59 protein-coding genes and 1 tRNA gene (2 of these 60 only partly in view) are annotated in these 54,048 nt (G+C 71.9%); 35 read left to right on the top strand and 25 right to left on the bottom strand.

Annotated features, from left to right (window positions below; translation table 11 throughout):
- From KLI87_RS02605 to KLI87_RS02590, 4 genes are all read left to right on the top strand, one after another.
- Positions 1–327: the 3' portion of a DUF5318 family protein gene (locus KLI87_RS02605; RefSeq protein ID WP_308165820.1), read on the top strand. The gene continues 36 nt to the left of window position 1, outside the view; 327 of the gene's 363 nt are visible here — the last part of the coding sequence; the start codon falls outside the window, past its left edge; the stop codon is at positions 325–327.
- Positions 328–1,712: 1,385 nt separating this feature from the next.
- The gene (locus KLI87_RS02600) at positions 1,713–3,935 is read left to right on the top strand and encodes a transglycosylase domain-containing protein (protein WP_214615679.1); all 2,223 of its coding nucleotides are present in this window, start codon (positions 1,713–1,715) and stop codon (positions 3,933–3,935) included.
- Between the two features lie 936 nt (positions 3,936–4,871).
- The gene (locus tag KLI87_RS02595; protein WP_308165819.1) at positions 4,872–7,049 is read left to right on the top strand and encodes a transglycosylase domain-containing protein; all 2,178 of its coding nucleotides are present in this window, start codon (positions 4,872–4,874) and stop codon (positions 7,047–7,049) included.
- Positions 7,050–7,183: 134 nt separating this feature from the next.
- Positions 7,184–8,629: a glycosyltransferase family 87 protein gene (locus KLI87_RS02590; RefSeq protein WP_156217119.1), complete on the top strand. Its 1,446-nt coding sequence runs from the start codon at positions 7,184–7,186 to the stop codon at positions 8,627–8,629.
- 45 nt (positions 8,630–8,674) lie between these two features.
- Here KLI87_RS02590 and KLI87_RS02585 read toward each other — a convergent pair whose 3' ends face one another.
- Positions 8,675–9,604 carry a MerR family transcriptional regulator gene (locus KLI87_RS02585; protein ID WP_214615678.1) on the bottom strand — a complete coding sequence of 310 codons (930 nt, stop codon included), beginning with the start codon at positions 9,602–9,604 and terminating at the stop codon, positions 8,675–8,677.
- Between the two features lie 191 nt (positions 9,605–9,795).
- Positions 9,796–10,257, bottom strand: a complete 462-nt coding sequence (locus tag KLI87_RS02580; RefSeq protein ID WP_214615677.1) for a hypothetical protein — start codon at positions 10,255–10,257, stop codon at positions 9,796–9,798.
- Positions 10,258–10,481: 224 nt separating this feature from the next.
- Between KLI87_RS02580 and KLI87_RS02575 the strand changes: the two genes are divergently transcribed.
- Positions 10,482–10,949, top strand: a complete 468-nt coding sequence (locus KLI87_RS02575) for a barstar family protein (RefSeq protein WP_214615676.1) — start codon at positions 10,482–10,484, stop codon at positions 10,947–10,949.
- A 20-nt stretch (positions 10,950–10,969) separates the two neighbouring features.
- Here KLI87_RS02575 and KLI87_RS02570 read toward each other — a convergent pair whose 3' ends face one another.
- The 3 genes from KLI87_RS02570 to KLI87_RS02560 all read right to left on the bottom strand — a co-directional run bounded on the left by KLI87_RS02570 (position 10,970) and on the right by KLI87_RS02560 (position 12,882).
- On the bottom strand, positions 10,970–11,359 hold the full coding sequence (locus KLI87_RS02570) for a DUF4190 domain-containing protein (protein WP_156217122.1): 390 nt from the start codon (positions 11,357–11,359) through the stop codon (positions 10,970–10,972).
- Between the two features lie 331 nt (positions 11,360–11,690).
- Positions 11,691–12,461 carry a deoxyribonuclease IV gene (locus tag KLI87_RS02565; protein WP_214615675.1) on the bottom strand — a complete coding sequence of 257 codons (771 nt, stop codon included), beginning with the start codon at positions 12,459–12,461 and terminating at the stop codon, positions 11,691–11,693.
- Positions 12,462–12,582: 121 nt separating this feature from the next.
- Positions 12,583–12,882, bottom strand: a complete 300-nt coding sequence (locus tag KLI87_RS02560; protein ID WP_214615674.1) for a hypothetical protein — start codon at positions 12,880–12,882, stop codon at positions 12,583–12,585.
- 150 nt (positions 12,883–13,032) lie between these two features.
- Between KLI87_RS02560 and KLI87_RS02555 the strand changes: the two genes are divergently transcribed.
- The 6 genes from KLI87_RS02555 (at position 13,033) to KLI87_RS02530 (ending at position 16,378) form a co-directional block, all read left to right on the top strand.
- Positions 13,033–13,245: a hypothetical protein gene (locus tag KLI87_RS02555; protein WP_156217125.1), complete on the top strand. Its 213-nt coding sequence runs from the start codon at positions 13,033–13,035 to the stop codon at positions 13,243–13,245.
- 247 nt (positions 13,246–13,492) lie between these two features.
- Entirely contained in the window at positions 13,493–13,783 is a 291-nt protein-coding gene (gene rpsF, locus KLI87_RS02550; RefSeq protein WP_156217126.1) for a 30S ribosomal protein S6, read from the top strand.
- Between the two features lie 37 nt (positions 13,784–13,820).
- Positions 13,821–14,420, top strand: coding sequence for a single-stranded DNA-binding protein (locus KLI87_RS02545; RefSeq protein ID WP_214615673.1), 600 nt, complete (start codon positions 13,821–13,823; stop codon positions 14,418–14,420).
- 137 nt (positions 14,421–14,557) lie between these two features.
- Positions 14,558–14,794: a 30S ribosomal protein S18 gene (gene rpsR, locus KLI87_RS02540; RefSeq protein WP_019631633.1), complete on the top strand. Its 237-nt coding sequence runs from the start codon at positions 14,558–14,560 to the stop codon at positions 14,792–14,794.
- A gap of 17 nt (positions 14,795–14,811) precedes the next feature.
- Positions 14,812–15,258, top strand: coding sequence for a 50S ribosomal protein L9 (gene rplI / locus KLI87_RS02535; RefSeq protein WP_156217128.1), 447 nt, complete (start codon positions 14,812–14,814; stop codon positions 15,256–15,258).
- Positions 15,259–15,496: 238 nt separating this feature from the next.
- Positions 15,497–16,378 carry a peptidoglycan recognition family protein gene (locus tag KLI87_RS02530; protein ID WP_250903462.1) on the top strand — a complete coding sequence of 294 codons (882 nt, stop codon included), beginning with the start codon at positions 15,497–15,499 and terminating at the stop codon, positions 16,376–16,378.
- A 13-nt stretch (positions 16,379–16,391) separates the two neighbouring features.
- Here the strand turns inward: KLI87_RS02530 and KLI87_RS02525 are convergent, their stop codons facing one another.
- The gene (locus KLI87_RS02525) at positions 16,392–16,580 is read right to left on the bottom strand and encodes a hypothetical protein (RefSeq protein ID WP_052357975.1); all 189 of its coding nucleotides are present in this window, start codon (positions 16,578–16,580) and stop codon (positions 16,392–16,394) included.
- A 133-nt stretch (positions 16,581–16,713) separates the two neighbouring features.
- On the opposite strand from KLI87_RS02525, the gene KLI87_RS02520 reads away from it, so the two are divergent.
- Positions 16,714–17,244, top strand: a complete 531-nt coding sequence (locus tag KLI87_RS02520; protein ID WP_156217129.1) for a GNAT family N-acetyltransferase — start codon at positions 16,714–16,716, stop codon at positions 17,242–17,244.
- On the opposite strand, the gene KLI87_RS02515 is transcribed toward KLI87_RS02520, so the two are convergent.
- Positions 17,241–17,684 carry a MarR family winged helix-turn-helix transcriptional regulator gene (locus tag KLI87_RS02515; RefSeq protein ID WP_156217130.1) on the bottom strand — a complete coding sequence of 148 codons (444 nt, stop codon included), beginning with the start codon at positions 17,682–17,684 and terminating at the stop codon, positions 17,241–17,243. The genes KLI87_RS02520 and KLI87_RS02515 overlap by 4 nt on opposite strands.
- Before the next feature lie 139 nt (positions 17,685–17,823).
- Here KLI87_RS02515 and KLI87_RS02510 point away from each other — a divergent pair, with 139 nt between their 5' ends.
- Both KLI87_RS02510 and KLI87_RS02505 read left to right on the top strand, forming a co-directional pair.
- Positions 17,824–18,144, top strand: a complete 321-nt coding sequence (locus KLI87_RS02510; protein ID WP_214615672.1) for a multidrug efflux SMR transporter — start codon at positions 17,824–17,826, stop codon at positions 18,142–18,144.
- A gap of 56 nt (positions 18,145–18,200) precedes the next feature.
- Positions 18,201–18,617 carry a multidrug efflux SMR transporter gene (locus tag KLI87_RS02505; RefSeq protein WP_156217132.1) on the top strand — a complete coding sequence of 139 codons (417 nt, stop codon included), beginning with the start codon at positions 18,201–18,203 and terminating at the stop codon, positions 18,615–18,617.
- An 87-nt stretch (positions 18,618–18,704) separates the two neighbouring features.
- On the opposite strand, the gene KLI87_RS02500 is transcribed toward KLI87_RS02505, so the two are convergent.
- The gene (locus KLI87_RS02500) at positions 18,705–20,033 is read right to left on the bottom strand and encodes an MATE family efflux transporter (RefSeq protein WP_214615671.1); all 1,329 of its coding nucleotides are present in this window, start codon (positions 20,031–20,033) and stop codon (positions 18,705–18,707) included.
- Positions 20,034–20,374: 341 nt separating this feature from the next.
- On the opposite strand from KLI87_RS02500, the gene dnaB reads away from it, so the two are divergent.
- Positions 20,375–22,795: a replicative DNA helicase gene (gene dnaB, locus KLI87_RS02495; protein WP_308165818.1), complete on the top strand. Its 2,421-nt coding sequence runs from the start codon at positions 20,375–20,377 to the stop codon at positions 22,793–22,795.
- Positions 22,796–23,008: 213 nt separating this feature from the next.
- Here dnaB and KLI87_RS02490 read toward each other — a convergent pair whose 3' ends face one another.
- Positions 23,009–23,722, bottom strand: a complete 714-nt coding sequence (locus KLI87_RS02490; RefSeq protein WP_214615670.1) for a TetR/AcrR family transcriptional regulator — start codon at positions 23,720–23,722, stop codon at positions 23,009–23,011.
- A gap of 80 nt (positions 23,723–23,802) precedes the next feature.
- Here KLI87_RS02490 and KLI87_RS02485 point away from each other — a divergent pair, with 80 nt between their 5' ends.
- A complete protein-coding gene (locus tag KLI87_RS02485; RefSeq protein ID WP_214615669.1) occupies positions 23,803–24,276 on the top strand; it encodes a hypothetical protein in 474 nt (157 codons plus the stop codon).
- Between the two features lie 32 nt (positions 24,277–24,308).
- Complete coding sequence (locus KLI87_RS02480; protein ID WP_214615668.1) at positions 24,309–25,088, top strand: NAD(P)-binding domain-containing protein; 780 nt, start codon at positions 24,309–24,311, stop codon at positions 25,086–25,088.
- A 15-nt stretch (positions 25,089–25,103) separates the two neighbouring features.
- Here the strand turns inward: KLI87_RS02480 and KLI87_RS02475 are convergent, their stop codons facing one another.
- Positions 25,104–25,676, bottom strand: coding sequence for a TetR-like C-terminal domain-containing protein (locus KLI87_RS02475; protein ID WP_156217135.1), 573 nt, complete (start codon positions 25,674–25,676; stop codon positions 25,104–25,106).
- A gap of 99 nt (positions 25,677–25,775) precedes the next feature.
- Between KLI87_RS02475 and KLI87_RS02470 the strand changes: the two genes are divergently transcribed.
- Positions 25,776–27,017, top strand: coding sequence for an MFS transporter (locus KLI87_RS02470; protein ID WP_214615667.1), 1,242 nt, complete (start codon positions 25,776–25,778; stop codon positions 27,015–27,017).
- A 50-nt stretch (positions 27,018–27,067) separates the two neighbouring features.
- Positions 27,068–27,865 (top strand): alpha/beta fold hydrolase, encoded by a 798-nt coding sequence (locus KLI87_RS02465; RefSeq protein ID WP_214615666.1) that lies wholly within the window; start codon positions 27,068–27,070, stop codon positions 27,863–27,865.
- Between the two features lie 71 nt (positions 27,866–27,936).
- Here the strand turns inward: KLI87_RS02465 and KLI87_RS02460 are convergent, their stop codons facing one another.
- A complete protein-coding gene (locus KLI87_RS02460) occupies positions 27,937–29,100 on the bottom strand; it encodes a glycosyltransferase (protein ID WP_308165817.1) in 1,164 nt (387 codons plus the stop codon).
- 324 nt (positions 29,101–29,424) lie between these two features.
- Complete coding sequence (locus KLI87_RS02455) at positions 29,425–30,261, bottom strand: patatin-like phospholipase family protein (protein ID WP_214615664.1); 837 nt, start codon at positions 30,259–30,261, stop codon at positions 29,425–29,427.
- 70 nt (positions 30,262–30,331) lie between these two features.
- On the opposite strand from KLI87_RS02455, the gene KLI87_RS02450 reads away from it, so the two are divergent.
- Positions 30,332–30,910, top strand: coding sequence for a TetR/AcrR family transcriptional regulator (locus KLI87_RS02450; RefSeq protein ID WP_214615663.1), 579 nt, complete (start codon positions 30,332–30,334; stop codon positions 30,908–30,910).
- 131 nt (positions 30,911–31,041) lie between these two features.
- Entirely contained in the window at positions 31,042–31,863 is an 822-nt protein-coding gene (locus KLI87_RS02445) for a class I SAM-dependent methyltransferase (RefSeq protein WP_156217140.1), read from the top strand.
- Here the strand turns inward: KLI87_RS02445 and KLI87_RS02440 are convergent.
- Positions 31,841–32,752 carry an LLM class flavin-dependent oxidoreductase gene (locus tag KLI87_RS02440; RefSeq protein ID WP_214615662.1) on the bottom strand — a complete coding sequence of 304 codons (912 nt, stop codon included), beginning with the start codon at positions 32,750–32,752 and terminating at the stop codon, positions 31,841–31,843. The genes KLI87_RS02445 and KLI87_RS02440 overlap by 23 nt on opposite strands.
- A 56-nt stretch (positions 32,753–32,808) precedes the next feature.
- Between KLI87_RS02440 and KLI87_RS02435 the strand changes: the two genes are divergently transcribed.
- Entirely contained in the window at positions 32,809–33,282 is a 474-nt protein-coding gene (locus tag KLI87_RS02435) for a MarR family winged helix-turn-helix transcriptional regulator (protein WP_214615661.1), read from the top strand.
- Between the two features lie 210 nt (positions 33,283–33,492).
- On the opposite strand, the gene KLI87_RS02430 is transcribed toward KLI87_RS02435, so the two are convergent.
- Together KLI87_RS02430 and KLI87_RS02425 are read right to left on the bottom strand one after the other, a co-directional pair.
- On the bottom strand, positions 33,493–34,284 hold the full coding sequence (locus KLI87_RS02430) for an SDR family NAD(P)-dependent oxidoreductase (protein WP_156217142.1): 792 nt from the start codon (positions 34,282–34,284) through the stop codon (positions 33,493–33,495).
- Positions 34,285–34,420: 136 nt separating this feature from the next.
- Positions 34,421–35,197 carry an alpha/beta fold hydrolase gene (locus KLI87_RS02425; RefSeq protein ID WP_156217143.1) on the bottom strand — a complete coding sequence of 259 codons (777 nt, stop codon included), beginning with the start codon at positions 35,195–35,197 and terminating at the stop codon, positions 34,421–34,423.
- Positions 35,198–35,311: 114 nt separating this feature from the next.
- On the opposite strand from KLI87_RS02425, the gene KLI87_RS02420 reads away from it, so the two are divergent.
- Positions 35,312–36,160 carry a helix-turn-helix transcriptional regulator gene (locus KLI87_RS02420; protein ID WP_156217144.1) on the top strand — a complete coding sequence of 283 codons (849 nt, stop codon included), beginning with the start codon at positions 35,312–35,314 and terminating at the stop codon, positions 36,158–36,160.
- 1 nt (position 36,161) lies between these two features.
- On the opposite strand, the gene KLI87_RS02415 is transcribed toward KLI87_RS02420, so the two are convergent.
- Positions 36,162–37,334, bottom strand: coding sequence for a class I SAM-dependent methyltransferase (locus KLI87_RS02415; RefSeq protein ID WP_214615660.1), 1,173 nt, complete (start codon positions 37,332–37,334; stop codon positions 36,162–36,164).
- A gap of 125 nt (positions 37,335–37,459) precedes the next feature.
- On the opposite strand from KLI87_RS02415, the gene KLI87_RS02410 reads away from it, so the two are divergent.
- Positions 37,460–37,828, top strand: a complete 369-nt coding sequence (locus tag KLI87_RS02410; protein WP_250903460.1) for a YrdB family protein — start codon at positions 37,460–37,462, stop codon at positions 37,826–37,828.
- Here the strand turns inward: KLI87_RS02410 and KLI87_RS02405 are convergent.
- Together KLI87_RS02405 and KLI87_RS02400 are read right to left on the bottom strand one after the other, a co-directional pair.
- A complete protein-coding gene (locus KLI87_RS02405) occupies positions 37,815–38,678 on the bottom strand; it encodes a helix-turn-helix domain-containing protein (RefSeq protein ID WP_156217146.1) in 864 nt (287 codons plus the stop codon). The genes KLI87_RS02410 and KLI87_RS02405 overlap by 14 nt on opposite strands.
- Positions 38,679–38,743: 65 nt before the next feature.
- Positions 38,744–39,469, bottom strand: coding sequence for a DUF4097 family beta strand repeat-containing protein (locus KLI87_RS02400; protein ID WP_214615659.1), 726 nt, complete (start codon positions 39,467–39,469; stop codon positions 38,744–38,746).
- A gap of 176 nt (positions 39,470–39,645) precedes the next feature.
- On the opposite strand from KLI87_RS02400, the gene KLI87_RS02395 reads away from it, so the two are divergent.
- Both KLI87_RS02395 and KLI87_RS02390 read left to right on the top strand, forming a co-directional pair.
- Positions 39,646–41,037 carry an MFS transporter gene (locus tag KLI87_RS02395; RefSeq protein WP_214615658.1) on the top strand — a complete coding sequence of 464 codons (1,392 nt, stop codon included), beginning with the start codon at positions 39,646–39,648 and terminating at the stop codon, positions 41,035–41,037.
- A gap of 31 nt (positions 41,038–41,068) precedes the next feature.
- The gene (locus KLI87_RS02390; protein ID WP_214615657.1) at positions 41,069–41,830 is read left to right on the top strand and encodes an SDR family NAD(P)-dependent oxidoreductase; all 762 of its coding nucleotides are present in this window, start codon (positions 41,069–41,071) and stop codon (positions 41,828–41,830) included.
- 62 nt (positions 41,831–41,892) lie between these two features.
- Here the strand turns inward: KLI87_RS02390 and KLI87_RS02385 are convergent, their stop codons facing one another.
- Positions 41,893–42,255, bottom strand: a complete 363-nt coding sequence (locus tag KLI87_RS02385) for a nuclear transport factor 2 family protein (protein WP_214615656.1) — start codon at positions 42,253–42,255, stop codon at positions 41,893–41,895.
- 165 nt (positions 42,256–42,420) lie between these two features.
- Here KLI87_RS02385 and KLI87_RS02380 point away from each other — a divergent pair, with 165 nt between their 5' ends.
- From KLI87_RS02380 to KLI87_RS02360, 5 genes are all read left to right on the top strand, one after another.
- Positions 42,421–43,890 carry a DNA-3-methyladenine glycosylase 2 family protein gene (locus tag KLI87_RS02380; protein WP_214615655.1) on the top strand — a complete coding sequence of 490 codons (1,470 nt, stop codon included), beginning with the start codon at positions 42,421–42,423 and terminating at the stop codon, positions 43,888–43,890.
- Positions 43,891–43,904: 14 nt separating this feature from the next.
- Complete coding sequence (locus KLI87_RS02375; RefSeq protein WP_156217150.1) at positions 43,905–44,411, top strand: methylated-DNA--[protein]-cysteine S-methyltransferase; 507 nt, start codon at positions 43,905–43,907, stop codon at positions 44,409–44,411.
- An 81-nt stretch (positions 44,412–44,492) separates the two neighbouring features.
- Positions 44,493–45,626, top strand: coding sequence for a DNA polymerase III subunit beta (dnaN, locus tag KLI87_RS02370; protein WP_214616585.1), 1,134 nt, complete (start codon positions 44,493–44,495; stop codon positions 45,624–45,626).
- A 392-nt stretch (positions 45,627–46,018) separates the two neighbouring features.
- On the top strand, positions 46,019–46,681 hold the full coding sequence (locus tag KLI87_RS02365) for a B3/4 domain-containing protein (protein WP_214615654.1): 663 nt from the start codon (positions 46,019–46,021) through the stop codon (positions 46,679–46,681).
- Entirely contained in the window at positions 46,681–47,565 is an 885-nt protein-coding gene (locus tag KLI87_RS02360) for a DMT family transporter (RefSeq protein WP_214615653.1), read from the top strand. The genes KLI87_RS02365 and KLI87_RS02360 overlap by 1 nt, the downstream gene beginning before the upstream one ends.
- A 622-nt stretch (positions 47,566–48,187) precedes the next feature.
- On the opposite strand, the gene KLI87_RS02355 is transcribed toward KLI87_RS02360, so the two are convergent.
- From KLI87_RS02355 to KLI87_RS02330, 6 genes are all read right to left on the bottom strand, one after another.
- Positions 48,188–48,898 carry an MBL fold metallo-hydrolase gene (locus KLI87_RS02355; protein WP_214615652.1) on the bottom strand — a complete coding sequence of 237 codons (711 nt, stop codon included), beginning with the start codon at positions 48,896–48,898 and terminating at the stop codon, positions 48,188–48,190.
- 125 nt (positions 48,899–49,023) lie between these two features.
- Positions 49,024–49,111: transfer RNA gene (locus KLI87_RS02350), tRNA-Ser, on the bottom strand.
- Between the two features lie 10 nt (positions 49,112–49,121).
- Complete coding sequence (gene tadA / locus KLI87_RS02345; protein ID WP_374225407.1) at positions 49,122–49,580, bottom strand: tRNA adenosine(34) deaminase TadA; 459 nt, start codon at positions 49,578–49,580, stop codon at positions 49,122–49,124.
- Positions 49,573–50,010, bottom strand: coding sequence for a hypothetical protein (locus KLI87_RS02340; RefSeq protein WP_214615651.1), 438 nt, complete (start codon positions 50,008–50,010; stop codon positions 49,573–49,575). The genes tadA and KLI87_RS02340 overlap by 8 nt, the downstream gene beginning before the upstream one ends.
- 72 nt (positions 50,011–50,082) lie before the next feature.
- Positions 50,083–50,568 carry a tRNA adenosine deaminase-associated protein gene (locus tag KLI87_RS02335; protein ID WP_156217155.1) on the bottom strand — a complete coding sequence of 162 codons (486 nt, stop codon included), beginning with the start codon at positions 50,566–50,568 and terminating at the stop codon, positions 50,083–50,085.
- A 155-nt stretch (positions 50,569–50,723) separates the two neighbouring features.
- Positions 50,724–50,996 carry a hypothetical protein gene (locus tag KLI87_RS02330; RefSeq protein ID WP_156217156.1) on the bottom strand — a complete coding sequence of 91 codons (273 nt, stop codon included), beginning with the start codon at positions 50,994–50,996 and terminating at the stop codon, positions 50,724–50,726.
- Between the two features lie 84 nt (positions 50,997–51,080).
- Between KLI87_RS02330 and upp the strand changes: the two genes are divergently transcribed.
- From upp to KLI87_RS02310, 4 genes are all read left to right on the top strand, one after another.
- Positions 51,081–51,719, top strand: a complete 639-nt coding sequence (upp, locus tag KLI87_RS02325; RefSeq protein WP_156217157.1) for a uracil phosphoribosyltransferase — start codon at positions 51,081–51,083, stop codon at positions 51,717–51,719.
- A 164-nt stretch (positions 51,720–51,883) separates the two neighbouring features.
- Positions 51,884–52,144: a hypothetical protein gene (locus KLI87_RS02320; RefSeq protein WP_156217158.1), complete on the top strand. Its 261-nt coding sequence runs from the start codon at positions 51,884–51,886 to the stop codon at positions 52,142–52,144.
- Between the two features lie 218 nt (positions 52,145–52,362).
- Positions 52,363–52,887, top strand: coding sequence for a PH domain-containing protein (locus tag KLI87_RS02315; RefSeq protein WP_156217159.1), 525 nt, complete (start codon positions 52,363–52,365; stop codon positions 52,885–52,887).
- Between the two features lie 452 nt (positions 52,888–53,339).
- Positions 53,340–54,048, top strand: the 5' end (the start) of a protein-coding gene (locus tag KLI87_RS02310) for a helix-turn-helix transcriptional regulator (protein ID WP_214615650.1). 788 nt of this gene lie beyond the right edge of the window; the window shows 709 of its 1,497 coding nt (coding positions 1–709); it begins with the start codon at positions 53,340–53,342; its stop codon lies beyond the right edge, outside the window.

Here is a 54,048-nt window from a genome sequence, read left to right as displayed (position 1 = left end):
GCCGAACTGCGGTTCGGCTCCGTGACCAGGGACGACGCGTGCGACGCGCACCCCTATCTCCTGCGTGCGGCCAAGTACCACGGTGAGCCCACGGACAAGCCCTGCCCGGTCTGCGATCGCGAGCGCCTCACCCACGTGACCTACGTGTACGGGGATGAGCTGGGACGTTACGCGGGGCGCGTGAAGGTTACCGCCGAGCTCGCCGAGATGGATCGCGAATACGGAGAATTCAGGGTGTATGTGGTGGAAGTATGCCAAAGTTGCGCCTGGAACCATCTGGCCATGTCGTATGTCCTCGGCCACGGGGAGCAGAGCCCCGAGCGGTAGACGACCAAGGAGCAAGCCGCCGACCGCGCCGTCCACGAGGGCGTTGACCAGCCGGAACGGAGTCTCGGCGTGCACAACGCTCCCCCCGCTCACCAGCCCGCACAGTACCCTTCGGACGGCATACGAGCCGTTTGTCCCCCTGTCGATGAGGTCGCGTGAGTAATCCAAGCCAGCCCCGGCCGGAGTCCGGGTCGCCGTGGCCGGGCGGGCAGCAGGTCCCCCGTCTCGGCCGCTCAGATGTCCCGGAGGATCCGGATGCCCAGGTTGAGGCGAACCCGGGCGACGGGCCACCACCCCTCGGCGGCCCTTCTTCCAGCCCGGGGCCCTTCGGTGTCCCTCCCGCGGCGGGAAGCGGTGCTCCGGAGCCGGACGCCACCGCCATTTTCGGCCCTCCCCCAGCGGGTGTCGCTGGTGGGCCGCAAAATCCTGGCGCCTCGGTAACTCCCCCGGGCGAAGATCCGCTAGCCCCGGGCATGCCGCCCGCCGCCGGTGGTCCCCCGGGCGCGCGTCCGTCTGAAGACTTCGGTGGGTCGCCGGATCCCTCGGGTGCGCCGGGTGCTTCTCCACGGGGGCCCGGTGGGATCCCGCAGGGTGGCTCTCCTGGTGGGTCCGGCGAGGCGCCGGTTTTGGGATCGTCCGATATATGGCCGACTGACCTTCCTGGCGACCCGGCCGGTTCGGGGGAAGTCACTCAAAGTGATCTTAATAAGACCGTTGGCGATATTGGTGGGTTGAGTGGTGTTCCGGCGCTGGGCGGCGGCCCTGGGGGGCCGGGTGGCGGCTTTGGTGGATCTGATGGGCTGAATGGGCCAGGGGTGCCTCCCGGAGGGAATCCTCCTGGCGGTCCCGGTGCGCCTGGTGGCCCTGGCGGCTTTGGTGTTCCGGCCGGTCCCGGAGGTCCCGGGCCCGGTGGGGCGGTTGTGCCTAGCGCTCCTGGGGGGCCCGTTTTCGGTCCGCCCGGCGGGCCTAGAGCTTCTGGTGGGTTCGGTGTTCCAGGCATTCCTCCGGCTGGTCCCGGTGGTTTTGGGGGGCCTGGTGCTCCTGTTGGGCCTCCTTCTTTCGGTGGGCCTCAGGGCGGCGCTCAGTTCGGAATGGGTGCCCCCGCCGCTGGTGCGGGGGCCGCCGGCGGTGTCAAAGGACGGCTTTCCAAACTCAGCGTGCCGGGCCTCAAGAAATCCAGTGCTCCTGGACGCAGGCGCATGGGCGCGGCGTCCGGCGCCGGAGGGGTCGGCGGGCCGGGCGGGCCGGGAGGCCCCGGTGGACCGGGTGGACCCGGATCCGGGAAGCCGCCCCGCGGAAAGCGGACGTTCCTCGATCATTTCCGCTCGCGCAGTACGGGATGGCGGCGGTTCATTCCCTCGTGGAAGCTCGTCGCCGGTGTCTGCGTGCTGGGGTTCGCCAGCATCATCACGCTGATCTGGGTCGCGTACGCGAACACCCCGACGCCCGCCGAGCCGACGGTGGCGGGTGTGGAGGACCAGGCGTCGATCTTCTACTACACCGACGGCAGCGAGATCGGACGGATCGGGAAGAAGCGGCAGAGCGTCGAGTTGAACCAGGTGCCGCCGATCGTCCAGGACTCGGTGCTGGCGGCGGAGAACCGGAGCTTCCGCACCGACCCCGGGTTCTCGGTCAAGGGGACGACGCGGGCGGTGTGGGCGAACCTGACCGGTGGGTCGGGCGGCGGGTCCACGATCACGCAGCAGCTCGCGAAGAACTACTACTCCGACCCGAACAACCGGACGATGGACCGGAAGTTCAGGGAGCTGTTCATCTCGCTGAAGCTGGAGGACAAGCATTCCAAGGACGACATCCTCAAGCTCTACCTGAACACCATTTACTTCGGCCGTGACACCTACGGCATCCAGGCGGCCTCCCGGGAGTACTTCGGGAGGGACGTGTGGAAGCTGACCCCCGACCAGGCGGCCGTGCTGGGCGGGATCATCCAGAACCCGAACCGCGACCCGGGCGACAAGGCGAACCGGGCGTGGCTGACCGAGCGGTACCAGTACACGCTCCGGGGCCTGGTCTCGATGAAGAAGCTCAGCCAGGCGGACGCCGACCGGTACATGAAGAAGCTGCCCAGGATTCACGAGGCGGGCACGGGCGACCAACTCTACAGCGGCCAGCGCGGCTACATGCTGATGCGGGCCAAGGAGGAGCTGCGCCGCCTGAAGATCGACAACAAGGAACTGACGACCAAGGGCCTGCGCGTTTACACGACGTTCGACAAGAAGAAGATGGAGCAGGCCCGGCAGGCGGCCGAGCACACCGTCCCGCAGGTGAATCCGAAGCGGCTCGCGCGGAAGAAGATCCGCGTCGGGCTGGTGTCGGTGAACTCGGCGAACGGCGAGGTCGTCGCCTTCTACGGCGGGCCGGACTATCTCTCGCAGGCGTTCGACAACGTGTGGTCGGGGTCGGCGCAGGCCGGGTCGGCGATGAAGCCCTATGTGCTGGCGACCGCGCTCAAACAGGGATACAGCCTGAAGAGCATGGTCGAGGGACGGTCGATGACGCCGATCGACCCGCAGGGCAATGTCGTGCCGAAGGGCACGCCGAACGCCACCGTCGTTCCCAACAGCCACAATGAGGGCCCGGCGATCGACCTGGTCAAGGCGACCCAGGACTCGGTGAACACGGCCTTCTTGCAGCTCATGGGAAAGGTCGGCATCAAGGAGGTCATCAAGACCGAGACGGACGCGGGTATCGCGCCCGACCTGTTGAAGCCGCACTCCTGTTGCATCAACCTCGCGCTGGGCGTGAACAACATCCGTCCGATCGAGCAGGCGAGCGGGTACGCGGCGTTCGCGAACGGCGGTGTGTACCACCAGCCGCACGTGATCCGGAACGTCAAGATGACCGACAACAAGACGATGCGGCTGAAGCCGAAGTACGAGTCGCACCGCGTCTTCGAGCCGAAGGTCGCGGCGGACGCCACGTACGCGATGCAGCAGGTCATCAAGGGCGGCACGGCGACGGCGGCGGCGCTGCCCGACGGCCGGGCCGCCGCGGGCAAGACGGGCACCACCGACCGCAATGTCGCGACGTGGTTCGTCGGCTACGTCCCGCAGATGTCGACGGCGGTGACGCTCTACAACGACGCGACGGGTCCGGACGGGAAGAAGAAGTCCCTCATTCTGCCGGGCGTGGGAGAGGTCCAGGGCGGCACGATCCCGGCGCGGATCTGGCGGAGCTATATGGCCGACGCGACGCGGTCGATGGAGGCCAGGGCCTTCCCGCCTCCGGTCTGGAGCGGCATCGTCCAGAAGTGGGCGAAGCCTCCGGTCAAGAAAAAGAAGAAGCACGACGAACGGCCGCCGTGGTGCGACACCCCGGTCGGCGACTACGACCCGCGCTGCCAGGGCGATGACGGCGATGACGGCGACGGCGGCGGCAAGCCCCCGTGCCAGTCGCCGTTCCCCGAGGGCGGGAAGTGCGACCCGAACAAGCCGCCGAGCAATCCGCCGCCGCGGTGGTGGTGCAACATGCACAACGGCGATCCGGCCTGCCGCAGAGGCGGCGGGGGCGGCGGACCGGGCTTCCCGGGCGGAGGCGGCTGGCCCAACTCGGAAAGCGTCACCCCCCTGCCTGTGAGACCGCGCGAGTGAATCCGCGCGTCGTCACACGTGACCGCGCATGTGACGACGTCCGAGAAGAGGTCCGGCGGTGGACAGGACCTCGCTCGGCGTCGTCGCACGCGAATGAACCGCATATGTGACCAACGCGAACGAACAGATGGACGTGAATCGGCGGCGGCGGACGGAGGCGCGCGACATGGCCCATGGACGGTGCCCGCGCATGCGTTCGCGCCTGCCCGCCGGTCCATCCGTTTCCGCGCTTGGAGGGGTGTGTGTATGGGAACGGTCCCGGCGAACCGCCCCGACCTGGCAAGATCCAATTTGTCCGGCTTGTCAGGGCGCTGCGGACCTTGCACCACTGACCCCCACGCCTCCACACGAGCAGTACTCTCGGACGACGCACAGCCGTACCCCAGTTGATGAGGTCGCGTGAGTAACCCAAGCCGATACGGACCGGAATACGGAGACAGCCCGGGAAGGAGGGGTTCGCCCCGTCCCTCCTCATCGGGTGGGCCCGGCGCCGTGCCGCCCGGCGGTGCACCGCGCGGCGCCGTCCCCCCCGGAGGCGCGCCCCGTGGCGGGGCGCCGCGCGGCGGACCGCAGGCCGGTTCCCCGATGCCCGGCCGTGTCGCCCGCCCGGGAACGCGGCCCGGCGGCCCCGGCGGACCTGGCGGACCTGGCAGCCCCGGCGGGCCTGGCGCGGCCCCCCAGCGCGGGGGAGCGCCCGGCGCTCGCCGGCGCGCTCCCAACGCTGTGCGCACCGGCCCGGGAGGGCCTGGGGGGCCGGGTGGACCCGGCGGTCCCGGCGGTCCCGGCGGGCCTGGCGGCCCGGGTGGACGCGGCGGCCCCAGCGGTCCGAACGGCCCCGGAGGCCCCGGGGACGGCGGCGGCCGCGGACGGCGCGGCAAGCGGGCCGGCAAGCCGAAGAAGACCGGCTGGCGGCGGTACGTCCCGTCCTGGAAGATCGTGCTCGCCGTCTTCACCGTGCTGGTGCTCGGCATGGCCACGCTGGTCTTCGTCGCGTACCAGAACACCCCGATCCCGGACGAGGCGCAGCAGGACGCCGTCAAGCAGGAGTCGGTGATCTCCTACAAGGACGGGACGGCGTTCGCCCGGATCGGCACGCACCGCGAGAGCATCCCGCTGACCAAGGTGCCGCCGATCGTGCAGAACGCCGTGCTCGCGGCGGAGGACCGCAACTTCTGGCACGAGCCGGGCATCTCGCCGACCGGCGTCGCGCGCGCCCTGCTCAAGGCGGGGACCGGCGGCGACGTCGAGGGCGGCTCGACGATCACGCAGCAGCTCGCCCGCAACTACTTCCAGGGGCTCAGCCAGGACCGCACCATCAGCCGCAAGCTGAAGGAGATCCTGATCTCCATCCGGGCGGGCCAGGAGTACGACAAGAAGAAGATCCTGGAGCTGTACCTCAACACCGTCGCGTTCGGTCGCTCGGCGTACGGCATCCAGGCGGCCTCCCGCGCCTACTTCCACACGACCGTCGACCACCTCAACGTGTCGCAGGCGGCGATGCTGGCGGCGATGATCCAGCGTCCGTACTACTTCGTGTCCTACGGCCAGAACAACAACCCGGCCAAGCAGGCGCTGATCCAGCGCTGGACCTACGTCTTGAACGGGATGGAGAAGGAAGGCTGGATCACCTCCGCCCAGCGCACGGCGGCGAAGTTCCCGAAGACCCAGAAGGCATGGAGCGACGTCAAGGGCGGCCCCCAGGTCGGGTACATGCAGGACCGGGTCATGGCGGAGCTGGACGACCTCCACATCAGCAAGCAGGACGTCGAGACCGGCGGTCTGAAGATCACGACCACCTTCGACAAGGAGCTCCAGGACTACACCGCCACGGTGGTCAACCAGGTGAAGAAGGACTCGAACCTGGGCAAGGACATCCACTTCGGGCTCACCTCGATCGACCCGGCCACGGGTGGCGTGGTGGCCTCCTACGGCGGCCCGGACTACGCCAGGCAGCAGTTCGACGACTCCTTCCAGGGCAGCGTCCAGCCGGGGTCCTCGTTCAAGCCGATCGTGCTGGCGACGGCGCTGGACCAGGGGGTCAGCCTCCAGACCACCATGGACGGCAGCTACCGCAGGGTGATCAACGGGACGCCGTTCACGAACGACAGCAAGGGTGAGAACGGCGTCTACAACCTCAAGGAGATGACGGCGCAGTCCATCAACACGGCGTACGTCGAGCTGGGCCAGAAGGTCGGGCTCGACAAGGTCGCCGACATGGCGATCAAGATGGGCATGCCGTCCGACACCGAGAACCTGAAGAGCGGCTACACCAGCCTCCCGCTCGGTGTCATCAACGCCAGCTCCCTCACGATGGCCTCGGTCTACTCGACGTTCGCGTCGGAGGGCGTGTACCGCAGGCCGCATGTGATCGCCAAGATCGTCGACCGGAACGGCAAGCGCGTCAAGCTGCCCTGGGACAAGGACGACGGCAAGGGGAAGCGGGCGTTCACGACCGGCGTGGCGCGGGACGCGACGTCCGCGATGCGCGCGGTCGTCACCACCGGTACCGGTAAGGCGGCGAGCCTCGGGGCGCGTCCGGTGGCGGGCAAGACGGGTACCACCGACCAGAACAAGTCGGCCTGGTTCGTCGGGTACACCCCGGAACTCTCGACGTCGGTCGCGATGTGGCGCGAGGACAAGCGCAAGGTGCGGCAGTCGCTGGTCGGCATCGGCGGCTACAGCCAGATCTACGGTGGCACAGTCCCGGCCAAGGTGTTCAGGCTCTTCATGACGAAGGCGCTGGAGGGCCGGGACATCACCCAGTTCGGCGCGCCCGTCAACGGCGGCAGCATGGCGCCGTGGGCCGTGGCCAAGCCGACGCCCACGCCGACGACCACGCCGACGCCGACGACCACGCCGACCTGCACCCGCCCCGGGCAGCAGCCGCAGCAGCCGAACGCGCGCCCGTGCCAGTCGCAGTCGCCCACGACCCCGACGGAGACGCCGACGACCACGACGCCGGCGAAGGTGCCGTGCGACAAGTTCCACATGCCGCTCGGCTGCGACCCCAACCTGCCGCCCGACGGGGAGGACATCGAATGGTGGTGCCAGCAGGGCCACCAGGACCACCCGAGGTGCCGGGAAACGGGCCCGGGCGGCCCGAACGGCCACTGACGGCGCCGTAGGAACCGACAGCGCCGTGGGAGCGGCCCGGAACCCGCACGGGTTCCGGGCCTTTCCTTTGCCCGGACGATCTCGGCGCCCCGTGTGGGCGCGGGCGCCGGTGATCGGCCAATAGTCTGCTGTCCATGTCGTCCTCTTCGGAAAGGCTCGGTTCGTCCACCGCCGGCACCGGCGGCGACGGGGTGGACGGACGCGGGCGACTCGCGAGGCTGGCCCCCGTCCTCACCGGCGTGACGGCCCTTGTGTGCGCGCTGGGCTGGTTGCAGAAACAGCCGTGCGCGACGACGAGGTTCGACTTCGTGAAGACGACGACGCGGGCCTGCTACACCGACGTCTATCCGCTCTATTACGTGCGCGGGCTGAACGACGGCAAGGTGCCCTACTTCGACTCGTTCGACGTCGCCGGATCCGATATCCACCACGTGGAGTATCCGGTGCTGAGCGGCGGATTCATGCAGGTGGTCGCGTGGCTCGTCCGTCCGTTCGGGGTGGACGAGCGGGGGATGGCGTTCTACCACGTCACCGCGCTCCTGCTCGCGCTGCTGGCGATGGCGGCCGTGCTGGCGACGGCGTACGCGGCCGGGCGCCGCTCCCTCCGGGTCGGGTTGATGGTCGCGTTGTCGCCCGCGCTGCTGCTGACCGCGTACATCAACTGGGATCTGCTGGCCGTGGCGTTGTCGGCGCTGGCACTGGCGGCGTGGTCGGCGCGCCGCCCCGCGCTCGCGGGCGCGCTGCTGGGGTTCGCCATCGCGGCGAAGTTCTATCCGCTGCTGTTCCTCGGGCCGCTCGTTCTGCTGTGCGTGCGCGCGGGCCAGTGGCGCGCGATGGGACGCATGCTCGCCGGGACGGCCGGTGCGTGGCTGCTCGTGAATCTGCCCGTCATGCTCTTCGCCTGGGACGGCTGGAAGGAGTTCTATATCTTCAGCCAGCAACGCGGCGTCGACTGGGGCTCGATCTTCTTCTTCCTCCAGGACCACGGAATGAAGGGATTGGACGACACCGACCACCTCAACATGCTCGGCACGGGCACGTTCCTGGTCCTCGCCGCCGGAATCGCCGTGCTGACGTTGGCGGCGCCGCGCCGTCCGCGGCTCCCCCAGGTGATGTTCCTTGTGCTGGTCGCGTTCATGCTTCCGAACAAGGTCTGGTCGCCGCAGTATGTGCTGTGGCTGTTGCCGCTCGCCGTTCTGGCCCGTCCGAAGCTTCCGGCCTTCGTGCTGTGGCAGGCCGGTGAGGTCGTCTACTTCTTCGGTATCTGGTGGTACCTGTTGTCGGTGTCCAGCCAGGTGCCGGGGTCCGATCTGGGCGGCACCGTCTCCGCGGTCCTCAGCCTGGACGCCCCGGAGGGCGGGATCAGCCACGACGTCTACGGACTCGCCCTGCTGGCGCGTTTCGTGACCGTTCTGCTGCTGGCGTCGCTGGTCGTGTGGGACATCCTGCGGCCGTCCGGCGACCCCGTCCGGGCGGACGAGGTGGACGACCCCGCCGGGGGTTTCCTGGATGGCGCGCGGGACGTCATCTCGCTCGGCCGCCGGCTCGGTCCACGCCGCGCGGCCGTCCCGGCGCTCTGACCAGGCGGCCCAACCGGATCAGGCGGCCGAGGCGGGACAGCCGGCTCAGGCGCGCAATGCTTCGGCGAACCATGCGAACGCCGGTGTCAGCGTCGGCGGCACCGGCCGGCCGTTGATGATGGCGAGCAGCTGCCAGTAGCGCTCGGCCCGGCGGTCGTTGCCGATCTCGATCCGGGTCGGCAGGTCGCGCCTGAACTCCGGCCCGTCCTGCTCGTTCAGCACGGCGGCATAGGCGCCGGCCAGTTCGTCGGCGACGGGACGCGCGGACGCGGCGTCCGGCGCGATGCCCGCCGCGATCGCCTCCTCGACCTTGCGCCGGGTGAGTTCGGTGAGTTCCGCCCAGACGCCCTGGTCCCGGCCTTCCTCGGGCATCGCGTCCGCCTGGTGCTCGGCCATCCGCCGCACGGACGCGCGGAAGTCCGGGTCGCCGACCAGTTCGGCCAGCTCCACCCAGGCGTCGACCTGCTCGGGCTCGGGATCGTCGGGCAGCTCCGGCAGCGCGGACCGCATCCTGGCCGCGAAGCCGGGGTCCACGTCGAGGCCCGCGAAGGACGCGTCGACGAAGTCGGTGATGATCCGCCGCCGCTCCTCGGCGGACAGTTTGGCGAGCTTGTGCATGAGTTCCATCTCCTCGGGACTGGACCGGAGTTCGGCGACGGCCCGCAGCACCGCGCGGCGCATCCGGAGGGTGCGGATCTGCGCGTCGAGCGCGTCGGCGTGGGCCGCCGCGACCTCGCCGACCGTGATCTCGCGTGCCAGCAGCCGCTGGACGGTCGCGAGGTCGACGCCGAGGTCGCGGAGTGTGCGGACCAGGTCGAGCCGGGCCGCCGCCGCCGGGTCGTACAGCCGGTATCCGGCCGACGTCCGGCAGGTCGGCGGCACCACGCCGGAGTCGGAGTAGAACCGGATCGTGCGGACGGAGAGGCCCGTCCGACGTGCCAGTTCCCCGATCGTGTAGAGGGTGCCGCCGTCCATGTCCCCTTACCTTGCGGCCTCCAGCGGGTGGAGACTCAAGCACCGATAACGCGAAAAGCAGAGAGCGCGTACGGAGGACCGTACGCGCTCTCCCCGGATGCCCCGTCGGACGTCCCGCCGTATCCCGGGGCGGGCCGTCCGGCCGGATCCGAGTCATCCGCCCTGGGCGCCCCCAGGATCGGCCGTCGCCATCAGGCGACTCGCGTCGGGTCGTCGATGGTGGGGAAGCCGCCCTCGCGGTGGGCGCGCCGCACGTCCTTGACGTACTCGCGGGTGAACATCGCCGACAGCGTCGCGATCCCGCCGCGGTGGACGCGGATCTCCGCGTGCCGCATCTCGCCCCTGATCACGACGCGGCGGCCCTCGCCGCCCCGCCCGGTCCAGTCCTTGACGCGGCCCCGCCCGGCGAAGCGCAGGTCCCAGTGGTCGATGTTCGCGTCCTCGGGCACCAGGAGCTTGAGCATCGAGTGGTCCAGGTCGACGTCGATCTCGATGTCGCCGTCCCCGATCAGCGGCGACCGCAGGTCGAGGACGACCGAGCCGCGGCGGCCGCGCACCTCGAAGGCGCGGGCCTCCGTCCAGGAGCCGAGCTTCTTGACCGACCTGTAGTGGGTGTGGACGCGGACGGGGAGGGTGGTGGGCGTGGTGTCCATCTCGGTCTTCCTTCCGGAATCGGGCAACTACCTCGCGCACAGAGTCACTCTTGCCAAGAGTCTCTCTGAAAAAGAGAGTAACTAGAACAGAGAGGATCGTCAACAGGGAAGGCGGGCGTGGCGCGCGCCAAGAAGGATCGACCCAGGTCTTCGCGTCGCCAACGATCCGAGCGGACGCCGGTGTGCGAGCATCGAGCCGCATGCGCGGAGCGGCGGGAGAGGGCGTGAACGCGGACCGGGCGATGGACGAACTGCTCACCGAACGGCTGAGGCCGGGCGTCTACCAGTGGCGCGCGGTCCCGGCATCCGGCGCGGCGGGCGGCGGCGGCTGGGCGGGACGGGCGGAGGAGGCGGGCTGGCGCGCGTTCCACCTGGACGGACGGCGCGTCCGCGACAAGGACGCGTTCCTGCGGCTGTGCGCCGAGGTCTTCGCGTTCCCCGAGTGGTTCGGCGGCAACTGGGACGCGCTGGAGGACTGCCTGGCCGACCTCTCGTGGGCGCCCGCGCGCGCCGGCTACGTGGTGCTGTACGAGTCGTGGGCCGACTTGGCCGAGGCCGACCAGTGCTCGTTCCGGACGGTCCTGGACGTGTTCGCCGACGCGGTGGAGGCATGGCGGGACACCCCCACCCCCATGACGGTGCTGCTGCCGAGCGTGGGCGTGGAGGTGGCGGGCGTTCCCCGGCTCGCCTGAGCCGTCAGACCGTCAGGTCGTCAGTAGGTGGACGAGTCGTGGTTGATGCTCCAGATCGCCGCGCCGTAGAAGCCGACGATGACGATCCAGTAGAGGAGCCCGAGCACCGCGAAGATGTAGCCGAGGACGAGCCCGGTGGTCGCCATGCCGCCGCCCGCCTCCCCGGTGCGCTTGATCTGCCCGTGCGCGACGTGGCCGAAGATGACGGCCGCGGCGGAGAACACGACCCCGCCGCAGGTCAGGACGCCGATGATGCCGAGCACCATCGAGGCGACGGCCATGCCGTTGTTGCGCGGGACCACCGGCGGTCCGCCGCCGTAGTAGTGGTGCTGCACGGGGGGCTGCTGGTAGTGCTGGCCGTAGGGATCCGACCCGTAACCGCCGTACGGGTCGTAGGGGGGTTGTGCCATGGCTTCCCGATCGGTCGCGCGCCCGCCGTCGCAAGGGTGCCGCACGTGCGCTGAGTGCTGGGATTTCGATTGTGTCGGCGTGGTCGAAGCCCGAATGACGTCGCCACAAGGATGATCCTCGCACTTTTAGATGCCCGAAGATCCAGTCCGGTTCCCGGTGGCTCCCAGGTCGGTGCGGGCTTCGGCCCGGTCAGGGCTCGACCGGGGCGGCGGCTCGGGCCGGCCGAGCGCCGACGCGGCCGTGGCTCCAGCCCGTTGAAGGACCGGTCCGGTGGGGGGTTCGGCACGGCGAGAGAGATCAGCCCGAGCCCATGGAAGCCCGGCTCGGGGGTCAGCCCAGGTTGGCGCGCAGCCAGGAGATGTCCTCGGCGTGCCCCGCCGCCGGGGTCTCCACGACGACGGGCGCGGCGGCCGCCCTGACCACCGACAGGATGAGGTCGGTGTCGATCTTGCCGGTGCCGAGGTTGGCGTGCCGGTCGGCGCCCGACCCGAACGCGTCGCGGCTGTCGTTGCAGTGCACGAGGTCGATGCGTCCGGTGATGGCCTTGATCCGGTCGACCGCGTCGATGAGCTCCTCGCCCGCCGCGTGCGCGTGGCAGGTGTCGAGGCAGAAGCCGAGCTTGCCGTCGAGGCCGTCCACGCCCGACAGCACCTCCCACAGCCGGGAGATCCGGTCGAAACTGCGCGCCATCGCGTTGCCGCCGCCCGCGGTGTTCTCGATGTAGACCGGGATCGGGCACTCGACCCGCTCGAACACCTTGCGCCAGTTCTCGAACCCCAGCTCGGGGTCGTCGTCCTTCAGCACGTGGCCGCCGTGCACGATCAGCGCCTTCGCGCCGATCGACGCCGCCGCCTCCAACTGCTGCGTCAGGTTCTTGCGGCTCGGTATGCGGATCCGGTTGTTGGAGGTCGCCACGTTGATCGTGTACGGCGCGTGGACGTACACCTCGACGCCCGACCCGGCCAGCGCCTCGACGCCCTCGGGCAGGACGGGCTTCTTCCAGCCCTGCGGGTCGCCCAGGAAGAACTGGACGACGTCCGCGCCGATGGCACGCGCGTTGTCGAGCGGGTTGGTCTGGTCGACGTGGGCTCCGATGCGCATGACACCGAGGTTAGCCGCGACGTCCGACATCCACGCCCGGATCCCGACCGGATCAGGGGCCGATCAGGGGCCGGGCGAGGGCCGGACGAGGGCCGGACGGGTCGGACGGGTCGGACGGGGGTCAGACGGTGAAGCCGCCGTGGCTGAGGGCGAAGCCGCCGCCGACGAAGGCGGTGACCATCCCGATGACGTTCAGCCAGCGCTCGTTGGTGGTCGCCGAGATGAGCTGGGAGTAGAGCGCGAGCGGCAGGCCGATCACGGCCGCGAGCGCCCCGAAGAAGTGCGTGGCCGGGATCGAGCCGAGGATCAGGGCGGCGACCCCGATCGTGATGGCCGCCACCGCCAGCGCGTTCTCCAGCGGATGGCGGTCGGCGTCGAGGTCGACGGCGGCCTGCTCTCGCCCGGCTGCCTCCTGTGACATCGGGTCCCTCCTCCAGATCGTGGCGAGCACGTCCGGCGCCTGCGGCGCGCCTGCGGCCGGACGGGTCGTCGCTAGAGGATTCCCAGGGGATCCATAGATCAACCTGCGCGCTCGTGCGGAAAATGTCGGCGGCACCCGGTAACGTCGAACATGGTTTCGAAAGGTGCCCGCGAGCGGCCGAGCGGAGGCGAGGCGATGAACAAGAGCGAGCTGGGGATCATCGGTGACGCGGAGCTCGTCGAGGAGTTGTCGCTGCTGACGACCCAGACGGCCCGGATGCGCGCCCGCATGGCCGACATCATGGCCGAGCTGGAACGCCGTCGCTGCGCCAGATCCCCCCATCCCACCGGCGCGAGACGCTGACGCGGGCCGCCTCCGGGCACCGGTCCGGCGCCCGCGGCGGGTGCGGCCCGGCGCTCGCGGCCGGTGCGGGCCGGAGGCCGCCGAGGGGGCGAAACGGCTCGTACGCTGCTGACAGTTGGTAGCCTGTATCGGTCTCGCGGCGGGCGCGTCCGGCGAATCCGGATCCGGCGCCACCGCGGGAGACGCAACAGCCCTCCTGTCACGGAGAGACCGTGACCGCACCAGTCCAGAGGAGGTAGGGACCAGCATGCGTCGTTACGAACTGATGACGATTCTCGACCCCGCCATCGACGAGCGCACCGCGAGCGCGGCGCTCGACCCGTTCCTGAAGGTCGTCAAGGACGGCGGCGGCAGCGTCGAGAAGGTCGAGGTCTGGGGCCGCAGGCGCCTGGCGTACGACATCCAGAAGAAGTCCGAAGGCATCTACGCGGTGGTCGACCTGTCGGCTGAGCCTGCCACGGTCAAGGAGCTCGACCGTCAGCTCAACCTGAGCGAGTCGATCCTCCGCACCAAGGTCATCCGTCCCGAGGTCCACTGAGCCCGGCTCAGTCCTCACACCAGCCGGAGCGAGCCCCATGGCAGGCGACACCGTAATCACGATCGTCGGGAACCTCGTCGAGGACCCGAATCTGCGTTTCACCCCGAGCGGCCAGGCGGTCGCCTCGTTCCGCATCGCCTCGACGCCGCGGAGCTTCGACCGACAGTCGGGCGAGTGGAAGGACGGCGAGTCGCTGTTCCTGACCTGCAACGTCTGGCGGCAGGCGGCCGAGAACTGCGCCGAGAGCCTCCAGCGCGGCATGCGTGTCATCGTGCAGGGGCGGCTCAAGCAGCGCTCGTACGAGACGCGCGAGGGTGAGAAGCGCACCGTCTTCGAGATCGAGGTCGACGAGGTCGGCCCGTCGCTGCGCAACGCCACCGCGAAGGTCAACAAGACCCAGCGGCAGGGCGGCGGGGGCGGCGGCTTCGGCGGTGGCGGTGGCGGCGGCCAGGGCGGCGGCTTCGGCGGTGGCGGCGGCCAGGGTGACGGCGGCGGCTTCGGCGGCGGCCAGCAGCAGGGCGGCGGCGGCTTCGGCGGCGGCCAGCAGGGCGGCGGCGCTCCCGCCAACGACCCCTGGGCCACCGGTGGCGGTGGCGGCGGGGGCGGCGGCGGCTACTCCGACGACCCGCCCTTCTAACCGGGCTCCGGCCGGGCCCCGCGGGGGCCTCGGCCATCCGGCCCGGCGGCGCGCGGCGTCCGCCGGGCCCACGGCAAGACCAAGACATGTACACGCCCATTCCCGCGTGAGCGGGGCTCTCATAAAGGAGCACCACGATGGCGAAGCCACCTCCCCGCAAGCCGAAGAAGAAGGTTTGCGTTTTCTGCCAGGAGAAGATCTCCTACGTCGACTACAAGGACACCGGTCTGCTGCGGAAGTTCATCTCCGACCGCGGCAAGATCCGTGCCCGTCGGGTGACCGGTAACTGCACCCAGCACCAGCGGGACGTCGCCACGGCGATCAAGAACGCCCGCGAGATGGCGCTGCTGCCCTACACCAGCACCGCGCGCTGAGTCAGGGGGACACGATCATGAAGCTCATCCTGACCCAGCAGGTCTCCGGCCTCGGCGAGCCCGGTGACGTCATCGAGGTCCGCGACGGCTACGGCCGCAACTACCTCGTCCCCCGCGGGTTCGCCATCAAGTGGACCCGGGGCGCCGAGAAGGAGATCGACTCGATCAAGAAGGCGCGTTCGGCCCGCGAGATCGCGACCGTCGAGCACGCCAAGGAGGTCGCCGGCCGGCTCCAGGCGCTGCGCGTGACGCTGCGCACCCGGACCGGCAGCAACGGCCGCCTGTTCGGCGCGGTGACCGCCGCCGACATCGCCGAGGCGGTCAAGGCCGCCGACGGCCCCGACCTGGACCGCCGCCGCATCGAGATCGGCAACCCGATCAAGACCGTCGGCACCCACCGGGTCAGTGTGCGCCTGCACACCGACGTCAACGCCACGATCGACGTCAACGTCGTCGAGGCCTGACACCCGTTCGACGCGACGGCCCCCACGTCCCCCGGCAGGGAGGCGCGGGGGCCGTTTCGCTTCGCCCCCGGCGGTTCGGCTTCCGGGTGGTGCGGACCGCCCGGCCCGCGCTCGCGCCGCGTCATCGGAGCCGGTCCGAGTTCGGGGTGAAAGTCCCTGAATCGCCCTGAGCTTGGCCGTTCGGTCGAGTGATCGCTACGTTCCGTAAGGGATCATCGCGGGGCGAAGGGGGACGGTGTTGATCGAGCAATCGTCGGGCGGCGTGACCGGCCGGGAAGGCGACGGCTCGCCGGTGACGCGCCGTTCGGTCCTCGGCGGTGTGGTGGGGGCGGGCGTGCTGGCCCTCGGATCCTCGGCCGACCACGTGGCCCTGGCCTCCCCCCTCCCCGATCCCGGTGACGCGGGCGACCTGGACGACCCGGGCCGGTTCATGGCGGACGCGCCGAACGTCCACCCCCGTGCCGACTGGAACGCCAGGGCCCCGAGGCGTCCCGCGACCGTCCTGAACCGCGCGCCGGACCGGATCATCGTCCACCACACCGACACCGCGAACTCCGACGACGGGTCGCTCGCCCACGCCTACGGCCTGTCCCGGTTCATCCAGGACTTCCACATGGACAAACGCGGCTGGGACGACGCGGGCCAGCAGCTCACGATCAGCCGCGGCGGCATCGTCATGGAGGGGCGGAACCGGTCGCTGAAGTCCGTCCGGGCGGGCGTCCTGGCGGTCGGGGCGCAGGTGCTGCACCACAACGAGCACACGATCGGGATCGAGAACGAGGGCTCCTACATGACGAAGGAGGTCCCCGACCGGCTGTGGGCGTCGCTGGTGGAGGTGTGCGTGTGGCTGTGCCGCGAGTACGACCTGACGCCGTCCGACGCCATCGTCGGGCACCGCGACTACAACAAGACCGCGTGCCCGGGTGACGTCCTCTACGCGCGCCTGCCGGAGTTGCGCAGGTCGGTGGGGGCCCGCCTGGACGGGGCGCCGAAGAGTTCGCAGGGCAAGCCCCGTCCGAAGCCGCGGCCCAAGCCGCGCCCCGAGCCGTTCCCCGACGACCAGGGACCGGGCCAGATGCCCGACTTCCCCGGCTTCCCGTCCTTCGACGACTTCAACTGACGACGGCCGCCGGTCACGTCTCGGGCGTGGTGTAGCGGGTGCGGCGGCGGGCGATCTCGGGGTCGATGCCCTCGACGAGCGACCAGATGCCCGCGACCCGTTCCACCAGGGTCTCGGGGGGCAGCCCGGCCAGGCCCTCGGCCGCCAGGTCGTCGATCGCCTGCGTCAGCCGGGCCATCCGCTCGCCGTGCGTGGAACACATGTTCGAATAGTAGCGAGTGTGGCGCCCGGTGCGGGTGCGGTTCGCGGATTCCGGTCCGCGGTTCCGCCGGAGGGGCGAGGTTTTGCGGTCATGGTTTCCGCGCCCGTGACCTCCGCATGATGTGATCTAGGGCATGGCATCGCCGAACTCCGTCTCGCTCAGCGGGGACGGGCTCGTCCTGCGCGAGTGGCGCGATGACGACCTCGACACGCTGGTGGAGCTGTTCGACGACAGCGAGGTCGCCCGCTGGACCCCGCTCGCCTCGCCGTTCGACCGCGCCGCCGCCGCGCGGTACCTCGCCCGCGTCCGCGACAACCAGGCGCGCGGCGAGCGGCTGCACCTCGCGATCACGACCGACGGCGGTGAGCCGAAGGGCGAGGTCATGCTGAACCGGGTCACGGGCACGATCGGGTACGCGATCGGGGCGGCGCATCGCGGGCGGGGGCTGGCGGTCCGCGCGCTCCGGCTGCTGACCGACCACGCCCACGAGGCCGACGGGCTGCCCCGGGTGTACCTGGAGATCGAGCAGTCGAACGCCGCCAGCGCCGCCGTCGCCCGCGCCGCCGGCTACACGCTGACCGACGCCCTGCCCGTGATGGTCGAGGACAAGGGGCGGCAGCACAACCTCCTGACCTGGGTCCACGAGGAATCGGCCCCCGCCTAAGGGGTCCGCAGGGAATGGACCGTGGGCCCTAGCTCGGGGTCGGCGGCGAGGGTGTTGAGCGCGGACGAGAGGACCTCCGCGTAGGTGGCGCGCGCGGCCTCGTAGCGCCGGCGGCCCTCGTCGGTGATGACGGCGTAGACGCCCCGCCTGTCGGAGGGGCACAGGTCCTTGTAGGCGAACCCCGCCGTCTCCAGGCGGCCTACCAGCCGGGTCACCGACGACTGGTTCAGGCCGACCTTCTCGGCCAGGTCCTGCATGCGCAGCTCGCTGTTCTCGGAGCCGTGCAGGTGCTCCAGGGAGCGGAACTCCGACAGGCCGATCGCGTGCCGCCGCTGGAGCGCCGCGCCCAACTCGCGCTCCACGTACGCGTGGAGCGCGAGGACGCGGCTCCAGGCGGCGTGGTCGGAGGTGCGCGGGAGCGCGCGGGTGGAAGTGGCCATGCGGCTGTCCTCCTGGGAGAGCGGGTTGACAACAGGATACATGTACATGCAAACTCTTCTCGTCCCCGCGGTCGCCCTATCGGGTGCTTCTGGGCGGATTTAACTTGCATGTACAAGCACATAGCCCCAAGGAGTCCCCATGCACTGGCTCTACCTGGCCATCGCCGTCGTCTTCGAGATCGCCGTCGCGCTCGCGGCGGGGAAGGCCGAGGGCTTCACCAGCCGCAAATGGACCGCCGCGACCCTCCTCAGCGGCGCGCTCGCCACCTACTCCCTCAGCCGGGCCCTGCTGACCTTCGACGTCGGCGTCGGATACGCCCTGTGGACCTCGGTCGCGGGCGTCGGCATCACGCTGCTCGGGGCCCTGCTGTTCGGCCAGCGCCTCACCTGGCGCAAGGCGCTGGGCATCGTGATCGTCATCGTGGGGGTCGTCGGCCTCCAGCTCAGCGGCGCCGCCTGATCCCGCCGTTCCCGACCGTCCGCCCGCACCATCCTCACCGAAAAGGACCCCTGACCATGTTCTCCTTCAGCCGCTCTGAAACCGGCACCAACGCCTGGCCCGTCCTCCTCCTGGCCGGAGGGTTCGAGATCGCCTATGCGCTCGCGGTCGGCGGGAGCCAGGGCTTCACCGTCCTGACCTGGTCGCTCGTCGCCATCGTGTTCTTCCTCCTGACGCTGTGGGCGCTGAGCGTCGCGCTGCGCACCATCGACGTCGGCATCGGCTACGCCGTCTGGGCGGGCATCGGGGCGGTCGGGGCGGCGGTGCTGGGGCCCGTCTTCTTCGACGAGAGCCTCACGCTCGTCCGGTCCCTGTGGCTCGGCGTCATCATCGCCGGCGTCGTCTGGCTCAAGCTCGCCGACAGGACCGAGACCGCGCGGGACGTCCAGGAAGGCGCGAACAGGGCGCGGGCCGTGCAGGGCGCCGGCCTGTGACGGCACATCCACGACGCCGGGGCGGCCCGGGTCCGGGACGACGGGCCGCCCCGGCGGTCCGCCCTGCCGGCCGGCGGGCCGGGCCGTTCAGCGGACGGCGCCGGTGACCAGCCAGCGGTCGCCGCGGGCGCGGAGGCCGAGGGTGAGCATGCGGGCCGCCATCCACAGGCCGATCGCGAGCCAGAGGCCGACGAGCCCCGCGTCCGCCCAGTACAGGAGCAGGGCCGCGGGGAGGAAGACGACCGTCGCGACGAGCGTGGTGGCCGCGAGGTAGCCCCCGTCCCCCGCGCCGATCAGGATTCCGTCCAGGACGAAGACCACGCCCGCGACCGGTTGCAGGACCGCGACGACGATCAGCGAGACGAGCAGCAGGTGCCGGACGTCGCCGTCGGAGGTGAACAGGCCGGGCAGCCACGGGCGGACCGCGAGGATCCCGAGCCCGAGCACGACGCCGCAGACCACGCCCCAGCCGACCATCCGCCGGGTCACCGCGCGGGTGCCGGCGACGTCGGCGGCGCCGAGGTAGCGTCCGGTGATCGCCTGGCCCGCGATCGCGATGGAGTCGAGGGCGAACGCGAGCAGGCTCCACACCTGGAAGCCGACCTGGTAGGCGGCGATCTCGGCGTCCCCCATGCGCGCGGCGACCGACGTCCCGACGATGAGGACGACCCGCAGCGCCGCCGTCCGGACGAGCAGGCCGAACCCGGCGGTGGCGGACGTCCGCAGCCCGGCCGGGTCGGGGCGCACCGACGTTCCGTGGCGCCGGGCGGCGCGCAGCACCACCGCCACGTACAAGGCGGCGCTCGCGGTCTGGGCGATGACGGTGCCCCAGGCCGATCCCGCGATGCCCCAGTCCAGGACGAGTACGAAGACGATGTTGAGCAGCAGGTTGAGCGAGAAGCCGCCGATCGCGACGTACAGGGGGGTCCGGGTGTCCTGGAGGCCGCGGAGCACCCCGGTTCCGGCCAGCACGATCAGCATGGACGGGATCCCGAAGAGGCTCACCCGCAGGTAGGTCTCGGCATAGGGCGCCACGGACGCGGACGCTCCGAACGCGTCCACGATCCACGGGACCAGCGGCAACCCGGCGAGGATCAGCGCGGCGCCGATCGCGAGCGCCAGCCACATGCCGTCGACGCCCTGCTTGACCGCCGCCCGCAGGTCCCCGGCGCCGACCTGCCGCGCCACCCCCGCCGTCGTCCCGTAGGCGAGGAAGACGCACAGGTAGACCAGCGTGCTCAGCGCCTGCCCGGCCACGCCGAGGCCGCCGAGCTGGGCGGTTCCGAGGTGCCCGACGATGGCGGAGTCCGACAGCAGGAACAGCGGCTCGGCGACGAGTGCCCCGAACGCCGGGACGGCCAGCCGCAGGATCTCGCGGTCGTGGGCGGTGACCCGCCGCAGGGGTGAGCCGATCATGTCGCCCACAGACTACCAGTCTGTAACTTTCTAAGAAATTTCACCCATTACATCGAGAGAAGCGGCCGACTTTCTTTTCCGCACAGCCGGTGGATGAAGTCTTCGCAGATCACAGGGGGTCAGCGCGGTTCGTCCACGCGTTTTCCCCAGAGTTGTCCACAGGTCGTGCACAACCGGATCGGCGTGTCTGCACAGGGCCTCCACAGGCTTGTCCACAGCTCGCTTTGCTCGGGACGGCGCGGGCTGGCGAGAATGTCGGACGCCTCAGGTAAACGTGGGATGGACGGCCGGCGCTGGGGCGGACGGGGACGCCGGGTGGCCGAGATGAAGGGGGTGCGACCGTGAGCGTGTCCGAGCTCGGACCGCACGAGCACGAGTTCGAACGCACGCCCCCGCACGACATCACGGCCGAGCAGGGCGTGCTCGGGGGCATGCTGCTCTCGCAGGACGCCATCGCCGAGGTCGTCGAGGTTCTGCGCAGCGGCGACTTCTACCGGCCCGCGCACCAGATCGTCTACGACACCATCCTCGACCTGTACGGCCGCGGCGACCCCGCCGACGCCGTGACGGTCGCGGGCGAGCTGACCAAGAACGGCGAGATCGCGCGCATCGGCGGCGCCCCCTACCTGCACACGCTGATCTCCCTGGTGCCCACGGCCGCCAACGCCGGGTACTACGCGAAGATCGTCCACGAGCGGTCGGTGCTGCGCAAGCTCGTCGAGACCGGCACCCGCATCGTCCAGATGGGCTACGCGGCCGACGGGGCCGACGCCGACGAGGTGCTCGACCGGGCCCAGGCCGAGGTCTTCGCGATCGCCGAGAAGCGCTCCGGCGAGGACTACGTCCCGCTGAGCGAGATCATGCCCGGCGCCCTGGACGAGATCGAGGCGATCGGCAGCCGGGGCGGCCAGATGGTCGGCTGCCCCACCGGCTTCGCCGACCTCGACGCCCTCACCAACGGCCTCCACCCGGGTCAGATGATCGTGGTCGCCGCCCGTCCCGCGATGGGCAAGGCCCTCGACCTGCGCACCCCGCTGCCGACCCCGACCGGCTGGACGACGATGGGCGAGATCGCCGTCGGCGACCTGCTGCTCGGCGCCGACGGCCGCCCCACCCGCGTCGTCGCCGCGACCGGGGTGATGCACGGCCGCCCCTGCTACGAGGTCGAGTTCTCCGACGGCGAAGTGATCACCGCCGACGCCCGGCACCAGTGGCGCACGAGAGCCCATGACCGGCTCCGCCCAGCCGCGGGGGCCCCGGCGTGGTCGCGGACTCCTCCCCTCACCGCCCCCCGGGCGGATAAGGCACGGGCGACCCACGCGGGCGTCGGCGGAACGGATCTGCTGCTCAGGTGCCGCACCGCGAACGCCGCCCCGTCCGGTGGCGCGACGCGGACGGCGCTCGACCCGTGCGACCCGCCGATGCCCTACGCGTCCTTCTCCGGGAGCACCCGCACGAGCGCGACGATGACGACGGAGGAGCTGGCGGCGACGCTGCGCCGCGCCGACGGCGGCCCGCGCCACGCGGTGGAGGTCGCCGCGCCGTTCGAGCTGCCCGACGCCGACCTGCCGGTCCCCCCGTACGTCCTCGGCGCCTGGCTCGCCGGGGGCGGCGAGGACGAAGACCTCACCCGCGCGCACACCGCCGGGCTCGAAGCGCTGCACCTGGGCCGTGACAAGCACGTCCCCGCCGTCTACCTGCGGGCCTCCGAGTCCCAACGGCGGGCCCTGCTGGCGGGCATGCTCGACACCGTCGGCCACCTCTCGCCCCTCGGCGAGGTGGAACTGCCGCTGGTCGGCAGGAGGCTGGCCGAGGGAGCCCGCGAACTCGTCCTGACCCTGGGCCATCGGGCGACCCTGAGACCCGCCGTCCCGTCCGAGGCGACCCACCGGATCGCCTTCACGCCCACGGGCCGGGTGCTCCGGCGCATGGCGGGCGGCGCGGTGGACGCCTCGCCGGGCGCCCGTGTCCGCCACATCGTGGACGTCCGGCCGGTGGAGAGCGTGCCGGTCCGGTGCGTCCAGGTCGACAACGACGACCACATGTACCTGGCGGGCCGCTCGTGCGTCCCCACGCACAACTCGACGCTCGCGCTCGACTTCGCCCGCGCGGCCTCCATCAAGCACGGCCTGACCTCGGCGTTCTTCAGCCTGGAGATGGGCCGCAACGAGATCACGATGCGGCTGCTGTCGGCCGAGGCGCGGGTGGCGCTGCACGCGATGCGCTCCGGCACCATGCAGGACGAGGACTGGACGCGCCTCGCCCGCCGGATGAGCGAGGTCGCCGAGGCGCCGCTGTTCATCGACGACTCGCCCAACATGTCGATGATGGAGATCCGCGCCAAGTGCCGCCGGCTGAAGCAGCAGCACGACCTGCGCCTGGTCATCATCGACTACCTCCAGCTCATGAGCTCGGGGAAACGGGTGGAGAGCCGGCAGGTCGAGGTGTCGGAGTTCTCCCGTTCGCTCAAGCTCCTCGCGAAGGAGCTGGGCGTCCCGGTCATCGCGTTGTCGCAGCTCAACCGTGGTCCCGAGCAGCGGACCGACAAGAAGCCCATGGTGTCGGACCTGCGCGAGTCGGGCTCGATCGAGCAGGACGCCGACATGGTGATCCTGCTGCACCGCGAGGACGCCTACGAGAAGGAGTCGCCGCGCGCGGGGGAGGCCGACCTGATCGTGGCCAAGCACCGCAACGGCCCCACCGCGACCGTGACGGTCGCCTTCCAGGGCCACTACAGCCGCTTCGTCGACATGGCCCAGTAACCCGAACCCCCGGTCCGGCTCGCGTAGGGCGCGGCGGTCGGCTCAGGCGGCCGTGTCCGCCGCCGTGCGCCTATGCGCTCGGGGGCGCCTTGGCTTCCCCACCGGCTCGTCCGGCTATGGCGGGCCTCCTGCCGCAAGGGAATCGGAAGCCAGTAGGCAGGAGACCCGCTGGTCAAAGCACACCGGAAGCCGTCCCCGTAGGCAAGCACATGATCAAGCGCGGCGGGTGGCGTCGCCGTCTTCCGTCGCGGCTTGCCCGCCTTGTCGGGCCGTGTCCGATGTGGGATCCGGCTCGGCGGTCCGGTGCCGGGCGGCCTCGGTCCGGATTCCGGCCAGCACCGTGTCGAGTAGACGGTCGAACTGGGCCTCGGAGCCGAAGTCCGCTTGCAGGGGGGTGAGGTCGGACAGGGTCGGGTGGTCGGCGGGGTCGAGCGCCGGGCCGTCGGGGCTGCCGTCGAGGACCGCGAGCAGGTGGCCGTTGAGGAAGCCGAACAGCGCCATCGGCGCGTCCGCGACCACCTGGTCGGGCAGGCCGGCCCGGCGCATCGCGGCGGCCAGGCGCTCCAGGGCGGCCAGGGCCGCCGGCGAGGTCTGCGGACGGGTGGCCAGCAGCGGGAACACCCGGGGGTGCCGGTAGGCCATCCGCCGGTAGTCGTGCGCCGTCCGGCGGGCGAGCTGTTCCCAGGTCCGCGCGGTCCGCCGGGCGCCGGTGTCCAGCTCGGCGATCACGGCCTCGGAGATCGCGTCGAGCAGCGCGGCCTTGCCCTTGATGTGGTGGTAGATCGACATCGGGTCGACGCCGAGGTCGTCGGCGAGCCGCCGGACGCCGAAGCGGTCCAGGCCGTCGCGATCGACGAGCGCGACGGCGGCGGCCGCGATGCGGGCGCGGTCGAGCCCGGCCGAGGTGCCGCGGGTGCGCCTGGTCACATCCGTCCTCCCGCCTTGCCAAATCTACAGCGTAGAATCTACCGTGGCTCGACAATCTACGGCGTAGGTTTGGGGGAGGCATGGTCGAGTCCGCCGGTGCGGCGAAGCGATGGGTTCTCGCGGCGATGTGCGCGGGGCTGGGACTCACCGTCGTCGCGGCGGTCGTTCCGTATGCGGGCACCCACCTGCTGGCCGACCACATCCGTGATGGCTATCCCGCCTACAGCCGTTCGCGGGTGGACGCGGCCGTCACCGTCTATCTGACCCTGCTGTCGGTCGTCGGGGCGCTCGGCGTCATCGCCTGGCTCTGGACGGCCTGGGCCGTCGAGGCGGGCAAGCGGTGGGCGCGGTCCGCGGCGACCGCGATGCTCGCGCTCGGCGCGGGGGTCGGAGCGTCCGGGCTGCTCATCAAGGACACATCGGGCGACACCGGCCTGCCACCGCTGCTGGGGTGGCTTGGGACGGCCCCCTGCCTGGCAGGGCTGGCGGCGGTCGTGCTGCTGTGGAGGCGACCGCCGGCCCCGCACGCTGGTGCCGGGCGTTTTCGCAGGTGACGGTCACCGACCAGGGCCAGAGAGAGGGTGCAGTGAGGCGCATCGGGATCATCGGCGTGGGGGAGATCGGCCGGGCCATCGTGGACGGCCTGCGTGCCGGGGGCGGTGACGCCCCCGAGGTGTTCCTGTCTCCTCGGGGAGCCCGGACGGCCGCGGAGCTGTCCGAACGCTACGGGAGCGTGCTGGTCTGCCCCGACAACCAGGCGGTGGTGGACCGCTCCGACATCGTGATCATCGCCGTTCGGGGCCAGGACCGGCACGAGGCGCTCGGCGGCCTGCGGGTGGCCGCCGACAAGATCGTGATCAACGTGATGTCCGGCGTCGGCAACGGCGACCTGCGCCGGACGCTGGACACCGGGGCCCCGCTCGTCCGGGCCATCCCGCTGCCCGCCATCCGCGAGCGCCGCGCCGTCACGGTGACCTACCCGTCCCATCCGGTGGTGGACGGCCTCTTCGAGGACCTGGGCGGGGCGCTCCCGGTCGCGGACGAGACGGCCTTCAACGTCCTCTCCGCGGTCACCGGCACGCTGACCGCCCACTACTCCTACCTCGCCACGCTCACGTCGTGGGTCGCCGGGCACGGCATCGCGCCCGCCGACGCCGACGGCTACGTGCGCGGGCTCTTCCAGGGCGTCGGCCGCGCCCTGGACGACCGGTCCCGCTCGCTGAGCCGGATCGCGGCCGACCACGAGACGCCGAACGGCAACAACGAACGCGTCCGCACCACGTGGTTCACCGCCGCCAACGCCGAGGCCCTCACCCAGGCCCTCGACGACCTCCTCCTGCACCTTGAGGGCCCCGCCGCCGAGTGAGGCCCGGCGCCCTCGTCAGTCCGCCAGGAGGCGTGCGACGAGGGTGCGGGTCCAGTCGGGGGACAGCGGCAGGTGGGTGAAGACGGCGCGGAAGTAGACGGGGGCGATGATGGCGTCCGTCGTGTGGTCGAGGGTCGGGGGCCGCCCGCCCCGGGCCTCCTCCCGTTCGAGGATGGCGTCGAGCTGCTGCCGGCGCTCCCCCAGGCACGCGGCGGCGCCCTGCGCTCCGGCGACGCCGATGGTGGCGCGGATCAGCGCGAGGCTGTCGGGGTCGCCGAGGTCCTTGGCGAGGTTGAACGCGTAGCGTTCCAGGTCGCCGCGGAGGTCCCCGGTGTCCGGAACCACGAAGCCGCCGGAGAAGCGGCTGCCGGTGACGTCGGCGAGCAGCTCGCCGACCGAGCCCCAGCGCCGGTAGACCGTGGTGGGGTGCACGCCCGCGCGGGCGGCCACGACCGGGATCGTCGGCGGTTCGCCGGCCTCGTCCGCGAGCAGTTCCCTGACGGCCCGGTGGACGTCCGCGCGCACCCGGGCGGAGCGGCCGCCCGGCCGGCTGCCGGTGTGGGGCGAAGACGAGGTCGAGGCGGGCATGTCACCATTATTGCACTGATCATTGCTTTATAGATGCAGTGATCGATGCGTTTGTGTTACCTTCGGGACCACTAACGCAACGATCACTGCGAGGCTTGCATGCCTGCCGTATCCCCCCTGATCAAGCCGCCCGCCGACGGGCCGCGCGTGCCGTGGAGGGGCGCCTTCACCTCCGCGGCCGCCGTCCTCGTCCTGTTCGTGGCCGCCTCCGGTGCCCCGACCCCGCTCTACGTGATCTACCAGCAGCGATGGCACTTCACGGCGTGGGTGCTGACGGTCGTCTTCGCCCTCTACGTGCTCGGCGTTCTGGGCTCGCTGCTCACGGTCGGAGCGCTGTCGGACCATCTCGGCCGCCGCCCGGTGCTCGCCGGCGCGATCGCGGTGCAGGCGGTCGCGCTCGTCCTGTTCCTGGTCGCCGGGAACGTGTTCGTCCTGGCCGCCGCGCGGGTGCTCCAGGGCCTCGCGACCGGCGCGGCGACGACCACGCTGAGCGCCGCGCTCGTCGATCTCGAACCGTCGCGCGGACGGGCGGGCGCCGTCACCTCGGTCGCGCCCCTGACCGGGCTCGCCCTCGGCGCCCTCGGCAGCGGCGCGCTGGTGGAGTTCGGCCCCGCCCCGACCCGGCTGGTCTACGGGGTGCTGCTCGGCGCGACGGCGCTCGCGGCCGTGTTCGCCCTGGTCATGCCGGAGACCTCGGCGCGCCTGCCGGGAGCCGTCGCCTCGCTGCGGCCGCGGGTCGCGATGCCCGCGCACCTGCGCGCCGAGATCGTCCCGGTGGTGCCCGTGATGATCGCGAGCTGGGCCCTGGCCGGGATGTACCTCTCGCTCGGCCCGTCCGTCGCCGCCGGACCGCTGGGGCTGCGCAGCCATCTGATCGGCGGTGTCGTCGTGACGCTCCTGGGAGGCACCGGAGCGCTCACGGTCCTCGTGCTCCGGTCCCGTTCCGCGTCCTCGCTGCTCGGTCCCTCGTCCGTGCTGCTCGCGCTCGGGATGCTGGGCTCGCTCGCCGGGGTCACGGAGGATCTCGCCTGGCTCTGCGCCGCGGGCACCGTCGTCGCCGGTCTCGGCGTCGGCGCGGCGATGCTGGCGTCGTTCGGCACCTTCGCCCGGGTCGCCCGGCCGGACGAGCGCAGCGCGGTCTTCGCCCTGGCGAACGTCATCAACTACCTGGGGAACAGCGTGCCCGCCGTGCTCGGAGGGATCGCCGTCACCGCGCTGGGGCTGCGGACCGCCACCGACATCTACGCGCTGACGATCGCCGTGATCTCCCTTTCCGCCCTCGTCCTGCATCTGAACCGGGTGCGGACGAAGCGCCGCGCCGTCCTGGCCCAGCGCTGCTGAGACGCCGGTTCCGCGGCACACCGAATCGGCCTGACAAGGAGAAGAACATCGTGACCACGGTCAGCAGGACCCGGACGGACCTAGAGGTTCGGCGGGCGGACCATACGACGATTCGCTACTCGGCCAGCGGTCCGGCCGGGGGTCCGGCCCTGGTCCTCGTCCACGGCTGGGGATGCTCGCGCGGCGACTTCGACGCGGTGACCGACCACCTGCCGGGGGATCACCGCGTCCTCGCGGTCGACCTCGCGGAACACGGCGACTCGCGGTCCGCGCGGGACGTTTTCACCATGGCGGAATTCGCCCGCGACGTGGCGGCGGTGCTGGAGGCCGAGGCGGTGGGGTCGGCGGTCGTGGCGGGGCACTCGCTCGGCGGCGCGGTCGCCGTCGAGGTCGGACGGCTGCTCCCCGACACGATCACGCACATCGTCGCGCTGGACGCGCTGCATTACCTGTCCCTGTTCCCGGCGCTGAGCGAGGGAGAGGCCGCGGCGTTGGAACGCCTCTTCCGCGACGACTTCGCCGGAGCGGTGCGGGGACTCGTGGAGGGCGGTTCACCGGAGGGCACCGATCCGGCCTTGAAGGACGCGTACTTCGAGAAGATGGTCGCGGTACGGCAGCCCGGGGGCCTGCGCGCCATCGAGGGCCTGGTCCGCTGGGACATGGACGCGGCGCTCGACGGGGCGAGGCAGCCGATCACGGTGTTCGCGATACGCGACCTGGTGGCGCGCGAGGCGATCGACCGCTACGGCGACCGCCTCGACATCGTGCTCGTCGACTTGGGCAGCCACCACTTTCCGGTGGAGTCCCCGAAGGAGACGGCGAGGCTCCTGGCCGGTGTGAGGGGCTGACGAGAGGGGCGGCTCCGGGGCCGGGGTCCTCGTCCTCGGCGGGGCCGCCGAGGACGAGGACGCCGCGGTCGCTAGCTGACCATGTCGTGCAGCAGGTTCGCGGCCATGGTCGTCCCGTCGGTGCGGCTGGCGGCGGCCACCGACCCCGCCCGTTCCCGGGTCTCGGGGGCCAGGGCCAGGGCGAGCGCGGCCGACAGGGACTCGACGGTCGGCTCCCGGCCCTCGTGCGCCGCGCCTATGCCGAGCTCGGCGACGCGGGCGGCCCAGGAGGGCTGGTCGGCGATCTGCGGCACCACGACCTGGGGCGCGCCGGCGCGGGCGGCGGTTCCGGTGGTGCCCGCGCCGCCGTGGTGCACGACGGCGGCGACCCGGGGGAACAGCGCCTGCTGGTTGACCTCGCCGACGGCGAAGCAGTCGGCGAGGTCGTCGACCGGGGCCAGGTCGGCCCAGCCGCGCGCGAGCACGACGCGGCGCCCGTGCGCGCGGCTCGCCTCGATGGCCACCCGGGCGATGCCCTTCGGGGCGTAGGCGGCCATGCTGCCGAACCCCACGTAGACGGGGGGCTCGCCCGCGTCAAGGAACGCCTCCAGATCGGCCGGGAGGGGACGGTCGTCGGGCAGGATCCACGCGCCGGTCTGCACCACGTCGAGGTCCGTCCTGCCCGCCGCCGGACACAGCGTCGCGTCCGCCGCCAGCCAGGGCCGTTCGGTCAGGACGTAGTCGCGGACGTTGTCCACCGGCGGCAGGCCGATTTTCGCCCGGTGGCTGTTGAGCGCCTCGCCGTACAAGGCGTTCACCCGTTCCGCGTCGTGCTTCCAGAGGACCCGATTGTCGGTCTCGCCTTCCGGGGACGGCGCGCCCGGCCGCTTTCCCGGCGGGAAATGCCGCGACGGCAGTCCGAGCGTGTGAAAGCAGGCCAACACATAATGGAGGCCCATTTTCTCGGCCACGTCCCGCGCTCCGGCGGGCATCAGCCCGGTCGCCAGCAGCACGTCGCATCCCTCGGCGGCCGTGCTGAGCGTCTCGAACCGCGCCGCCACCAGTTCGGGAGCGAGGCTGAACGCGGCCTTCTCCGAGGGCGGCTTCGGGCGCGCGACCACCGAGCGCACGGACGGGCCGAGCGGGATCAGCGGCACGCCCGCGCGGTCCATGAGCGCCTTGAAGTCCTCGTCCGGCGGCGCGCAGACCCGGGTCTCCGCGCCGAGTTCGCGTAGCCGCGCGGCGAGACCGGCCACCGGTTCGACGTCCCCGCGCGATCCCCACGTCGACAACAAAACACGCACTGCGTGCCCCCCCATTTCGCTGGTGCTGACCTTTCGGCCGCCCATCTTGAGGGATGACCGGGGTCTTGCCGCAAGCCCCCGGTCGTGTTATAAATTAGTAGTGGCAGGGAGTGCCGACTCCCTGCCTTTGTCTTTGCCGGGCTGCCGCTGAAGCGGCGCTCCGCGCGGCGGAGAGTTCTTCCTTCCGGATATTCGCGGGCGGCTTCACCCGGCTTCACGCGGCTTCACCCGGCCGGGCGACCTCGCGCGGGTCGGCGCGGGACACCGCGCCTGGGGTCAGGCCGTGCCGGTTTCCCTCTCCCAAGCGGGGCGGAGGCGCCCGGCGACCTCGCCCGCCTGGCGGAGACCCGCCCGGTAGGACGGCTCCCAGGCCGCCGCGTCGCTCACGTCGGGGCCGAAGGCGCGCAACGCCGCCGGGTCGGGGCCGACGGCCACCACGTCGTCGGCCGGCTCGATGTCCTTCCGCTCGCCGAGGAACACCATCGGTTCGATCACGACCAGCATGCGGGCTCCGGCCGCGAGATCGGTGTTGGTGCCCGACCGCAGCGCACCGTCCATGTAGCGGCGGCCGCCGATGGCGACCAGCGGCGCGAGCCCGGGGAACGCGCTGCTCGCCGCCACCGCGCGGGCCAGCGGCACGCCGCTGTCGCGGTCCCACACCACGGGTTCGCCGCTGGTCGCGTCCACGGCGGTGATCAACAGCCGCCGCTCGGGCCAGGTGTCCGCGCCGATCAGGGCGGCGCGGCTCCTGACCAGCGCCTCGTCGGCTCCGGGCTCGGCGCCGTCGAGGCCGAGGCGGCCGACGCGCCGGCGGGCCTCGGCGGGGTCCAGGGCGCGGTCGCCGAGGAGGGCGAACACCGCGTCCAACCGTCCGGGATCGGGGGCGGCGTCGCGCGCCGCCGGGTCGGCCGCGGTCGCGAGCCGCGCCAGATCCTGATCGGTGGCGAGCAGCGCTCCGACGATCGCCCCGGCGGACGTGCCGACGATCAGGTCGGCCTCGGCCAGGTCCACGCCCACCCGGCGCAGGCCGTGGGCCAGTCCGACCATCCAGGCCGTGCCGACGACACCGCCGGGGCCCAGGACGAGAGCTCGGTCATGCGTGTGCGTACTCATTATTGAAACACTTGTAGCATATATAGGTGAACGCCGTCCCGGCTCCGAGGTCCCGAGGAGGAGAGCGGTCGTGGGGAGACCCCCGGACCCCGCCCGGCGCGAACGCACGCTGGCGTTGGCGACCGACTACGTGCTGGTCCACGGGCTGGCCGGGCTGAGCCTGCGGCCGCTGGCCGCGGCCCTGGACACCAGCCCGCGGATGCTGCTCTACGACTTCGGCAGCAAGCAGGAACTGGTCGCCGCGATCCTCGGCGAGGCCCGGCGGCGGGGCGCGGCGCGGATGGCCGAGCACATGCCGGCCGAGGTCTGCTCCGGCTCCGTGCACGACCGGCTGCGGCGGGTCTGGGCGTGGATCAGCGCCGACGACCGCGCGCCGTACGTCCGGCTGTTCTTCGAGGTGCACGCCGACGGCCTCGTCCGCCCCGAGGGCCACCCCCACCCGGACGAGGCGCTCACGGACTGGTTCAACGCCTTCGGCGCGGCGTTCCGGGACGTCGCCGCCGGCCCCGACGACCCCGTCACGCCCACGCTGATCATGGCCGTCATCCGGGGCCTGCTGTTCGATCTGACGACCACCGACGACCGGGCCCGCGTCGATCACGCGCTGGACCGCTTCGCCGACCTGCTCAAGCCGGGGACGCCGGGCTGATCACCGACGCCGTGGGGACGGCCTGGCACCAGGGCTGGCCCTCCGTCGCTTGATCCACCTTTCGCGCTGGCGAACCGGCCTCGGAGCGACCCGCCGTGGACGAGTGGGCATGCGACCACTAGTGTGGGCGCATGCCCACTCAATCTTCGGAACAGCCGCCCTCCAGCGCGCCGGAACCCCATCGGCACCGGAACGTGGCGGAGTCGTTCGGCGTGGACGCCGAGCGCTACGACCGGACCCGCCCCCGCTACCCCGACGCGCTGGTGGAGCGGATCGTCGCCGCCAGCCCCGGGCCCGACGTCGTCGACGTCGGCTGCGGCACCGGCATCGAGGCCCGGCAGCTGCGGGCGGCGGGCTGCTCGGTGCTCGGCGTCGAGCCCGACGCGCGGATGGCCGGGTTCGCGCGGCGCGCCGGGTTCGAGGTCGAGGTCGCGACGTTCGAGGCATGGGAGGACGCCGGACGGCGGTTCGACGCCGTCGTCGCCGGCCAGTCCTGGCACTGGGTGGAACCGGTGGCGGGCGCGGCGAAGGCGGCGCGGGTGCTGCGGCCGGGCGGGCTGCTCGCGGTGTTCTGGCACGTCTTCCAGATGCCGGACGAGGTGTTCGACGCGTTCGCCGAGGTCTACCGGCGGGTCGCGCCCGACTCTCCGATCCCGGTCCCGTCGGCGAAGCAGCCGCTCAATCTCTACGAGGGGATGTTCGCCCGGACCTCCGACGGCATCCGCGCCGCGGACGCGTTCGGCGAGCCCGAGCACTGGCGCTACGAATGGGAGAAGCGCTACACCCGGGACGAGTGGCTGGACCAGATCCCCACGCACGGCTCGCTCACCCACCTCCCCCCGGACAAGCTGGCGGAGGTCCTGGAAAGCGTGGGGGCCGCCATCGACCGCCTGGGCGGCGGCTTCACGGTCCCCTACGTCACGGTGGCGGTCACCGCGTCCCGCCCGGCCTGACGCCCTGCCCGGCGGTGGCCTCCCGGACCGCCGGGGCGATCTCCTCGGCCCAGCGCCCCAGCGTGACGTCCACGGGGTCGCCGCCGGTGGGGAAGAGGATGAAGCCGCCCGCGCCGTGCTCCAGGACGGCGCCGGTCAGCTCCTCGATCCACTGGCCGGGCGAACCGCCGATCCAGCGCCCGTCGCCGTCGCGGGTGGCCCTGAGCGGGGTCCCGGTGATGCGGCCCGGCAGGTTGTAGATCGTGGCGATGTCGGCGGGGGCGCGCCCGGCGGCGGCCGCGGCCTCGTCGATGACCGGACGGGACGCCCGGTACCGCTCGCTCAGCCAGTCGGCGGCATGGCCGGGCAGCCAGCCGTCGGCGACCCTGCCGGTGGCGGCCAGCGACCTGGCGCCGACCGAGCCGGTCCAGATCGGCGGGACCGCGACGGGAGCCGCTTCCAGGTCCGTGACCTGGTAGAACTCGCCGTCGAAGGTCACCGGCCCGGAGCCCGAGCCGAGCCTTCTGATGAGGGTGATCGCCTCTTCGAAGGCGCGGACCGCCGCCGGCGGCGACAGGCGCGGGACGCCGAGCCGCACGATGTCGTCCCAGGAGCCGCCCGCGCCCATGCCGAGGACGACCCGTCCGTCCGACAGGGCGGACAGCGACGTGACCATGCGCGCGAGCATCGGCGCGGGCCGGCTCGGCAGGTTCGTGACGTTCGCCATCCCGGAGATGCGCGTGGTGCGGCCGAGGATCACGCCGGTGACCGCGTAGGCGTCCAGCCGGGCCGCGACATAGGGGTGGTCGGAGACGCTGAAAAGGTCGAGCCCCTGCCGGTCGGCCTGGGCCGCGAGCCGCAGGGTCTCGGGAACGGCGGCGATGGAGTTGTCGATTCCGATTCCGAACATGACATCGTCCTCAGGTAGTTCGCGTACCGAATTATGGGTGCCGTACTCTGTGTCGCATGAAGGCCGGAGCGGATCGGATGGGAGTCGTCACCGCGCTGGTGCGCTCCTCATTCCTGGTGGACGCGGTGTACGCCGCGTCGGCGCGGGAGTACGGGCTTACACAGCAGCAGGGCCAGTTGCTCTGCGTGCTGATGTCGCAGCCGTACGGGATGAGCGAGTTGGGCGCGATGCTCGGGTTGGCGAAGTCGAGCCTCACCGGCCTGGTCGACCGGACCGCCCGAAACGGCCTGGTGCGCAGGGAACCCGACCCGCGGGACCGCCGGGCCGCCCGCGTCGCGCTCACCCCGAAGGGTTCGGCGCTCGTGGCCGACTTCTACGCCGAGACCTGCCGGCGCATCGAAACTCTGGCCGACGGCCTCGGTGCGGACGAGCGCGAGGCGCTCGCCGACCTGCTCGGCAGGGTGGTGCGGGACAACGAGGTCCCGGTCGTCTTCATGGAGAAGAACGAAGACACGTCCCCCACGCCCTGACCCGTCCGCCACCGGCTCGCCGCCCGCCTCGCGCCTTGGGCGCGAGGACGGCTCCGGGTGTGCGGAGCCTCGTGCTCCGGCTCCGGGCATCCGCGTGCGCACTCGTCCTCCACATGGTCATTCGCTCTACGAACCATATTGGTTCGTAGAGCGAACTTCAAATGTGGGGTGTGCGGCCGCGCCGACGGCGGCCGATCTCAGGGAGGCGGGTCAGGCGGTGAGCCGTTCGGAGAGTTCGCGCAGGCGGGCGCGGGCGGCGGTGTCGTAGGACTGGTCGTTCGCGCGCGCGGCGTCCAGGCCGTTGAAGAAGCGGCCCGAGACCTCGTCGAGGGCCGGGTCGGTGACGAGGCGGTGGGTCGCGCGGACGCCCTCCTCCAGGGTGCTGATCGGCGCGGGCACCATCTTGGTGGGCATGAAGGTGGCCGGGTGGAGGGCGTTCGCGGTGACGCCCGTCCCGGCGAGTTCGGCGGCGAGGTCGATCGTGCACATGATCTGCGCGAGCTTGCTCTGCCGGTAGGCGCGGGTGCCGCTGTACCCGCGCGTGATCATCACGTCGGCGAAGTCGATCGGCTGCTGGCCGAGGCTGCTGACGTTGACGATCCGCGCGGGCGCCGAGGCGAGCAGGGTCGGCAGCAGCAGGCGGGTGAGCAGGTAGCCCGCCAGGTAGTTGACCGCGAAGCGCAGCTCGTGGCCGTCCGCGCTCTCCTGGCGCCCGTCGGCGTCGGCGAAGCCGATGCCCGCGTTGTTGACCAGGACGTCCAGGCGCGGGTGGTCGGCGCGGACGGCATCGGCCAGCGCCCGCACCTCGGCGAGGGACGACAGGTCGGCGCGGTACCAGGAGGCGCGCCCGCCGATCTCCTCCAGGGTGGCCTTGCCGCGCTGGTCGTCCCGGCCGTGGACGAGGACGGTGGCGCCCTCGGCCGCCAGTTCGGCGGCGAGGGCGCGTCCGAGGCCGTCCGTCGCGCCGGTGATGAGGATGGTCTGCTCCTTGATGGGCCGCATGCCCCCCATCGTGCTCGGCGCGCATGCGCGCTAACCAGGTTCTGCGGATCGTGGTATTGGCGATAACCCCCAGGTTGGGCGGCGGTCCCAGGATCAGCGCCAACCGTAGGTCGAGCCGCGAACCTAGGTTGGGCGGCTAGGGGCGGGCCAGGAAGTCCCTGAGGAGCTTGACGAAATCGTCCGAACGCTCCGCCAGCGCTATGTGGCCGGTGTCGAATTCCGCGTATTCGCTTCCGGTGATGGCGGAGCACAGCGCGCGGTGGTTCTCGACGGGAATCGTCGCGTCCCGCGTGCAGCCCACCACCAGGGTGGGGGCTTCGATCCTGGGAAGGAGGTCCCGGATGTCCAGCCGTAGGAGGAGATCCACCTGGCGGAGTACGCCGTCGGTCGGCCGCATGTACGCGGTGGCCTGCTCGACCGCGTCATGGCCGATCTCGTTGAGGAACCGGGCGCTGAAGGAGAGAAGCGTCGCGTACCGTCCGAACGCCTTGGGGTCGTCCCCCAGCAGACGCCAGGTGCTCATCATCAGCTGGAGGTACTCGTCGCCGGCGTGGGTCAGGCCCGCGACGGGCACCAGCCGCCGCACCAGGTCGGGACGGAGCGCGGCGGCGGCCGCGACGGTCGAGGCGCCCAGCGAGAAGCCGACGAGGTCGACCGGCGCGGCGCCGGAGTCCTCGATGACGGCGATGACCTGGGCGGCGAGCGCCTCGATGGTCAGCGGCGCGCCGTCGTCCTCGGCGGGGTCGCTGCCGGCCAGGTCGGGCAGGATCACGGTGTAGCGGTCGGTGAACCGCTCGATCAGGGTGTCCCACATGTTCGAGCCGGGACCGGCGCCGTGCACGAGGACGAGCGCGGGCCCCGACCCTTCGGTCCGGTAGGTGATACGGGCGTTTCCAACGGTGAGTGTCGTCATGCCCCCGACCTCACCAGCGCGAGGCGGAGTTGAGGAGCGGACCGCTGTGGCTAGGACAGCCGGTCCCAGGCTGAGGGGTTTTCGGACGGCCCGGCGGGCGCCGATCATAGGAACATGGACCGCCGTGAACTCGCCGACTTCCTCCGCCGTTCCCGGGAGCGGCTGCGTCCGCAGGAGGTGGGGCTCGCCGCCGGGCCGCGACGCCGGACGCCGGGGCTGCGCCGCGAGGAGGTCTCGCAGCTCGCGGGCATGTCGGCCGACTACTACATGCGGCTTGAGCAGGCCCGGAGCCCGCAGCCCTCGACCCAGATGCTCGGCGCGCTGGCCCGCGCGCTGCGGCTGACCGAGGACGAGCGCGACCACCTGTACGTCCTCGCGGGGCACCGCCCGCCCGCCGGGCCATTCGCGGGCGACCACGTCCGGCCCGGCCTGCTGTACCTGCTGGACCGCCTCCAGGAGACGCCCGCGCAGATCATCGGTGACCTCGGGGACGTGCTGGCGCGGAACGCGATGGCGGAGTTCCTCTTCGGCTGCGTGTGCACGGTCGAGGAGCCCGACCGCAACATCGTGTGGCGCTGGTTCACCGACCCGTTCGTCCGGGAGGCGTATCCGGAGGGCGATCACGAGCACTACAGCCGCATGCACGTCGCCGACCTGCGCGCCGCCGTGGCGCGCCGAGGGTCCGACGCGGCCGCGTCCGCCCTGGTCAAGCGGTTGCGGGACGCCAGCGAGGAGTTCACGCGGCTGTGGGAGCGGCACGAGGTCGCCGTCCACCGGACCAGCCGGATGCGGGTGCTGCACCCCGAGATCGGGATGATCGAGTTCGACACGGAGGCGCTGCTCACCCCCGCCGAGGACCAGCGGCTGTTCGTGTTCACCCCGCCGCCCGGCAGCCCGAGCATCGAGGCGCTGGAACTGCTGCGCGTGGTCGGCCCCGAGACCGTCCACCGCAGCCATATCTGAATCAGGCGCGGCCCCTGAGGCGCCAGAGGGAGGTGACCTCGGCGGAGCGGGCGGCGTGGAGGGGGTCGTCGGGATCGGCGGCGCGGGGGTGGGCGGGCGCGGCGTCGAGGCGTCCGGCGACCTCCAGGCCGGAGGTCCCGATCATGCCGAGCAACTCGTCCCGGGTGCGGAGGCCGAGGTGTTCGGCCAGGTCGGAGAGGATCAGCCAGCCCTCCCCGCCCGGCTCCAGGTGGTCGGCGAGGCCCCGGAGGAACCCGCGCAGCATGCGGCTGTCGGGGTCGTACACGGCGTGTTCCAGCGGCGACGTCGGTTTCGCGGGAACCCACGGCGGATTGCAGACGATCAGCCCCGCACGTCCGTCGGGGAACAGGTCGGCTTGGACGGCCTCCACACGGTCGGATACGTCCAAGCGGTCGAGGTTCTCTTGGGCGCAGGCAAGCGCGCGCGGGTCCTGGTCCGTGGCGATGACCTTCCGTATGCCTCGGCGTCCGAGAACGGCGGCCAGCACGCCGGTGCCCGTGCCGATGTCGAAGGCGAGGGCTGTTCCGGGGAGCGGCGCTCGGGCGACCAGATCCACGTACTCGCCCCTGACCGGGGAGAACACCCCGTAATGCGGGTGGATCCTGTCTCCGTCCAGTGCGGGTATCGGCACGCCCTTCCGCCGCCACTCATGCGCGCCGATCAGCCCCAGGAGTTCGCGTAGGGACGTCACGTAGGGCTCGTCGCACGGCCCGTACGCCTCCGTGCACGCCTGGACGACATCGGGTGCGCGCCTGAGCGGAACGACATGTCCCGGATCGAAGGGGATGAGGAGCATGCCCAGCGTCCGCGCGCGCTGGGCGCGGGCCTGGCGGTAGAGGTGGAACGCCTGGACCTGGGACGGTTCCGCGCCCTTCCGCCTCTGGCGCCGGGGCGGGCGGTCGATCCGGCGGGCCAGCGCCGACAGGAGCTGGCGCGCGTTCTGGAAGTCGCCGCGCCACAGCAGCGCCGTCCCCTCGCAGGCCAGCCGGTACGCGTCGGCCGCACGGGTCTCGTCATCAGCGACGACGACGCGGCGCGGCGGCGGCGCGCCGCTCTCCGAGCGCCACCGCACGCGGCGCTCCGCGCCGTCCGCGTCGCGCCAGCCGATGACGGCCTCTTCCGTGCGGGTCGGTCCTTCGTTCACGTCGTCCATTCGCCGCTCGTCGACCGTTCCGTGAGATCCCCGCCGATCGTACGGCGCCCGGGGACGGGGCGTGCCCGGCGGCCGCGCCGGGGGAGCGTGTGGTCGCTTGTTCACCCCGGTGGGAGGATTGCCCGATGCGACTACCAGGGCCGATGCACGTGATCAACGAGGGTGCGGCGTTCGTGCTGGAGGTCGTGGCGATCGGCGCGCTCGCCTGGTGGGGGTTCACGGCGGGCGACGGCGCGCTCGTCCACGCCTTCCTCGGGCTCGGGGCGCCCGCGCTGGCGATCGTGCTGTGGGGCCTGTTCGCCGCGCCCAAGGCCCGGTTCAGGGTGCCGTTGCCGTTCGTCCTGCTAGTGAAGGCGGTGGTGTTCGGCGCCGGTGCGTTGGCCCTCTACGGTGTGGGACGGCATGCGCTTGGGCCCGCCTTCGCCGTCATCGCCCTGGTGAACACCGCCCTCGCCACCCTCGACCGGCGGACCCTCCAGGTCACGGACCGGTGAGGTCGGCGCTCGACCGGTGTTCGGAGGTCTCGGCCAGCTTCCGCAGCGCCCGCTCCGACGGCGAGCCCGGTTCGGCCGCGTAGAGCATCAGGCGGCTCAGGTCGGGGTCGCCGGGCAGGTGCAGGGTCTCGAACGGGAGAACGAGCGGCCCCACGTCCGGGTGCCGGAGCCGTGCCTCGCCGTGCGTGAGGTCGGTGACGTGGTGCGCGGACCACAGCCGAGCGAACTCCGGGCTCCGCTCCAGCAGGCCGTCGATCAGCGACCGCAGGCGCGGGTCGTCCGGATCCTGGCCGGACCGGAACCGCAGGTAGGCGACGTTGCGGCGCGCCACGGTCAGCCAGTTGTCGGCCAGCCGGGCCCGGTAGTCGGCGTTGAGGTGGATCTGGTGCGACCAGGTCCGCTCGTCCGGCGGGACCTCCGCGAGGTCGACGAACACGGCGGCGGTGAGGCGGTTCCAGGCCACGACGTTGGTGTAGTGGCCGACGATGTAGGCGGGCGCGTGGTCGATGGCGTCGAGCAGGTGCTGGAGCGGGGCCCGCAGCCGGGGCGGTCGCGGGGTGTGCGCGCGGCGCGGCGGGTGCGCGAGGCGGTGCAGGTGGACGTGCTCGTCGGCGTCCAGGCGCAGCGCCCGCGAGATCGCGTCCAGCACCTCGGTGGAGACGTTGTCGGCGGTGCCCTGCTCAAGGCGGATGTAGTAGGCGACGCTGACCCCGGCGAGCTGCGCGAGCTCCTCGCGGCGCAGCCCGGGGACGCGGCGGCGGCTCCCGTAGGAGCGGACACCCACGTCCTCAGGTTGCAGGCGCGCGCGCCGCGACCTGAGGAACTCCCCGAGCTCACCGTTCCTCGCCATGCGTGTGAGGCTATCCGGCGCGGCGTGCCGGGCGGTGCGGAGGTTTCCCGTGAAACCTTCGGCGATCAGGCGGGCCTCGCGGTGATGTCGCCGTTGCTGGTGGTGAGGTCGAGCCGGTGCGGCGCGGACGGGTCGTTCGTGACGCCGATCTTCCGGTCGCCGTTGCTGGTGTGCGTGGTGACCTGGTAGCGCCCGGCCGGGACCGTGAGGGTGATCGACCCGTTGGACGTCCTGGCGCGGATGTCCTGCTGCGTGACGGGCGTCAGCCGGATGGAGCCGTTCGACGTGCGCGCCTCGATCCGGTCGCCCCGCAGGCCGCTGCCCTCGATCCGGCCGTTGGAGGTCCGGACGTTGATCGGGCCGTTCACGCCGTCCATGTGGATCGATCCAGAGCTGGTGTGCACGTCGACCTTCCCCACCCGCGTCAGGGTGATCCGGCCGCTCGACGTCCCGCCGGACACCGCGAGCCCGGCGGGAAGGTCGACGGTGTAGCTGGCCGAGCAGCCCGAGCCGCAGCCGTTCAGGACCAGGACGCCGTTCTCGACGCGGTGCGTCTCCCCCTCGGGACGCTCCCCGCGGTACTTGAGCTTGCGGTGCAGCGACGTTCGGGCGGCGCCGCCGCGCAGCGTCACGCTCCCGGCGCCGTTGTCCAGCCGGACGGCGGTGAATCCGCCCTTCGGAGCGGCGTCGTCCTCGTAGGTCGAGGCGAAGGCCATGTCGGCCGCGCCGCAGGCGCTCAGCGTGGTCGCGGCGACCGCGACGGCGGCGATGGCGTAGAGCTGGCGGCGCACGGAGGTCCTCCTCGTTCAGGGTGATCATTGGAGAACCTACGGAGCCGGGGGCCGGACGGTCGCCACGCCCGGGAGCCATGTCGGTTCTCACTCCCAGGTCTCCGGTCCTGCTACTGGCGGTGGTACCAACAGCGGAGGGCTGGGTAGGCGCGCCCGCCCCGGCGACCCTCGTCATCATGACCTTCACCACCGCCGCCCCCGCCGTACAGCGGATGTCGTCGCGGCACAAGCTGACCCTGACCCTCCTGCTCGGCGCGCAGTTCATGCTCGCCATCGACTTCTCGATCCTCAACGTCGCCCTGCCGGTCGTCGGCGAGGGACTCGGCTTCGGCCTGGACCAGTTGCAGTGGATCGCGACCGCGTTCGCGCTGCCCGCGGCCGGTTTCACGTTGCTGTTCGGACGCGTCGCCGACCTGTTCGGGCGCCGCCGGATGCTGCTCGCCGGAATGGCGCTGCTCGCCGTCGGATCCCTCATCGGCGGGCTCGCGACCGACCCGGCCGTCCTGCTGACCGGACGCGTGCTGCAAGGGCTCGCCACCGCGATCGCGACCCCCGCCGCGCTCTCGCTGCTCACCACGTCCTTCCCCGAGGGGCCGCTGCGGACGCGGGCGCTCGGCCTCAGCGGGGCGCTGATGTCGGCCGGGTTCACCGTGGGCGCGATCCTCGGCGGCGTCCTCACCGACCTGCTGAGCTGGCGCTGGGCGTTCCTGGTCAACGTCCCGGTCGCGGTGCTGATCCTCGCCGTCACGCCCGCGCTGGTCGCCGAGAGCCGCGCCGCCGGCACCACCCGGCTGGACGTCCCCGGCGCGGTGACCGTGACCGGCGGGCTGCTCGCGCTGGTCTACGGGGTCACCACCGCGGGCGCGGACGGCTGGGGCGACCCGGTCGCGCTCGGCTCGCTGGCCCTCGCCGCCGTCCTGCTGGTCGCGTTCGGCCTGGTGGAGCGGCGTTCACCGGCGCCGCTCGCGCCGCCGCGGGTGCTGACGAGGCGCACCGTGACCTGGGGCAACGTCGGCGGGTTCGTCGCGTTCGCGACCGAGACCTCGCTGGTGTTCCTGATGACGCTCTACCTGCAGCGCGTCCTCGGCTTCTCGGCCCTCGCCACCGGCCTCGCGCTGGGCGTGCTCGGCGCCGGGACGTTCGCGGGCGGTGTCGCCGCGCCCCGGATCATGGCACGCCTCGGCGGCCGGGCCACGCTGGCCGCCGGGCTCGTCCTCCAGGCCGCCGCGACGCTGGCGCTGCTCGGCCTCGGGTCCTCGCGGGACGGGCTCGCGCTGCTGCTCGCCGCCACCGCGATCGGCGGGTTCGGGAACCTGGTCGCGATCGTCGCGTTCATGGGGATCGCGACGTCCGGGCTGCCGGACGGCGAGCAGGGCCTCGCGACCGGCCTCGCCACCATGACCCAGCAGGTCGCCATCACGCTCGGCATCCCGGTGATGAGCGCGGTCGCGACGGCGGCCGGGACCTCCGTCCTCGCCGGGGTGCACACGGCGACGCTGGTCAACGCCATGATCGCAGTCGCGGGGGCGGCGCTCGTCGCCGTGTTCCTGCGCCGCTCCGCACACTGATCTTCCGCGCCCGTCCGAAGGAGAGAACGCCATGGATCTCGAACTGTCCGGCAAGGTCTACATCGTCACCGGCGCGTCCGCCGGGATCGGCGAGGCCACCGCCCGCCTCCTCGCGGACGAGGGCGCCCACGTGGTCGGTGTCGCCCGGCGCCCTTCGGGGGACGGCGTCGCCGCCGACCTGACCGACCCGTCCGCCGCCCAGCGGATCGTGGACACCGCGCTCGACCGGCACGGACGGCTCGACGGCCTGGTCAACAACGCCGGTGCCCTCGAATCGCGGATCGGCTTCCTGGACGTCACCGACGCCCAGTGGCACGACACGTTCGAGCTGAACCTGCACTCAGCGATCCGGATGACCCGCGCCGCGCTGCCCGCGCTGATCGACCAGGGCGCGGGGAGCCTCGTCCACGTCGCGAGCGAGGCCGCCCGGTTCCCGGACACGCCGCTGGTGGACTACGCCGCGTCCAAGACCGCGATGCTGTCGGTGTCCAAGACGCTCGCGGGGGAGTTCGGGCGCTGCGGCATCCGCTCCAACGTCGTCACGCCCGGCCCCACCCGCACCCGGCTGTGGGACGCGCCGGGCGGGTTCGCCGACCAGCTCGCCGCGCAGTACGGGCTGCCGGTCGAGGAGGCGATCGACCGGTTCGTCCGGGAGGAGCGGCGGCTGCCCGCCGCGCGCCTGGGCACCCCGCTGGATGTGGCGCGCGTCATCGCCTACCTGCTGTCCCCGCTGGCCGTGCAGGTCACGGGCGCGGAATGGGCCGTGGACGGCGGCGCGCTCCGCCAGCTGTGAGATCGCGCCGGCCGTGTGCGGTCTGCCGGGCCCGCGGGGGCCGGCAGACCGCCGCCGCGTGTTCAGCCGGGGACCTTGTCGAGGAAGCCGTGCACGCGGTCGACGCGCCCGTCCGCGGCGAAGACCACCACGTCGAACCCGACCGCCAGCGCCTCGCCGCCCGCCGGGCCGAGTCCCCAGGTGAAGCGGGCGATGTCGTGGTGGGCGTCCACGTCCCCCTCCAGGCTGAACACCAGGCCGGGGAACTGCTGCTGCGCGGCGGCGATGAAGCCGTCCACGGCCTCGCGGCCCTCGGCCACGCCGAGCGGGTCGACGTAGACCGCGTCCTCCGTCCACACCTCGTCGATCGCGGCGCGGCGCGCGGCCGGGTCGGTCTCGTTCCAGATGGCCAGGTACTGCTCGATACGCTGCTGAACGTCGCTCATCACCGCTCCTGTGGTGTTCGTCCGGGTCTGTCCGCCCCGGTGACCACTACGGTGCCAACCGCGCGGCGGAAGATCGATTACCTCGGACGTCATGCCGGGGCCTCGGTGACGTTGATGTCGGATTCCCGCTAGTGATGAGTCCTGGCCATCGGTGATGCTGGGAGCATGCACGAGGATGTCGAAAGGTGCGTGCGGGCCGTCCAGTCGAAGGACGCGCGGTTCGACGGATGGTTCTTCACCGGGGTCGTGACCACCGGGATCTACTGCCGTCCGAGTTGCCCCGTCGTGCCGCCCAAGCCGGAGAACATGCGTTTCTACCCCAGCGCGGCGGCCTCCCAGCAGGCCGGATTCCGGGCCTGCAAGCGCTGCCGCCCCGACACCTCCCCGGGCTCCCCCGAGTGGAACCACCGCGCGGACGTCGTCGCCCGCGCCATGCGGCTCATCTCCGACGGCGTCGTCGACCGCGAGGGCGTCCCGGGGCTCGCCGGACGGCTCGGCTACAGCACCCGCCAGATCGAACGCCAGCTCAACGCCGAACTGGGCGCGGGCCCGCTCGCGCTGGCCCGGGCCCAGCGCGCGCAGACGGCGCGGCTCCTGATCGAAACGACACCGCTCCCCATGGGAGACGTCGCCTTCGCGGCCGGTTTCGCCAGCATCCGCGCGTTCAACGACACCGTGCGGGACGTGTTCGCGCTCACCCCGAGCCAACTGCGCGACCGGGTCGCCAGGGGACACCCGCCCGCGGGTTCCGGATCCCTGTCGCTGCGGCTGCCGTTCCGCGCGCCGCTCTGCCCGGACAACCTGTTCGGCCACCTGGCCGCCACCGCCGTCCCCGGCGTCGAGGAGTGGCGGGACGGCGCGTTCCGCCGCACCCTGCGGCTCCCCCATGGTCACGGCGTCGCCACGCTCCGCCCGCAGCCCGACCACGTGGCCTGCACGCTCACGCTGAGCGACCTCCGCGACCTCACGATCGCGATCAGCCGCTGCCGCTGGATGCTCGACCTCGACGCGGACCCCACCGCCGTGGACGACCTCCTGCGCGCCGACCCGGTGCTCGCCCCCCTGGTCGACAAGGCGCCGGGACGCCGCGTCCCGCGCACCGTGGACGCCCCGGAGTTCGCCGTCCGCGCCGTCCTCGGGCAGCAGGTGTCGGTCGCCGCCGCGCGCACCCACGCGGCGCGCCTGGTCACCGCCTACGGGGATCCCATCACCGACCCCCTGGGCGGGCTGACGCACCTGTTCCCGACGCCGTCCGCCCTGGCCGAGCTGGACCCGGAGACGCTGGCGTTCCCGCGGTCCCGCCGGACGACCCTCACGTCGCTGGTGGGCGCCCTCGCGCGAGACGAGATCGACCTCGGCGTAGGGAGCGACTGGGAACAGGCCCGCAAACGCCTCGGGGCGCTCCCGGGCTTCGGGCCCTGGACCGTCGAGACCATCGCGATGCGCGCACTCGGCGACCCCGACGCGTTCATCCCGGGGGACCTGGGCATACGCGCCGCCGCCCGCGCGCTCGACCTGCCCGCCACCCCGGCCGCCCTCATACGGCGTGCCACCGCGTGGCGCCCCTGGCGCGCCTACGCCGTCCAGTACCTGTGGGCGACGGGCGATCACGCCATCAACCTCCTCCCGGCCTAGAGAGGATCGACCCCATGAAAACGACGCATGCCGTCCTGGACAGCCCCGTAGGGCCGCTCACCGCGGTCGTGACGGACGGCGGCCTGTCCGGTCTCTATATGCACGAGCAGCGGCACCGCCCGCAGGAGGAGACCTTCGGCACGCCCGCCACCGACCCCGAGCCGTTCAGGACCATCAGTGAGCAGCTCGACGCCTACTTCGCGGGCGACCTCACCGAGTTCGACGTGCCCCTGAACCTGCGCGGCACCCCCTTCCAGAACCTCGTCTGGACGGCGCTCCAGGAGATCCCCTACGGCGAGACGACCACCTACGGCGCGCTCGCCGTCGAGATCGGCAGGCCCTCCGCGTCCCGCGCCGTCGGCCTCGCCAACGGCCGCAACCCGGTCAGCGTGATCGTCCCCTGCCACCGCGTCGTCGGCTCCACCGGCGACCTCACCGGCTACGGCGGCGGCCTGGAGCGCAAGCGCTTCCTGCTCGACTTCGAGCGCAAGACCAAGGGGGCCGCCGCCGCGCTCTTCTGACGGGAATGTCAGAGGGCGGGGATACCGTGCTTGACAGGGCCGGGTCTCCGGCCCTGCCAGGTCATGGAGGGGCAGGTCAAGGTGGAGTTCCGGGTCGACCGTCAAAGGCTCGCCGAGGCCGTGGCGTGGGCGGCGCGGACGCTGCCGTCCCGCCCCGCGCTGCCGGTCCTCGCGGGCATGCTCATCGAGGTCACCGGCGACGGCGAGCTGACGCTGGCGGGCTTCGACTACGAGGTGTCCGCGCACTCCCGCGTCGAGGCGGACGTCGCCGAGCCGGGGCGCGCCCTCGTCCCCGGGCGGCTCCTCGCCGAGATCGTCCGGAACCTCCCCGCCCAGCCCGTGGAGGTCTTCACCAAGGCATCCGAGGTCGTCCTGCGGTGCGGGCCCGCCGAGTTCGGGCTGCTCACGATGCCCGTCGAGGACTACCCCACCCTCCCCGAGCCGCCCGCCCGCGCGGGCACCGTCCCCGGCGACCTCTTCGCCGCGGCCGTCGCCCAGGTCGTCCCGGCGGCGGGCCGCGACGACACCCTGCCCATGCTCACCGGCGTCCGCATCGACATCGAGGGCGACACGATGTGGCTCGCCTGCACCGACCGCTACCGCATCGCGGCCCGCGAGCTCACCTGGAGCCCCTCCGACCCGGCCTTCACCGCGGGCGTCGTCGTCCCCGCCCGCACCCTCGCCGACACCGCCAAGGCCATCCGCCCCGGCGCCGAGGTCGCCATCGACCTCGCCGGAACCGCCGACACCCTGATCGGCGTCTCCGGCGGCGGCCGCAGCATGACCAGCCGCCTCCTGGACGACCAGTACATCAACTACAGGTCCCGCCTGGCCGGCACCTGGGCCTCCATCGCCGAGATCGACACGGCCCCCTTCGTCGAGGCCCTCAAGCGCGCCGCCCTCGTCACCGAGCGCGGCACCCCGATCCGGCTGTCGTTCACGGCGGGCGAGGTCCGCATCAGCGCCGCGTCCGGCGACTCCGCCCGCGCCAACGAGAGCCTCGCGGTGGACCTGACCGGCGACGACGTCGAGGTCGCCTTCAGCCCCCAGTACCTCCTGGACGGCCTCGCCGGCATCGACACCCCGCGCACCCGCCTGGAATGCGCGGGCCCCACCAAGGCGTCCCTCCTGACCGCCATCCCCGAAGAGGAGGACTCCGAAGCCGCCGACACGGGCTACCGCTACCTGGTCATGCCCGTCCGCCTGACCTCCTGACCGACCCAAGGAGCCCCTGCCCGCCCCCCGAATCCCAAGCACCCCGTCCTCACCGCCCTGCCCCCGAAGCCAAGGCCGTGCCTCGTCCGAGCCCACCGGACACGCACCCCGAACCGCGTGCACTAGAGAGCTGCGCGTGACTTTGTCCCCTTCCGAGCCTGAAGCGCACACGGGCGCGGTCACCCTTATCCGTCCCGCTCCAGATTTCCGTCCTGCGGTCCTCACGAGGCGCGGCACGGCCCGCCAGGGCTCGATCGCGCAGGAGCAGGACGCCCCATGCGCGCGACCCCTTCGCCTCATTCAGGGATTTGATCGCCGGGAGTTCATTGGCGAACCTGGGTCAGTAGGATGACCGGGAAGTTCACTAGATCGACCACAGCGGAGGGGCCGGAATGCTGGAGCGGATCACCGTCGATGAAGCTGTGCGCGCCCTGCGTCCGGACTTCGCCGTGCTGGTCATGACGGCCGAGGGGCTGACGAACGGTCCGAGTGACGAGCAGTCGGCGGACTGGCTTGCCGGGGCCGCCGCGAAAGCGGCAGACGACCCGCACGTGGAGGCGTGGCGCGAGGCGTACCGGGCCTTCGGCGCCAAACCGCAGCGCACCCGCCCCTCGGTGGACGCGCTGCTCCGCCGGGCCGACGCGCTGCCGTCCATCAACCGCGTCGTGGACGCCTACAACGCGGTCAGCGTCGAGTACGCGCTGCCGATCGGCGGCGAGGACCTCGACGCCTACCAGGGACCGGCGCGCCTGGTCAGGGCCACCGGAGACGAGCCGTTCGACGTGATCACAAGCGGTGAGCCCGCCGTCGAGCACCCGTCCCCGGGTGAGGTCGTCTGGCGGGACGACGAGGGCGTGACGTGCCGCCGCTGGAACTGGCGCCAGTGCGTCCGGACGCGCCTGACGGAGAACACGAAGAACGGCCTGTTCCTCCTCGAACGCCTGGAGCCCTATTCCCTGGACCGGCTGACCGAGGCAGGCGAGGAACTGGCGACACGACTCCGCGCGATCTCGCCCGGCGCTCACATCCAAAGCCGCCTCATCGGCGGGCGGTGATGGTCACGGCCCTAGCGCTCAGCGCGGCCCTCGCCTACGGCGTCGCGGACTTCCTCGGCGGCGCGGCGGCCCGCCGCTCGACCGCGCTGAAGGCCCTGGCCTGGTGCGTCCCGATGGGCTTGGCCGTCGTGCTCGCCTCCGCGCTGCTCACCGGCGGCGGCACCGGATGGGGCCCGATGGCCTGGGGATTCGGCGCGGGCCTGGCGGGCGGGACGGGCCTGATCACCTTCTACCGGGCGCTCGCGCGAGGCCCGATGAGCGTGGTCGCCCCCGTATCCGCCCTCGCCGCCGCCGTGCTGCCGGTAGCGGTAGGCACGATGCAGGGCGAGCGGCTGGACGCGACGGTCCTGCTCGGCGTCCTCCTCTGCCTGGTCGCGATCGCCCTGGTCAGCATGGAGGAAGGCAGCGCCGACGAGACCGCCCCCGCCGCCTCCGGATGGCGGCGCCTCCTGGACTCGGGCCCGCTGATGGCCGGGGTGTCCGGCACCTGCTTCGGGATCTTCTTCATCCTCCTGAAGGAGGCCGGGGACGGCGGCGGCCTATGGCCGCTGGTCGCCGCCCGCGTAGGCAACGTCGTGGTCGTCTTCACGGCCCTGCTGTACCTGAAGATGTTCGGCGGCGCCACCGAGCCCACCCCACCAGGAGCCCGACGCACGCTCATCGCCCTGACTCTCCTGTCGGGCGCCCTCGACGCCGGCGCGAACGCCCTCTACTTCATCGCCGTCCAGGACGGCCTGCTCAGCCTCGCCGCCGTCCTCACGTCCCTCTACCCGGCGATCACGGTCCTCCTGGCCCGAATCACCTACAGCGAGCGCCTCCGCACCGTCCAACGCCTGGGCATGGCCATAGCAGTAGCAGGCGTAGCCCTCGTAACCGTCGGCTGACCACGCCCCCCACCCAAAACGCCCTGACCCCAGATATCGACCCCTCACAGGGCAACGAGGACAAGAAGCTGCCGACACCGCGCACTCCGAAGGATCAGTCGCGAACCCCCGTGGGGGGGCGATGAGGACCCGGAACGGCGCCACGACCGCCTCCGCATCCTGCGGTTGCGAACCCTCCTGGGGCGATGAGGACATGACCACCAGACCTCAGCGGTCGAGCAACGACAAGTTGCGAGCCCTCGTGGGGGCGATGAGGACCGGGCCTTGTACCGGACTCCCGCCGCTCGGAACGCCAGGTTGCGAACCCTCGTGGGGACGATGAGGACCTCCAGGAGCGCCCCGCGCCGCTCGTCCCCGGTAGGTTGCGAACCCTCGTGGGGGCGATGAGGACCGTTGCCAAGCACCTGCATCCAGTGAACGGAGGTATTGAGGTTGCGAACCCTCGTGGGGGCGATGAGGACGCCATGGTAGAGCCGCTGGCTGGATGGCGCACGGGCGAACGTACATGGAGCGCGATTTCAGCAAGCCTCCGGTTGTGCGCGTGACTCCGGCGTGTCGCTGAAACGGTCAGTAGCGCTCTCGGACGGCACAAAGCGCCATTGGGCACTGACGAGGTCGTTGCTCATGGGGGGAGCAGGTTCCGGGCGGCGGTTCGTAGGGCGCGGGCCGCGTTCTGGGTGAGTGGTTCGCCGTGGCCGAAGCAGGCGATCTCGGTGTCGAGGGCTGCCAGCCGCTGGAAGGAGGCGGCCGCTGCTGGTGGGTCGGCGTTGAACACGCCGAGGATGACGCTTCCGTCGGGGGTGCGCGCCACCGTGTCTCCGGTGAACAACACCTTCGGGCCGGGGAGGTGCAGAGCGACGCTGCCGGGTGTGTGGCCTGGCGCGGCCACGGCTTGGGCGCCGCCACCGAAGTCGAGGACGTCGCCGTCGTCGAGCTCGTGGTCCACATGCACCGGTGCGGGCGGCTCTGCTGGCAGTTGCTTGCGGGCCTGCTCCAATATGGGCCGCTCCCAGTCGGCGAGGATCGGGGGCGGGCCTGTCGTCTCGCCGCGGATGAACGGCGCGTCGGCGCGATGTGCGATGACGCGTACGTCTCCCCACTCTGCGATCTCGGCTGCGGCGCCGACGTGGTCTTCGTGGAAGTGTGTCAGCACCAGTCGTCGCAGGTCCGCCGGGTCGTGGCCGAGATCGCGGATCCCCTTGGCGATCAGTGGTGCGCTGCCGGAGGCGTAGGTGTCGATGAGGGTGAGGCCGTCGGGGTCCTGCCACAGATACGCGTTCGCCACGGGGAAGCGGAGCAGGTGCAGGCCGGGGAGCAACCGGATGACGTCCATGCGGCCGATGCTAGGAGCCCGCCGGACACCGCAGAGAGATCTACGCCCTGCGCGGATCGGCTATGAGCGGAAGCAAGACGGCGGCCGGAGGGCGGGACCGTAGGGCCCGCCCTCGTGGCTGTCGGTGGCGGTGGTGGTGGGATTCGAACCCACGGAAGCTTGCACTTCACACGCTTTCGAGGCGTGCGCCCTCGTCCACTAGGCGACACCACCGCGGGGAAGCCTACCGGACTCTGCGGTGCGTGAAGAACTCGGAGAGGAGTGCGGCGCACTCGGGGGCCATCACCTCGGCGACGACCTCGGGGCGGTGGTTGAGGCGGCGGTCGCGGACGACGTCCCAGAGGGAGCCGACCGCGCCGGCCTTCAGGTCGACGGCGCCGTAGACGAGGCGGTCGAGGCGGGCCTGGACGGCGGCTCCCGCGCACATCGTGCACGGTTCGAGGGTGACGACCAGTGTGCAGCCGGACAGGCGCCAGGTGCCCAGGGCGGACGCGGCGCGCCGCATGGCGACGATCTCCGCGTGGCCGGTGGGGTCGGCGGTGCGCTCGCGGTCGTTGTGGCCGGTGCCGATGATCTCGCCGGAGGCGTCCAGGACGACGGCGCCGACCGGGATCTCGCCCGCTTCGAAGGCCACGCGCGCCTCGTCCAGCGCCCGGCGCATCGCCTGCTCGGGGTCAGTCACGGAGGCGGTCGAACTCCTCGCCGAAACCGGCCTGCTCGGCGACCGCGAGCAGGGCGTCGCCGGGCAGGGCCCGCTCGCCGAGGTCGCTGAGGCGGCCGGGGTCGATGCCGAGGTCGTCCAGCAGGGCGGGGTCGCCGGCGGCGTCGCCGTCGGGGACCTCGCCGACGAGTTGGGTGAACAGCGAGCCGATGCCGTCCTCGCGGACGGTCGAGACGTACGCGCGGGGCTCGTCCTGGCCGTCCAGGCGCAGGACGGCGAACCAGTCGTCGTCCTGTTCGATCAGCAGCACCACGGGGTCGCCGTAGGACTCGACGGCCGCCTCCCGCATCAGGTCGGCGACGTCGTCGACGCCCTCGGCCTCGGCGAGGACGGCCTCGGTCCCGATCCAGCCCTGCGGGGTCCGCGCGAAGACGGCGGCGAAGTACGACACGTGGCCATTGTGGCCCAGGCCGGCGCCCCGATCACACCCCTGGCCAGCAAGGTGTCCGATTCGTTCCCAAGGTCAGCCGACGGTGTCGAGGGCGCGCTCGAAGGCGGCGGCGAAGCCGAGCCGGCCCGCGATGCTGAGGAGCATCTCGTCGGGGTACAGCTCCAGGTCGCCGGAGATGGCGCCGATCTCCATCTCGTCCAGCCCGAGGTCGGCGAAGATCGACATGTCGCCGACGGGGAGGACCTGGTCGAGCTCCTCGTCGTCGGGGATCGGGATGTCGAGGTACTCCAGGACCTGCCCGGCGAGCGGCCAGTCGACCGAGGCCGTGACGTCCGACAGGAAGACCATCACCTCGTCGCCCAGCAGCCGGATCGCGACGAAGAAGTCGTCGCCGACCGACACGAGCCCGACGGTGCCGCCGAGGCTCGGCTGCTGGCGCAGGGCATGGATCAAGCCCGCCAGATCCCCGGTGAGGGCCACCGGGAGGATCTCGGCCTCCCAGCGCTCGTCTTCCCGGTACACCACGACGGCGAAGTCCGTCGCGTCAACATCCGTCATTTCCACCCCACCGGCGCGGTTCCTGCCAGGGCATGGTCGCAGATGCGGCGCGCCCTCGCGTGCCCCACGGCCAAACTCGCCACCGCACCCGCGTGTGAGATCGGGAGTCAGTGCCGCATTTCCGGCGCACGATGTAGAAAGCTACTGGATGTCCGTCAGTTCAGGCGGAAGGTGCGGCGGCGCAGCGCCGCGTGGATGCGCGCGCGGCGGGAGCGGTGCGGGGTCACGCGTCGGCGCAGCTCGCGGGCCTCCGCGAGTTCCCGCAGGAAGATCGCGCGGCGGCGCAGCCGTTCGCGCACCTCCTCGGGGGTCACGTCACCCTGCCGGTCCTCGGCGGGGCGTGCTGTGACTTCGGTCACCGGGGGCGTCGGGGGGTCGGGCGCGGGCTCGCGGACCCGCGCCGGCTGCTGATCACTCTCGCTGCTCATATCGGCATACTGCCCAGCTCAGAGACGTCCTATCCTGGTCCACAAGGGTCTGGCAGGCGCTGCACGGTGCACTACGGTGTGCCCATGCAGACCCTCGCCGTCGACCATCCGCTCGTCGCGCACAAGCTCACCACGCTGCGGGACGTCCGCACGGACTCCCCCACGTTCCGCCGCCTGGCGGACGAACTGGTCACCCTTCTGGCGTACGAGGCTACCCGCGACGTCAGGGTCGTCGAGGCGACCGTCGCGACACCGCTCGTCGAGGCCGGCGGCGTCCAGCTCGCGAGCCCGAAGCCGCTGGTCGTGCCGATCCTGCGCGCGGGCCTCGGGATGCTGGACGGTATGACGCGGCTGCTGCCCACCGCCGAGGTCGGCTTCCTCGGCATGATCCGGGACGAGGGCACCCTCCAGGCCCAGACGTATGCGACGCGCCTCCCCGACGACCTGTCCGGCAGGCAGTGCTACGTCCTCGACCCGATGCTCGCCACCGGCGGGACGCTCGCCGCCGCGATCAAGCTGCTGCTCGACCGGGGCGCCGACCACGTCACCGCCCTCTGCCTGCTCGCCGCCCCCGAGGGCCTGAAGTACCTGGAGCAGGCGTTCGCCGACACGGCCGCGCCCGTCCGGGTCGTCACGGCCGCGATCGACTCGCACCTGAACGAACAGGGCTTCATCATGCCCGGCCTGGGGGACGCCGGAGACCGCCTCTACGGCGTCGTCTGACCCCGGGGCGTTCAGGATTCGTTCGTCGCCGGTACGGCGGATGTTCGTTCCAGGTGGCAAGGGGTAATAACGCGCTACGGAACGTCAGTGCGCGTTCCCCTCCGCCGTCCCGGCACAGGGGACCGTTTCGGACCGGGCGGTGCGAGCGAGGCCGAGGATTCATGATGGCTCACCAAGGGGATGGCGACCTGCGGCGCTACGCCGTGATCGGCGAGCGGCTGGGCGAGGAGTTCGAAGGGGTGCACGCGGACGAGACCGTGGCCCGCTGCGTGTCCGCCGCGCGGTACGGAGCCGAGGAGGTCACCGGGGCGGCGCCGCCCGAACTCGTCGAACGGATCGCGCGGCGGCATCTGGAGGTGCTCGCCACGGTGGCGGCCGAGAAGCGGCGCCGGGCGCGCCGGTCCTCCCTCGACAACGCGCCATGACGGTCGGCCCCGTCCCGATCGTGGTCTGAGGAGTCACGCCAACGCGCCATAGTCCTTGCTTTGCCGGTGATGCGGGCTGTGCGAAACTGAACCGGGGTTCGTGACGCTCCGGGAGGCAGCCTTGCCCGCAGGGAAGTACATGACAGCGGCCGCCGCGGCCTCGGTGCCCGCGGCGGGTTCGCCGGCCGCTCTCGTCCCGGCGCTCGGCTGAGGCCCGGATGAGGCTCGTCACCCCCGGCGACTCCGCCCCCGCGTCCGTCAACAAGTACCTCCTCCCGCACGAGAACCAGGTCATCACCGTCCGGCGGCACCCGGCGGTGCTGATGGTGCCGGTCGGGTTCCTGCTCGGCGGTCTGATCGTCGCGAGCATCCTGAGCAACACCGCCGGGGGCGGCGGCTCGGCCATCTCGTGGATCTGGTGGGCCTGGCTGATCCTGCTCGCCTGGTTCGTCTGGCGGGTCGCGGAGTGGTCGGTCGACTACTTCGTGATCACCAACCAGCGCATGCTGCTGACCACCGGCCTCATCACGCGCAAGGTCGCGATGATGCCGCTGGCCAAGGTGACCGACATGAGCTTCAAGCGCACGATCGCCGGACGCATGCTCGGCTACGGCGAGTTCGTGCTGGAGTCCGCCGGTCAGGACCAGGCCCTGTCCACCGTCGAGTACCTCCCCTACCCCGAGCAGCTCTACCTGGAGGTATGCGAGATGATCTTCCCCAACAAGAACCCCTCGGACGACTGACCGCACGGCCATGCGACCCGCGTTCCGCTCGGCGAGCGCCACGCGGGACGAGCGAGCCGCGCCTCCGAGGGCCGATCGGCCTGCGGTTTTCCACGAGGACGGGCCGGTATCCCGGGTTTCCCGGCGATCTTGGGGGGATCGTCGGATACGGTCGGAGTCGAAAAGGCGTCGCGCTCGCCGGGGGTCCCGGCGGGCCGCCGACCCGTCCGCAGGCCGCGCGCAGGGGCGCGGCAGGACAGCGCGGACGGACGCGGCGGGCCGCGCGGGGGCGGCCCCAACCGCCGTCGAACCGGCACCGCGCGGCGCTCGAACCACCGGTCCAAGGGGGGTGGACAGGTCTGAACGCGCGGGTGCTTGTCTTGCCGCTTCATTACTCTCGATGTGCGATAACCCGCAATGTGCAATCATGTCGGCACCCCAGCCGCCTGATTACTTCCGCTAAGTGAGTCCACATGCCGGGTCCAGGCAACGTCGGCGAACGTGTCCGCAACCTGCGGCTGACCAGACGCTTGTCGCAGGCACAGCTCGCCGGTCACGACCTTTCCGACAGCTACATCTCATTGATCGAGTCCGGTAAGCGCACGCCGACGCCGACCGTGCTGCGAATGCTGGCCGAGCGCCTCGGCTGCACTCCGGAGTACCTCGCCGAGGGCGTCGAGCCGGAGCAGCGCGCCCATCTGGAGGTGCGGGAGCGCCATGCGCACCTCGCGCTGCTGGGCGGCGACCCCGTGACCGCCGAGGCGGGCTTCGACGAGGTGATCGCGCGCAGCGACGACCAGGAGCTGACGGCGCGCGCCCGCTGGGGCCGCGCCCGCGCCCTGGAGGAGCTCGGCCGCACCGACGAGGCCATCGCGCTGTTCGAGGAGCTGCGCGAGCAGGCCGAGCGGGATCCGGGCCGCGCGAGCTGGCTGCCGCCGGTGATCGCGCTGGCCCGCTGCTACCACGCGGTCGGCGACCTCGGCCAGGCGATCGCGCTCGGCGAGCGCGCCATGGAGCGGCTGCGGCGGCTCGGGCTCGGCGTGGGCCAGGAGCACACCGAGGCGGGCCGGATCCTCCTGCTCGCCTATGTGGATCGCTCCGACCCGCGGCGCGCCCACGAGATCGGGCGGCGGCTGCTGTTCCCCGAGGTGCCGGGGGACGTCTCGTCCACCAGCGCCTCCT

Source organism: Actinomadura sp. NEAU-AAG7 (assembly GCF_018603865.1).
Taxonomy (GTDB): Bacteria; Actinomycetota; Actinomycetes; order Streptosporangiales; family Streptosporangiaceae; genus Spirillospora; species Spirillospora litoris.
This window is presented reverse-complemented; position numbering and strand designations above follow the sequence as displayed.

Excerpts from the sequence above, each read along its gene's own strand:
- KLI87_RS02590 (WP_156217119.1), top strand. The coding sequence starts at position 7,184 with ATGTCGTCCTCTTCGGAAAGGCTCGGTTCGTCCACCGCCGGCACCGGC.
- KLI87_RS02585 (WP_214615678.1), bottom strand. The coding sequence starts at position 9,604 with ATGGACGGCGGCACCCTCTACACGATCGGGGAACTGGCACGTCGGACG.
- KLI87_RS02580 (WP_214615677.1), bottom strand. The coding sequence starts at position 10,257 with ATGGACACCACGCCCACCACCCTCCCCGTCCGCGTCCACACCCACTAC.
- KLI87_RS02570 (WP_156217122.1), bottom strand. The coding sequence starts at position 11,359 with ATGGCACAACCCCCCTACGACCCGTACGGCGGTTACGGGTCGGATCCC.
- KLI87_RS02565 (WP_214615675.1), bottom strand. The coding sequence starts at position 12,461 with ATGCGCATCGGAGCCCACGTCGACCAGACCAACCCGCTCGACAACGCG.
- KLI87_RS02560 (WP_214615674.1), bottom strand. The coding sequence starts at position 12,882 with ATGTCACAGGAGGCAGCCGGGCGAGAGCAGGCCGCCGTCGACCTCGAC.
- KLI87_RS02555 (WP_156217125.1), top strand. The coding sequence starts at position 13,033 with ATGGTTTCGAAAGGTGCCCGCGAGCGGCCGAGCGGAGGCGAGGCGATG.
- rpsF (WP_156217126.1), top strand. The coding sequence starts at position 13,493 with ATGCGTCGTTACGAACTGATGACGATTCTCGACCCCGCCATCGACGAG.
- KLI87_RS02545 (WP_214615673.1), top strand. The coding sequence starts at position 13,821 with ATGGCAGGCGACACCGTAATCACGATCGTCGGGAACCTCGTCGAGGAC.
- rpsR (WP_019631633.1), top strand. The coding sequence starts at position 14,558 with ATGGCGAAGCCACCTCCCCGCAAGCCGAAGAAGAAGGTTTGCGTTTTC.
- rplI (WP_156217128.1), top strand. The coding sequence starts at position 14,812 with ATGAAGCTCATCCTGACCCAGCAGGTCTCCGGCCTCGGCGAGCCCGGT.
- KLI87_RS02525 (WP_052357975.1), bottom strand. The coding sequence starts at position 16,580 with ATGTGTTCCACGCACGGCGAGCGGATGGCCCGGCTGACGCAGGCGATC.
- KLI87_RS02520 (WP_156217129.1), top strand. The coding sequence starts at position 16,714 with ATGGCATCGCCGAACTCCGTCTCGCTCAGCGGGGACGGGCTCGTCCTG.
- KLI87_RS02515 (WP_156217130.1), bottom strand. The coding sequence starts at position 17,684 with ATGGCCACTTCCACCCGCGCGCTCCCGCGCACCTCCGACCACGCCGCC.
- KLI87_RS02510 (WP_214615672.1), top strand. The coding sequence starts at position 17,824 with ATGCACTGGCTCTACCTGGCCATCGCCGTCGTCTTCGAGATCGCCGTC.
- KLI87_RS02505 (WP_156217132.1), top strand. The coding sequence starts at position 18,201 with ATGTTCTCCTTCAGCCGCTCTGAAACCGGCACCAACGCCTGGCCCGTC.
- KLI87_RS02500 (WP_214615671.1), bottom strand. The coding sequence starts at position 20,033 with ATGATCGGCTCACCCCTGCGGCGGGTCACCGCCCACGACCGCGAGATC.
- KLI87_RS02485 (WP_214615669.1), top strand. The coding sequence starts at position 23,803 with ATGGTCGAGTCCGCCGGTGCGGCGAAGCGATGGGTTCTCGCGGCGATG.
- KLI87_RS02475 (WP_156217135.1), bottom strand. The coding sequence starts at position 25,676 with ATGCCCGCCTCGACCTCGTCTTCGCCCCACACCGGCAGCCGGCCGGGC.
- KLI87_RS02470 (WP_214615667.1), top strand. The coding sequence starts at position 25,776 with ATGCCTGCCGTATCCCCCCTGATCAAGCCGCCCGCCGACGGGCCGCGC.
- KLI87_RS02455 (WP_214615664.1), bottom strand. The coding sequence starts at position 30,261 with ATGAGTACGCACACGCATGACCGAGCTCTCGTCCTGGGCCCCGGCGGT.
- KLI87_RS02445 (WP_156217140.1), top strand. The coding sequence starts at position 31,042 with ATGCCCACTCAATCTTCGGAACAGCCGCCCTCCAGCGCGCCGGAACCC.
- KLI87_RS02440 (WP_214615662.1), bottom strand. The coding sequence starts at position 32,752 with ATGTTCGGAATCGGAATCGACAACTCCATCGCCGCCGTTCCCGAGACC.
- KLI87_RS02435 (WP_214615661.1), top strand. The coding sequence starts at position 32,809 with ATGAAGGCCGGAGCGGATCGGATGGGAGTCGTCACCGCGCTGGTGCGC.
- KLI87_RS02430 (WP_156217142.1), bottom strand. The coding sequence starts at position 34,284 with ATGCGGCCCATCAAGGAGCAGACCATCCTCATCACCGGCGCGACGGAC.
- KLI87_RS02425 (WP_156217143.1), bottom strand. The coding sequence starts at position 35,197 with ATGACGACACTCACCGTTGGAAACGCCCGTATCACCTACCGGACCGAA.
- KLI87_RS02420 (WP_156217144.1), top strand. The coding sequence starts at position 35,312 with ATGGACCGCCGTGAACTCGCCGACTTCCTCCGCCGTTCCCGGGAGCGG.
- KLI87_RS02415 (WP_214615660.1), bottom strand. The coding sequence starts at position 37,334 with ATGGACGACGTGAACGAAGGACCGACCCGCACGGAAGAGGCCGTCATC.
- KLI87_RS02410 (WP_250903460.1), top strand. The coding sequence starts at position 37,460 with ATGCGACTACCAGGGCCGATGCACGTGATCAACGAGGGTGCGGCGTTC.
- KLI87_RS02405 (WP_156217146.1), bottom strand. The coding sequence starts at position 38,678 with ATGGCGAGGAACGGTGAGCTCGGGGAGTTCCTCAGGTCGCGGCGCGCG.
- KLI87_RS02395 (WP_214615658.1), top strand. The coding sequence starts at position 39,646 with ATGACCTTCACCACCGCCGCCCCCGCCGTACAGCGGATGTCGTCGCGG.
- KLI87_RS02390 (WP_214615657.1), top strand. The coding sequence starts at position 41,069 with ATGGATCTCGAACTGTCCGGCAAGGTCTACATCGTCACCGGCGCGTCC.
- KLI87_RS02385 (WP_214615656.1), bottom strand. The coding sequence starts at position 42,255 with ATGAGCGACGTTCAGCAGCGTATCGAGCAGTACCTGGCCATCTGGAAC.
- KLI87_RS02380 (WP_214615655.1), top strand. The coding sequence starts at position 42,421 with ATGCACGAGGATGTCGAAAGGTGCGTGCGGGCCGTCCAGTCGAAGGAC.
- KLI87_RS02375 (WP_156217150.1), top strand. The coding sequence starts at position 43,905 with ATGAAAACGACGCATGCCGTCCTGGACAGCCCCGTAGGGCCGCTCACC.
- KLI87_RS02365 (WP_214615654.1), top strand. The coding sequence starts at position 46,019 with ATGCTGGAGCGGATCACCGTCGATGAAGCTGTGCGCGCCCTGCGTCCG.
- KLI87_RS02360 (WP_214615653.1), top strand. The coding sequence starts at position 46,681 with ATGGTCACGGCCCTAGCGCTCAGCGCGGCCCTCGCCTACGGCGTCGCG.
- KLI87_RS02355 (WP_214615652.1), bottom strand. The coding sequence starts at position 48,898 with ATGGACGTCATCCGGTTGCTCCCCGGCCTGCACCTGCTCCGCTTCCCC.
- KLI87_RS02335 (WP_156217155.1), bottom strand. The coding sequence starts at position 50,568 with ATGACGGATGTTGACGCGACGGACTTCGCCGTCGTGGTGTACCGGGAA.
- KLI87_RS02330 (WP_156217156.1), bottom strand. The coding sequence starts at position 50,996 with ATGAGCAGCGAGAGTGATCAGCAGCCGGCGCGGGTCCGCGAGCCCGCG.
- upp (WP_156217157.1), top strand. The coding sequence starts at position 51,081 with ATGCAGACCCTCGCCGTCGACCATCCGCTCGTCGCGCACAAGCTCACC.
- KLI87_RS02320 (WP_156217158.1), top strand. The coding sequence starts at position 51,884 with ATGGCTCACCAAGGGGATGGCGACCTGCGGCGCTACGCCGTGATCGGC.
- KLI87_RS02315 (WP_156217159.1), top strand. The coding sequence starts at position 52,363 with ATGAGGCTCGTCACCCCCGGCGACTCCGCCCCCGCGTCCGTCAACAAG.